Annotated in this window: 53 protein-coding genes, 1 tRNA gene and 1 pseudogene (1 of these 55 running past the window's edge); 48 read left to right on the top strand and 7 right to left on the bottom strand. The window is 40.7% G+C overall.

Annotated elements, in window-relative coordinates; genetic code table 11:
- Positions 1 to 37: 37 nt before the first annotated feature.
- The 5 genes from IPJ09_09150 to IPJ09_09130 all read left to right on the top strand — a co-directional run bounded on the left by IPJ09_09150 (position 38) and on the right by IPJ09_09130 (position 17,017).
- The gene (locus IPJ09_09150; GenBank protein ID MBK7371595.1) at positions 38 to 4,651 is read left to right on the top strand and encodes an AAA family ATPase; all 4,614 of its coding nucleotides are present in this window, start codon (positions 38 to 40) and stop codon (positions 4,649 to 4,651) included.
- Positions 4,652 to 4,662: 11 nt separating this feature from the next.
- Entirely contained in the window at positions 4,663 to 9,363 is a 4,701-nt protein-coding gene (locus IPJ09_09145; GenBank protein MBK7371594.1) for an AAA family ATPase, read from the top strand.
- A 182-nt stretch (positions 9,364 to 9,545) separates the two neighbouring features.
- Positions 9,546 to 10,898 (top strand): DUF2236 domain-containing protein, encoded by a 1,353-nt coding sequence (locus IPJ09_09140; GenBank protein MBK7371593.1) that lies wholly within the window; start codon positions 9,546 to 9,548, stop codon positions 10,896 to 10,898.
- A gap of 51 nt (positions 10,899 to 10,949) precedes the next feature.
- Positions 10,950 to 11,810 carry a methyltransferase domain-containing protein gene (locus tag IPJ09_09135; protein ID MBK7371592.1) on the top strand — a complete coding sequence of 287 codons (861 nt, stop codon included), beginning with the start codon at positions 10,950 to 10,952 and terminating at the stop codon, positions 11,808 to 11,810.
- On the top strand, positions 11,807 to 17,017 hold the full coding sequence (locus tag IPJ09_09130; GenBank protein ID MBK7371591.1) for an AAA family ATPase: 5,211 nt from the start codon (positions 11,807 to 11,809) through the stop codon (positions 17,015 to 17,017). The genes IPJ09_09135 and IPJ09_09130 overlap by 4 nt, the downstream gene beginning before the upstream one ends.
- Before the next feature lie 7 nt (positions 17,018 to 17,024).
- Here the strand turns inward: IPJ09_09130 and IPJ09_09125 are convergent, their stop codons facing one another.
- Entirely contained in the window at positions 17,025 to 17,489 is a 465-nt protein-coding gene (locus IPJ09_09125; protein ID MBK7371590.1) for a GNAT family N-acetyltransferase, read from the bottom strand.
- A gap of 122 nt (positions 17,490 to 17,611) precedes the next feature.
- On the opposite strand from IPJ09_09125, the gene IPJ09_09120 reads away from it, so the two are divergent.
- The 37 genes and pseudogenes from IPJ09_09120 to sucD all read left to right on the top strand — a co-directional run bounded on the left by IPJ09_09120 (position 17,612) and on the right by sucD (position 39,951).
- Complete coding sequence (locus IPJ09_09120; protein MBK7371589.1) at positions 17,612 to 17,986, top strand: 30S ribosomal protein S12; 375 nt, start codon at positions 17,612 to 17,614, stop codon at positions 17,984 to 17,986.
- 28 nt (positions 17,987 to 18,014) lie between these two features.
- Entirely contained in the window at positions 18,015 to 18,482 is a 468-nt protein-coding gene (gene rpsG / locus IPJ09_09115) for a 30S ribosomal protein S7 (protein ID MBK7371588.1), read from the top strand.
- 26 nt (positions 18,483 to 18,508) lie between these two features.
- Positions 18,509 to 20,647, top strand: coding sequence for an elongation factor G (gene fusA, locus IPJ09_09110; protein MBK7371587.1), 2,139 nt, complete (start codon positions 18,509 to 18,511; stop codon positions 20,645 to 20,647).
- Positions 20,648 to 20,679: 32 nt separating this feature from the next.
- Positions 20,680 to 20,988 carry a 30S ribosomal protein S10 gene (gene rpsJ, locus IPJ09_09105; protein MBK7371586.1) on the top strand — a complete coding sequence of 103 codons (309 nt, stop codon included), beginning with the start codon at positions 20,680 to 20,682 and terminating at the stop codon, positions 20,986 to 20,988.
- Positions 20,989 to 21,106: 118 nt separating this feature from the next.
- A complete protein-coding gene (gene rplC / locus IPJ09_09100) occupies positions 21,107 to 21,730 on the top strand; it encodes a 50S ribosomal protein L3 (protein MBK7371585.1) in 624 nt (207 codons plus the stop codon).
- A 4-nt stretch (positions 21,731 to 21,734) separates the two neighbouring features.
- Positions 21,735 to 22,373, top strand: coding sequence for a 50S ribosomal protein L4 (gene rplD, locus IPJ09_09095; GenBank protein MBK7371584.1), 639 nt, complete (start codon positions 21,735 to 21,737; stop codon positions 22,371 to 22,373).
- Between the two features lie 8 nt (positions 22,374 to 22,381).
- On the top strand, positions 22,382 to 22,678 hold the full coding sequence (gene rplW, locus IPJ09_09090) for a 50S ribosomal protein L23 (protein MBK7371583.1): 297 nt from the start codon (positions 22,382 to 22,384) through the stop codon (positions 22,676 to 22,678).
- A 15-nt stretch (positions 22,679 to 22,693) separates the two neighbouring features.
- A complete protein-coding gene (gene rplB / locus IPJ09_09085) occupies positions 22,694 to 23,527 on the top strand; it encodes a 50S ribosomal protein L2 (protein ID MBK7371582.1) in 834 nt (277 codons plus the stop codon).
- Between the two features lie 20 nt (positions 23,528 to 23,547).
- Entirely contained in the window at positions 23,548 to 23,817 is a 270-nt protein-coding gene (rpsS, locus tag IPJ09_09080; GenBank protein ID MBK7371581.1) for a 30S ribosomal protein S19, read from the top strand.
- Positions 23,818 to 23,865: 48 nt separating this feature from the next.
- Positions 23,866 to 24,261: a 50S ribosomal protein L22 gene (rplV, locus tag IPJ09_09075; GenBank protein MBK7371580.1), complete on the top strand. Its 396-nt coding sequence runs from the start codon at positions 23,866 to 23,868 to the stop codon at positions 24,259 to 24,261.
- A gap of 19 nt (positions 24,262 to 24,280) precedes the next feature.
- Positions 24,281 to 25,102: a 30S ribosomal protein S3 gene (rpsC, locus tag IPJ09_09070; protein ID MBK7371579.1), complete on the top strand. Its 822-nt coding sequence runs from the start codon at positions 24,281 to 24,283 to the stop codon at positions 25,100 to 25,102.
- 57 nt (positions 25,103 to 25,159) lie between these two features.
- The gene (gene rplP / locus IPJ09_09065) at positions 25,160 to 25,573 is read left to right on the top strand and encodes a 50S ribosomal protein L16 (protein ID MBK7371578.1); all 414 of its coding nucleotides are present in this window, start codon (positions 25,160 to 25,162) and stop codon (positions 25,571 to 25,573) included.
- Positions 25,574 to 25,585: 12 nt separating this feature from the next.
- Positions 25,586 to 25,846 carry a 50S ribosomal protein L29 gene (gene rpmC / locus IPJ09_09060; GenBank protein ID MBK7371577.1) on the top strand — a complete coding sequence of 87 codons (261 nt, stop codon included), beginning with the start codon at positions 25,586 to 25,588 and terminating at the stop codon, positions 25,844 to 25,846.
- A gap of 37 nt (positions 25,847 to 25,883) precedes the next feature.
- Complete coding sequence (gene rpsQ, locus IPJ09_09055) at positions 25,884 to 26,165, top strand: 30S ribosomal protein S17 (GenBank protein ID MBK7371576.1); 282 nt, start codon at positions 25,884 to 25,886, stop codon at positions 26,163 to 26,165.
- Positions 26,166 to 26,202: 37 nt separating this feature from the next.
- Positions 26,203 to 26,571 (top strand): 50S ribosomal protein L14, encoded by a 369-nt coding sequence (gene rplN / locus IPJ09_09050; protein ID MBK7371575.1) that lies wholly within the window; start codon positions 26,203 to 26,205, stop codon positions 26,569 to 26,571.
- A gap of 38 nt (positions 26,572 to 26,609) precedes the next feature.
- Positions 26,610 to 26,960, top strand: coding sequence for a 50S ribosomal protein L24 (rplX, locus tag IPJ09_09045; protein ID MBK7371574.1), 351 nt, complete (start codon positions 26,610 to 26,612; stop codon positions 26,958 to 26,960).
- Positions 26,961 to 26,967: 7 nt separating this feature from the next.
- Positions 26,968 to 27,525 (top strand): 50S ribosomal protein L5, encoded by a 558-nt coding sequence (gene rplE / locus IPJ09_09040; GenBank protein ID MBK7371573.1) that lies wholly within the window; start codon positions 26,968 to 26,970, stop codon positions 27,523 to 27,525.
- Between the two features lie 15 nt (positions 27,526 to 27,540).
- Positions 27,541 to 27,810 (top strand): 30S ribosomal protein S14, encoded by a 270-nt coding sequence (rpsN, locus tag IPJ09_09035; GenBank protein ID MBK7371572.1) that lies wholly within the window; start codon positions 27,541 to 27,543, stop codon positions 27,808 to 27,810.
- Positions 27,811 to 27,842: 32 nt separating this feature from the next.
- Positions 27,843 to 28,247, top strand: a complete 405-nt coding sequence (gene rpsH, locus IPJ09_09030; GenBank protein MBK7371571.1) for a 30S ribosomal protein S8 — start codon at positions 27,843 to 27,845, stop codon at positions 28,245 to 28,247.
- A 21-nt stretch (positions 28,248 to 28,268) separates the two neighbouring features.
- Entirely contained in the window at positions 28,269 to 28,826 is a 558-nt protein-coding gene (gene rplF, locus IPJ09_09025; GenBank protein ID MBK7371570.1) for a 50S ribosomal protein L6, read from the top strand.
- 31 nt (positions 28,827 to 28,857) lie between these two features.
- On the top strand, positions 28,858 to 29,211 hold the full coding sequence (locus tag IPJ09_09020; GenBank protein MBK7371569.1) for a 50S ribosomal protein L18: 354 nt from the start codon (positions 28,858 to 28,860) through the stop codon (positions 29,209 to 29,211).
- Positions 29,212 to 29,238: 27 nt separating this feature from the next.
- A complete protein-coding gene (rpsE, locus tag IPJ09_09015) occupies positions 29,239 to 29,757 on the top strand; it encodes a 30S ribosomal protein S5 (GenBank protein MBK7371568.1) in 519 nt (172 codons plus the stop codon).
- Between the two features lie 12 nt (positions 29,758 to 29,769).
- The gene (rpmD, locus tag IPJ09_09010; GenBank protein MBK7371567.1) at positions 29,770 to 29,949 is read left to right on the top strand and encodes a 50S ribosomal protein L30; all 180 of its coding nucleotides are present in this window, start codon (positions 29,770 to 29,772) and stop codon (positions 29,947 to 29,949) included.
- A gap of 22 nt (positions 29,950 to 29,971) precedes the next feature.
- Positions 29,972 to 30,418: a 50S ribosomal protein L15 gene (rplO, locus tag IPJ09_09005; GenBank protein MBK7371566.1), complete on the top strand. Its 447-nt coding sequence runs from the start codon at positions 29,972 to 29,974 to the stop codon at positions 30,416 to 30,418.
- 11 nt (positions 30,419 to 30,429) lie between these two features.
- Positions 30,430 to 31,794 carry a preprotein translocase subunit SecY gene (gene secY, locus IPJ09_09000; GenBank protein MBK7371565.1) on the top strand — a complete coding sequence of 455 codons (1,365 nt, stop codon included), beginning with the start codon at positions 30,430 to 30,432 and terminating at the stop codon, positions 31,792 to 31,794.
- A 30-nt stretch (positions 31,795 to 31,824) separates the two neighbouring features.
- Positions 31,825 to 32,651 (top strand): annotated as a pseudogene (gene map, locus IPJ09_08995) (type I methionyl aminopeptidase).
- A 27-nt stretch (positions 32,652 to 32,678) separates the two neighbouring features.
- Complete coding sequence (gene infA, locus IPJ09_08990; GenBank protein MBK7371564.1) at positions 32,679 to 32,897, top strand: translation initiation factor IF-1; 219 nt, start codon at positions 32,679 to 32,681, stop codon at positions 32,895 to 32,897.
- 16 nt (positions 32,898 to 32,913) lie between these two features.
- Positions 32,914 to 33,030 (top strand): 50S ribosomal protein L36, encoded by a 117-nt coding sequence (rpmJ, locus tag IPJ09_08985; protein MBK7371563.1) that lies wholly within the window; start codon positions 32,914 to 32,916, stop codon positions 33,028 to 33,030.
- Between the two features lie 3 nt (positions 33,031 to 33,033).
- Positions 33,034 to 33,411 carry a 30S ribosomal protein S13 gene (rpsM, locus tag IPJ09_08980; protein ID MBK7371562.1) on the top strand — a complete coding sequence of 126 codons (378 nt, stop codon included), beginning with the start codon at positions 33,034 to 33,036 and terminating at the stop codon, positions 33,409 to 33,411.
- Between the two features lie 18 nt (positions 33,412 to 33,429).
- Complete coding sequence (gene rpsK, locus IPJ09_08975; protein ID MBK7371561.1) at positions 33,430 to 33,816, top strand: 30S ribosomal protein S11; 387 nt, start codon at positions 33,430 to 33,432, stop codon at positions 33,814 to 33,816.
- A 38-nt stretch (positions 33,817 to 33,854) separates the two neighbouring features.
- Positions 33,855 to 34,466 (top strand): 30S ribosomal protein S4, encoded by a 612-nt coding sequence (gene rpsD, locus IPJ09_08970; GenBank protein MBK7371560.1) that lies wholly within the window; start codon positions 33,855 to 33,857, stop codon positions 34,464 to 34,466.
- A gap of 64 nt (positions 34,467 to 34,530) precedes the next feature.
- Positions 34,531 to 35,529 (top strand): DNA-directed RNA polymerase subunit alpha, encoded by a 999-nt coding sequence (locus IPJ09_08965; GenBank protein ID MBK7371559.1) that lies wholly within the window; start codon positions 34,531 to 34,533, stop codon positions 35,527 to 35,529.
- 82 nt (positions 35,530 to 35,611) lie between these two features.
- Entirely contained in the window at positions 35,612 to 36,121 is a 510-nt protein-coding gene (gene rplQ, locus IPJ09_08960; GenBank protein MBK7371558.1) for a 50S ribosomal protein L17, read from the top strand.
- A gap of 170 nt (positions 36,122 to 36,291) precedes the next feature.
- Positions 36,292 to 37,413, top strand: coding sequence for a glutamine-hydrolyzing carbamoyl-phosphate synthase small subunit (carA, locus tag IPJ09_08955; protein ID MBK7371557.1), 1,122 nt, complete (start codon positions 36,292 to 36,294; stop codon positions 37,411 to 37,413).
- 7 nt (positions 37,414 to 37,420) lie between these two features.
- Positions 37,421 to 38,707 carry a phosphopyruvate hydratase gene (gene eno, locus IPJ09_08950; GenBank protein MBK7371556.1) on the top strand — a complete coding sequence of 429 codons (1,287 nt, stop codon included), beginning with the start codon at positions 37,421 to 37,423 and terminating at the stop codon, positions 38,705 to 38,707.
- Positions 38,708 to 38,752: 45 nt separating this feature from the next.
- Entirely contained in the window at positions 38,753 to 39,079 is a 327-nt protein-coding gene (locus tag IPJ09_08945; protein ID MBK7371555.1) for a septum formation initiator family protein, read from the top strand.
- Entirely contained in the window at positions 39,076 to 39,951 is an 876-nt protein-coding gene (gene sucD, locus IPJ09_08940) for a succinate--CoA ligase subunit alpha (GenBank protein ID MBK7371554.1), read from the top strand. Before IPJ09_08945 ends, sucD begins: the two co-directional genes overlap by 4 nt.
- A 38-nt stretch (positions 39,952 to 39,989) precedes the next feature.
- Here the strand turns inward: sucD and porV (IPJ09_08935) are convergent, their stop codons facing one another.
- The 3 genes from porV (IPJ09_08935) to porU form a co-directional block, all read right to left on the bottom strand.
- A complete protein-coding gene (porV, locus tag IPJ09_08935; GenBank protein MBK7371553.1) occupies positions 39,990 to 41,207 on the bottom strand; it encodes a type IX secretion system outer membrane channel protein PorV in 1,218 nt (405 codons plus the stop codon).
- Between the two features lie 194 nt (positions 41,208 to 41,401).
- A complete protein-coding gene (gene porV, locus IPJ09_08930) occupies positions 41,402 to 42,586 on the bottom strand; it encodes a type IX secretion system outer membrane channel protein PorV (protein ID MBK7371552.1) in 1,185 nt (394 codons plus the stop codon).
- Positions 42,587 to 42,669: 83 nt separating this feature from the next.
- Positions 42,670 to 46,098, bottom strand: coding sequence for a type IX secretion system sortase PorU (gene porU, locus IPJ09_08925; protein MBK7371551.1), 3,429 nt, complete (start codon positions 46,096 to 46,098; stop codon positions 42,670 to 42,672).
- A 74-nt stretch (positions 46,099 to 46,172) separates the two neighbouring features.
- Here porU and IPJ09_08920 point away from each other — a divergent pair, with 74 nt between their 5' ends.
- From IPJ09_08920 to IPJ09_08910, 3 genes are all read left to right on the top strand, one after another.
- Positions 46,173 to 47,177 carry a PorP/SprF family type IX secretion system membrane protein gene (locus tag IPJ09_08920; GenBank protein MBK7371550.1) on the top strand — a complete coding sequence of 335 codons (1,005 nt, stop codon included), beginning with the start codon at positions 46,173 to 46,175 and terminating at the stop codon, positions 47,175 to 47,177.
- 151 nt (positions 47,178 to 47,328) lie between these two features.
- Positions 47,329 to 48,816, top strand: a complete 1,488-nt coding sequence (locus IPJ09_08915; GenBank protein ID MBK7371549.1) for an SUMF1/EgtB/PvdO family nonheme iron enzyme — start codon at positions 47,329 to 47,331, stop codon at positions 48,814 to 48,816.
- Positions 48,817 to 48,881: 65 nt separating this feature from the next.
- Positions 48,882 to 50,192 carry a UDP-N-acetylmuramoyl-tripeptide--D-alanyl-D-alanine ligase gene (locus tag IPJ09_08910; protein ID MBK7371548.1) on the top strand — a complete coding sequence of 437 codons (1,311 nt, stop codon included), beginning with the start codon at positions 48,882 to 48,884 and terminating at the stop codon, positions 50,190 to 50,192.
- Here IPJ09_08910 and IPJ09_08905 read toward each other — a convergent pair.
- The gene (locus IPJ09_08905; GenBank protein ID MBK7371547.1) at positions 50,170 to 51,216 is read right to left on the bottom strand and encodes a hypothetical protein; all 1,047 of its coding nucleotides are present in this window, start codon (positions 51,214 to 51,216) and stop codon (positions 50,170 to 50,172) included. The genes IPJ09_08910 and IPJ09_08905 overlap by 23 nt on opposite strands.
- Positions 51,217 to 51,377: 161 nt before the next feature.
- On the opposite strand from IPJ09_08905, the gene IPJ09_08900 reads away from it, so the two are divergent.
- Entirely contained in the window at positions 51,378 to 53,126 is a 1,749-nt protein-coding gene (locus IPJ09_08900; protein ID MBK7371546.1) for an OmpA family protein, read from the top strand.
- A gap of 187 nt (positions 53,127 to 53,313) precedes the next feature.
- On the opposite strand, the gene IPJ09_08895 is transcribed toward IPJ09_08900, so the two are convergent.
- A tRNA-Ala gene (locus IPJ09_08895) sits at positions 53,314 to 53,387 on the bottom strand.
- 65 nt (positions 53,388 to 53,452) lie between these two features.
- On the bottom strand, positions 53,453 to 56,269 hold the full coding sequence (carB, locus tag IPJ09_08890) for a carbamoyl-phosphate synthase large subunit (protein ID MBK7371545.1): 2,817 nt from the start codon (positions 56,267 to 56,269) through the stop codon (positions 53,453 to 53,455).
- 128 nt (positions 56,270 to 56,397) lie between these two features.
- On the opposite strand from carB, the gene IPJ09_08885 reads away from it, so the two are divergent.
- On the top strand, positions 56,398 to 57,366 hold the full coding sequence (locus IPJ09_08885; protein MBK7371544.1) for a hydroxyacid dehydrogenase: 969 nt from the start codon (positions 56,398 to 56,400) through the stop codon (positions 57,364 to 57,366).
- A 124-nt stretch (positions 57,367 to 57,490) separates the two neighbouring features.
- On the top strand, positions 57,491 to 57,671 hold the 5' end (the start) of the coding sequence (locus IPJ09_08880) for an arginine decarboxylase (GenBank protein ID MBK7371543.1). 1,217 nt of this gene lie beyond the right edge of the window; only the first 181 of its 1,398 coding nucleotides appear in the window; its start codon is at positions 57,491 to 57,493; its stop codon lies beyond the right edge, outside the window.

The following is a 57,671-nucleotide window of genomic DNA, read 5'->3' as shown; positions in this document are numbered from 1 at the left end:
TTTCCTTCGATTACCAATTATTTAAAATGCCGATTTTTTGAGCTTCAAACCGGTCATATTCCTGGCATTTGCCAACGATAAAGTAGACAATGCTGCGTACCTTAGGAATCTGTCTGCTGAAATGCATGGTATCAGGGGAGCCCTGGAAAAGGCAGAGATATCCGGCTTGTGCGATGTCGTCATCAGGCCATCCGCTTCGATAAAGGATATCATTGATGCTTTCCAGGATAAAAGATACGGGCCCAGGATCTCTATATTTCATTATGGGGGGCACGCAGATGGATTTTCATTACTATTAGAAGCAGCCGATGGTAGTAAAGAACTCACCCATAAAGAAGGACTTGTGCCATTTCTGGCAAAGCAGGAAAATTTGAAATTGGTTTTTTTAAATGGCTGCTCTTCCGAAGGCCAGGCTAAAGAACTGGTAGCAGCCGGTATCTCAGCGGTCATCGGTACGGTTACTTCTATCAATGACGAAGTCGCTTCAACATTGGCTATTCGATTTTATAGCAGTCTTGGCGATGGCTACCAAATTGAAAAAGCCTGGTCATTTGCTGAGGATCAGATTAATATCGCTAAAGGTACCTCGGATACCCGAGCTTTGTATTGGTCAGGCAAACAAGAGCTCACGGAAAAAAAACCCTGGGTCATTAGATTTAAAGATGGAGCAAAAAGTATTAAAGGGTGGAACCTCCCTGATGTATCGGGCAATGCTTTGTACGGTTTGCCTGATATACCACCCAGTCATTTGCCGGACTCTCCTTTCTTGTCATTAAATCGATATGAGCGCAAGCATGCAGAGGTTTTTTTTGGCAGGTCTGAATACATAAGGAAATTATACGTAGCAGTCAGAAACCAAGATGCCCCTCCGATAATTCTACTTTATGGCCCATCTGGGGCAGGAAAATCAAGTCTGTTGGATGCAGGATTAAAACCGCGACTCGAGAACCGTCTTGAGATATTATACCTGCGTAGAATGGACTCCCTCACTCTCAGTACAACTTTGTATTATGCCTTATTGGAATTGTGTGGATTCACACCACAGGTGAGTCCATTAGGCGCTGAAGCAACTTCCGACGCCACTGTGGTAGATGATCTTAGAGAAATTGAGGAAGTGATCAGCGACCCTTATAAATCAGATATCCAAACCATCATTAATAAAATAACTAACGAGCAGGAGGAATTGACGGACCAAATAATCAAAAAAATTGATCCACCGAAAAACATATTGCAATCATGGAACCTGGCCGAACAAAAACTAAACAAACCCATCCTCATCATTCTAGACCAAATCGAAGAAGCTTTCACCCGACCATTAAAAGAAAATGCAGATGAGTTAAATGAATTATTTGTCAATTTTAGATCCATATTCAGTGCTGGTACACCAATACCTCAGGGAAAAATTATATTAAGTTTTCGTAGTGAATATCAATCTCAAATCGATGAATATTGTAAAATCCATGAACTGCCGAAAAGCAGAGTTTTTTTGGATAATTTCACTAAGGAGGATGTCCTTGAAGTTTTAAATGGGTTTAAGAAATCTCAAAAGCTCAAAGACACCTACAATCACGAGGTAGAAGATGCTTTGCCGCTTATCGTTGCTGAAGACCTGGTAGTCGACCTTGAATCACCTACTTCCCACATGTTGCAAATACTCCTTACCAAAATGTGGAATAGAGCCAAAAGCATCAGTGCGGAGGCTCCTTCATTTAGCCTTGAACTGTATCAAGTCTTGAAAAAGGAAGGCCTGGCAATAGACGAACTGCTCCATACACAGCTAGAGAATATCAACAATAAATACCCGGAGTATTCAGAAACCGGATTTGTGCTGGATGTACTTCATTTTCATTGTACTCCCAATAGTACAGCGGCTATTCAATCTAAGCAGGCTTTGTTGCAGAGATACTCCAATTCAACGGAAGAGTTGCAAAAAGTAATAGAAGCTTGTAAAGAAAATTTCCTGATCGTTGAACTGGGAGGCGATAACCATTCAACTATGTTGGCCCATGATACCCTTGCAAAATCGGTAATAAAACGATCTCTTCTGTCCACCATGCCGATACAACAATCACAGCGATTGTTAAATTCGAAGATGGAAGCGGTACGGGGAGGTTCTCCTACTGCTACGCTAGACCTGTATGATTTAAGACTTATCGAAAGTGTACAAAATTATTTGCCTGCTTTTACAAGTGATGAACTAACATTGATCAATAAAAGTCGAATCGAAGCTGCAAAAAAGGAAAGGGATAAGCAAAGGTATAAATATTTAAAACAATCTATGACCGCAGTTGTATTGGCTGGTTTGTTTTTAACCCTTGGGTTATTTTACAATGCCAAACAGCACCAGAAGCAATCTAATATCAATGCAAAACAGTCAAATATCAATAAACAAGCTCTGAGTTCAACCATCAGTTTGTCCCGTGATCCTACCAATGCATTAAAGCTAGCTTACCAGGGTATGAAAGATGATCCAGGGTATCCGGAGATCAAAAAATCTTTGATTCGGGCCTTTTATAGTTCGATTGATAACCATACACCATGGTATAAAACATTGCTCAAAGGAGAGAGTTTCTCAAAATTAATTGTACATCATGGTCAGAAATTAGTGATTCCTTTTGTAAAATCAGATTCGCTTAAGATTCTGGATTTTGCTGGAAAAAAAATTGGTGCCTTGGGGGTTATAAAGATGCCTATACATGAACATGACACAACTGTGGCGGTGCGCGATATTTATTTTGAAAAGGTTGAGTGGAGCGCAAAAGGTAATCGCCTGGTGGCACTTAATAGCAGTGGTAGGTTGCAATTCTATGATCAGGACTTCATTGCGGATACGGTCATCGGGGCGCAGGACGAATTTGAATTTTTTGATATTTCCAATGACCAGGATGAGGTATTGAGCTATAGTAAATTATCAAAAAAACTGGTAATTTTTAATTTCAAGGGACAGGTTATTAAAACCATCAATGCAGTAGTAAATAATCAAACGACAGTGCCGGTCAATGATATTCATTTACTGTACTACCTGCAAGGTGGGCAAAACATCCTCCTCACAAAAAACTTGGACCCCAGAGCAGAGATTATAAGCCGGGAAGGAATTCATCAGGCTTTTTTGGATTCAAAAAATGGAGTAGTTAAGTTTGTTCAATCCTCTCGATCAGGCGATTTACTTGCTGTAGCGAGAACCACTGGCACAGTAGAATTATGGTCCAAAGCAGGCAGGTTTATAAAAAATATAGTTCCTTCCGACGAATCAATGCCTGGGATAAAGTCATTTAGGACCAAAGATGTAATTCACGTAGATTTTCATCCTTCTGATAGCTTTATATCAATCTGTTTTCATGATGACATGGCAAGAATCTTTAATATTTATAATAATAATAAACCCTTGACTTTAAAACACAATAATTTAGTCACTTTTACCAGATTTTCAACTGAAGATCGGTTCATCCTATCAGGCTCCTCGGATAATACTGCTTCGGTCTGGGATATGAAGGGTACCTTATTGCGAAAATTGCAAGGACATACCAATGATGTGACGGATGGGGCATTGGATGAGGAGGGCGATCAGGTACTCACCTGTTCGCTGGATGGGACAGTTAGGTCCTGGGAGCTTCAAAATTATGAGGATGTTCAACTCTTAGGCCATACTGGTTCGGTGACTTATCTGGATATAGACCCTTCAGGAAAATATTTGGTCTCTGCAGGGGCCGATCATACTCTTCGACTGTGGGATCTCGAAAACAATCGCGAAGCTCATATGATAGACCTTGGTGCCCAGGGTGTTCGATACGTGATGTTTATTAATAATGAAGAAGTACTTGGCATCACTAACTCGAACCAGGCATTCTTGTATAAAAAATTTATCCCAAAGGTTATTTATTTTGTAGGGCATAATTCACCGATCAAATGGGCTGGAGTCTTAAATGATCATATAGTCACAACAGCTGAAAATGAAACCAGGTTTTGGTATAAAAATGGCAAATTAATCCGTGCACAGCCCTCCTCTGTGGAGCTGATGGATATTGCTTTATCTTCGGTAGACACTTTAGCAGCGGTTGCTACAAATTCGGGTGCCATCATTTTGTATAATGACTTGGGCATAGTAATAGACACATTAAGGAAGCACACAGATGGCATCAATTATATCTCTTTTTCACCAGATGGTAGATACCTGGTGTCCTCCTCAAAAGATAGGACCGCTGCTATCTGGGATATGACATCATCTTCGGTCATTGCTCGTTTGGCTAGAATCAATTGTGCTCCATATTATGATTGTCAGGTCAATACCGGCAGTTTTTCTTTTGATAACAAGTATGTAATCACCACTTCTTCAGATCGCACGATCCGTATCTGGGATTTGAAGGGCAATTTGGCTACCAGTATGACAGGTCATGGTGATTTGGTGGTTGATGCATATTATTCACCGAATAGCTCCATGGTCTATTCTTTTTCCAATGATAGGACACTAAAGTTATGGGATACGGACGGTTCAGAAATTAACACTTTTAAAGGACACTCAGGCGCCATAAATCATGCAATAATGGATAACAGAAATGAAAAAATATATACTGCTTCTGACGATGGAACCATCAGGGTCTGGCTGACTCCGACAGGGGTTTTTCAATATATGATCAAAACAAATAAATTTTAAACTGCATATTATTGAGCTTCAAACCCATCATATTCCTCGCCTTTGCCAATGATAAAGTAGACAATGCTTTGTACCTGCGCAACCTATCTATCGAATCACATGGTATCAATAAAGCCCTGGAAGCTGCAGCCCGCAGCGGCTTATGCGAAGTAGTAGAAAAATCGTCCGCATCTGTGGATGATATTGTGGATGTATTTACCGATCCAAGATATGAATCCAGAATTTCTATATTTCACTATGGCGGCCATGCCAATGGATTCTCCTTATTATTGGAAGCCTCCGACGGATCCAAAACGTTGACCCATAAAGATGGCTTAGTGCCTTTCCTGGCCCGTCAGGAAAATCTTAAATTAGTATTTTTAAACGGCTGCTCTTCCGAAGGCCAGACAGCCGATTTATTAAAAGCGGGCATTCCTGCCGTCATCGGTACCACCACCGCTATAAATGACGCCATTGCCACTGGGCTGGCCGTCCGGTTTTATGGTAGCCTGGCCGATGGGTCTGGTATAGAAAGGGCCTGGGCTGACGCGACAGATCAGGTTAAAATTACCAGTGGCACCTCGGATACGAGAGCGCTTTTTTGGGAAGGCAAAAAAGAAACGACAGATCATTTTCCATGGGTGATTCAGTTTAAGCCCGGAGCTGAGATGACCAAGGCCTGGAACCTGCCCGACATCTCAGGCAATCCACTATATGGCCTTCCCCCCATCCCGGCAACATTTAATCTACCGGAATCACCGTTTTTATACCTCAACCGGTATGAGCGCAGACACGCTGAGGTCTTTTTTGGAAGGTCCAATTATATCCGTTCATTGTATTACTCTGTCCGGGATAGCCAGGCTCCACCTATTATATTATTATATGGACAGTCGGGCGTAGGCAAGTCCAGCCTGCTCGAAGCAGGCCTTCAACCGCGCCTGGAGACTGCGTACGAGATTCTTTATTTGCGCAGGAATGGGCAGATCGGTCTGTGCAATACCATGTATTATGCGCTGCTGAAGGCTGCCGGATATCCTATTGAGTTCGACACCATGATCGAGGACTTGCCGAACAAAACAGACCATGTGATCGATGTGCTGAAAAGTTTAGGTCAGGATCTCGGAGAACAGTATAAAACGGAGATTCATAGTTTGATCGACAAAATTGTTTCTGGTACTACGGTGCCGGAAACGCCCGCTGGTGTCACACCTGCCCCGCCAGCTACAATGACAGAAGCCTGGAAAGAACTTGAGAAAAAATTAAATAAACCCATTCTCATCATCCTTGACCAGGTAGAAGAAGCATATACACGCCCCAACGAAATATTGGGCAACGAAATAAACGCGCTCTTTATAGAACTTAAAAGCTTGTTTAGTCACCCAGGTAATGTGCCTCAAGGTAAAATCATCCTCAGTTTTCGCAAAGAGTATCATCCAGAAATAGAAGAATATTGTAAGAATTACGAGCTACCGCGTAGCAAAGTATTTATCGAACATATTACGAAAGAGGATGTGTCAGAAGTATTCAAGGGATTCAGTGAGAGCCCCAGACTAAAGGCCCGTTATAATCTAACCATAGAAGACGGGTTGCCTGATGGTATTTCGACGGATGTGTCAGCTGACAAAGATTCTCCGATCGCCCCGATGCTCCAAATTCTCTTGACAAAAATGTGGCTCAAGGCTATATCCATCAATCCTGATGCACCCGTGTTCAGTCATCAGATCTACCGTGATCTCAAAGAAGAGGGCCTGGCCATGGACGAATTCCTGCAAAACCAGCTGAATTTCATCAAAAAGAAACTGCCGGAGATTTATCAACAGGGTTTTGTCCTGGACTTGCTCCATTTTCACTGTACGCCTAACAGTACCTCGGCTGCACGAACTGGAAAACAATTGATGGAACATTATCCTTCGGCTACCGACGAGGCCAGCACCGTGTTAAATCTGTGCGAGGAATATTTTTTGATCACCGACCTGGGCGGTACTGAGTATACCGCGATGCTGGCGCATGATACCCTGGCTAAGTCGGTGACCAAAATGCAGCAACGATCCGCCCAACCCCTGCAACAAGCCAGGCGGGTACTCGCATCCAGAATGGAGGCTGTCCGCGGCGGATCTGAATTTTCTACCCTCGATGAATGGGACCTGAAATTGATAGATGGCGTAAAAAAATTCTTGCCTGCCTTGGCGGCAGATGAATTAAAATTAATAGAAACCAGCCATAAAGAGATTCTCAAAAAACAACGGGAGAAAAAATTACTGAGTTATTTTAAAACTGCGATCATTCTGATTTCAATCATTGGAGCCTTGATCGTGGTAAGATTGTGGATAAAGTCTAAACGGCTTGCGGAGGATTCATACATCAACCATATGGCGGCAGCCTCTGCGGCCAATCTGAACAAAGACCCAACCCTGGCACTGCATCAGGCAGCCGATGGTTTGAAAATAAAGGAAGAAAAATCCAATGCTGAGATCAAGAAATCTTTAGCTCATGCGTTTTACAGCTCGCTGAATTACCGCACACCCTGGTACCGCACCTTGGCCGACTCAGGATTGAGTTATACAGCACTTATAGCTCATCAGGGGCAAAAACGGCTAATACCCTTTTCCGAGACGGATTCATTGCTGATACTTGATTTTGAGGGGCACATCATGGGCAGCATGAGTACCCAGCGGACTGAGCAGGATAATATGAGAGAAATGTTCAAACAAGCCATTTTCATGCAGAATGTATTTTTTACTAAAGTTCAATGGAGCCAGGATGGCCAGCATATCATTGCACTGAATAATGAAGGCTACCTCCAAATCCATGATCAAAACGGAAAAATATTAAGGCAGATAGGAGCAGCCCGGGAATACAATGCGATGGATGTATCGCCAGTCAGTAACCTTTTCATCGCCTATTCTGAGGGCGGCTACTTTGAGGGAGCTAAGAACTGCCTCCGGACATTTGATATGAATGGAGGCCTTCAGGATAGCATTCAGGTATCCTCCAAAATTTTACAAATCAGCTTTACTCCTGATGGTCAGCAAATTGTCATCCTTTCTATGGACCAGGCACTTGCTAATCCTTTTGCTAGGGTTCCTATTATGTCTAACGATTCATCTCAAGTCACTAACCAACTGGAAGTGCTGGATCTTGCCGGTCACAGGCAGGTGATGCTCGATGCTATTCCAGGCCCGATCAGTATAGTGAAGACATCCACTAATGGGAGTTTGATCGCTGCAGCTACCCCTGCCGGTATACTGGTCTGGGACAAAAATGGCAGTCTGATCAAAAAAATTATGCCCGCAGTGAACATGTCATTTCCTGGCCGGTTAGCGACTAAATCCAATGAAGTACTCGATATGTCTTTCCAACCCACAGATAGTCTGATTGTCATCGGATTTCGTGGCAATGAAGCCCGGATTTATAATGTGTTTAATGAAAGTTTCCCGATGTCTTTATCCCACCAATATGTAGTGACTTCGACATCTTTTTCTGCAGACGGGCTTAGGATATTAACCTGTTCGGGTGACAATACGGCATCTGTCTGGGACCTGCACGGCACAGAGCTCTATAAATTGAAAGGGCATACCAATGATGTCACCGATGGTTTTTTTTCACCAGACGGCCAACAGGTCATTACCACTTCTCTGGATGGCACGGTCCGCCGATGGCAGTTAAATAATTATCAGCTAGAAGTATTGTCCGGGCATAAGGGACCGGTCAATTATATCGATTTGGACCCTACAGAGCGATACCTGGTTTCGTCAGGAGCAGATCATACCATGCGATTATGGGATGTCAAAAGCAAAAAACAAATAGATACAATCGATTTGGGGGCTCAGGGGGCCAAATATGCCACCTTTATCAATGAAGACGAAGTCTTGGGGATAAATCAAGTCAATGAAGCATATTTATATCGACTCTCTGACCGTCACCTGGTCAAATTCATCGGTCATCAACTATCGATCGAATGGGCTGGGGTGATTGGTGATCATGTCATCACAGCCGGCAAGGATCGACGCCTCATCTTTTGGAATAAGGACGGCAAGCCGTTCAAGACTATTGACTCGAAAAATGGCGAGTTCCTCAGCCTGGACATTTCTCAACAGGATAGCCTGGTAGCCGCCGGGAGTCAGGATGGACATATTTTATTGTATGATTACGATGGCAATGAGGCCGGCATGTTATCAGGTCATTCGGATGCTGTTAATTATATAGATGTCTCCAATGATGGTATGAAAATGGTGTCCGCATCCAGGGACCGATCGGCCATCATCTGGGATTTGAAGACTAAAAAGGAGATCGCAAGGCTGCAGCGGATTCTTTGTGCCCCCTATAATGATTGCCAGGTCATCTCCGCCAATTTTTCCAATAATGGTCAGATGGTCGTCACTACCTCTTCTGACCGGACTATCAGGATCTGGAGTATATCGGGAAATCTCCTGGCCACACTGGTAGGTCATACCGATGCCGTCGTGGATGCCTATTTCGACCCGAATGATCTCATGATCTACTCTTTTTCATCCGACCATACACTGCGTCTCTGGGACCTTCATGGAACAGAAATCAACGCTTATACCGGTCATACGGCGCAAATCAATAGCGCTACCATGGATAGGGAGATCAATCATATTTATTCGGCTTCTGACGATGGCACGATACGGATGTGGCTTACGCCTTTCGGGGTGTATAAGTGGATACAGGATAATCAGTTATTTGATAAGAACCATGATCACTTGAATTAGAATAAACTCCTTTAAATATCTATGAGCTTCAAACTGGTCATTTTAAATCCAATAAAACATTCCAAAAACCCAGTGATAATTCACTTTATGGTAAATGGTTGAAACTCTTAGAGTGGCTTGGATTGAGCTAACACATCGAAATATTTTAACTAAATTTATACCCCAACTTAAAAAACCAAATTATGGAAAACGAAATAAATGCAAACTCCTGGAATGACTCAGACTTAAATGAATTCCGACAAATCATGGACCCTGATGCCGATGCAGCAGTCCAATCCTTATATAAATCCGTTCGATTCAAAACGGACCGGGATGAATTGAGAGCCATGGCAGCTAATGATGCTTTTGTGCCGGCCGATCTGCCGGATGATTTGCGACTATTTGTAGAAAAAGAATTGTCTACCACGTTCACAGCTGACGACATCTCCAAATTTGAAATGACCCGCGAAATCTGGAAAGAAAATGGAGTCCAGTTCATCTTCATATTGTTCTTCAGAGCACTCCCGTACACTTATATGGCGGAGAAACCGGCCAATGTCCTGCGACTGACCAAACTCCTGGAAGATCAGCCTACCAGACGAGTATTCGAGACAGCCCAGTTCGTGTTTGATATCATGGACAAAGACTGGTGGGATCCAGAGCATCGCGGTATCCTCACCGCGCTCAAAGTACGCATCATGCATGCTGCTATGCGCTACAACCTATTGACCAACCCCGAAGGAGAGCCCTGGAACAAAGAAGCCTGGGGTATGCCCATCAGCCAGGAAGACCTCATCGCTACCAATCAGTGTTTTTCCCTTGAGTTTTTTAAAGGCTTGGACATGCTGGGCCAGCCCCTCAATGCAGAACAACAGGAAGCCTGGTTTCATACCTGGAAGGCTATCGGTAAGATCATGGGGATTGAAGATCGATTATTGGCCAATAGTGTGCCGGAAGCCTGGGATTTGCAGCTGGCCATTTACAAACACCTTTTTTTGGATATAGATCATGCATCCGGTATCGCCCTCGCGAAAGCGTTGGTAGAGTGCATTTCTACCTTTCTGATCAGTACCAAGTTTACACTCATGCTGATGAAAAAGATGATCAAAGATGATAATTATCCTGATTTGTTCTTTGAAGTGTTGGGCCCCTCCTTTGGAGCACAATATCCTTCCTTGTTTAAAAAATCAAGAGGGGATGAGGCAGAAGACGGTGAAACTGAAGAGCAATTAAACGGTGAATTCCATGAAGAGCTCATGAAATACAACGAATCTGTCAAAAACTATCGGACAGATCAAAAACTGACCGATCCTACCACTTCAAGAGGGGATGGAGATAAAAATTTAGTCGATTTTCAGCTCGATGTATTTGATGAGGTTTTGCAGGACCTCGATCCAAACAATCCCAATTCCAGGGGCATAAAAGAGGAGATTATCAAAAAAGCAATGAGCTCCATCGGTGGCGTGGTCGTCGGTATTTTAGCCAAATATTTTAGGGAAGGAAAACAATCTGGTTTTCGCATCCCAGTCGACCTAAAAGAACATTGGGCACTATAATTGTAGTATTGAGTTTTAGGCCTGATTTGCCAAAGCAATTTTATTGTATAAATGACTGATCTACAGAAAAGTATCATTTCGTATTACGACAATACCTGGTTTGATTACCGGGTACTATGGCTTAATAAAAGAGATCGGGCGGTACATTTTGGATATTATGAGACCTTTACGGAGACGCATTCTCAAGCACTAAAAAAATTGAATTTGATATTGGCCCAAAAGGTCAATATTATGGCTGCCGACCATGTTTTGGATGCAGGGTGCGGGCAAGGGGGAAGTACCTTTTGGGTCGCTGAAAATATTGGAGCTCGGGTGACGGGTATCACCCTGGTGCCGCATCAGGTGGAGATAGCCCGGCGCGAAGCTGAAAGTAGAGCGCTGACCTCTTTAGTTGACTTTTCTATACAAGATTATACTCAAACTATTTTCGATGACGCAAGCTTTGATGTAGTCTGGGCTTGCGAAAGCTTATGCCACGCAGGACGAAAAAAGGACTTTTACAGGGAAGCATATCGATTGCTAAAGCCCGGAGGGAGATTGGTAATCGCAGAATACATCCGACGGGGCCGTAACTTGGCAGTAGAAGATGAAGCTATTCTGCAGACATGGTGTTCGGGCTGGTCCATGCCAGATCTGGATACCTGGGATGAGCACTGGAGTTCCATGCAGGAGGCAGGATTCACTGACATTGACCCAAAAGATGTCACAGCGCATGTATCGCCTTCTCTAAATAAACTCTTTAAAATGTCCAAAAGCCTCCTTGGTTTGGGTAAGTTTCTTCATTTTACTAAAATCAGGAATGATGTCATGCATGGCAATCAAGTGGCTTCGGTAGCACAATTTGAAGCACTGTCCAGGAATCTTTGGTATTATTGTATTTACTCTGCTACTAAACCGACCGTACCCTTATGAACGAAAGCGGCTTATTTATTCCAGAAGGATTTGATCCCTTGGTCACTATATACAAAGACGAAGGGCATGAAGTGATTAAAGCCATTGACCTAAAAACCAATCAGGAAGTAGTCCTTAAAATAAATAGACCGGAGAACAAGGACATACTCAAAATTTCAAAGCTTAGTCATGAATACAATACACTAAAGAAGCTCGATCATGATGGTGTGATCAAAGTATACAATTTATATTCTAAGCTCAAATCAGTCTGTATAGTTGAAGAATATTTTGATGGCGAATCGCTTAAGTCGAGGTTGTTTAAAAAGCCGATATCACTTCGTGAATTTTTCCATATTGCCCTGCAGCTCACTGATATTTTAGCCTATATTCATTCCCATGGCATCATTCACAAAGACATTAATTCTAACAATATTCTGGTGTCCGAGGCCAATAAAGTCAAACTCATAGATTTTGGTATCAGCACCAATTTTATGAATGAAGAACAAGAGATCCTCCTGCCCGATAGTATCGAAGGTACCCTGACTTATGTCTCTCCGGAACAAACAGGACGCACCAGTTATTCGATTACTCCGGCCAGTGACCTTTATTCATTAGGCATTGTCTTTTATGAAATGCTGAGTGGCAAACCCCCATTTGATTCGGCAGATGCGCTGGAGGTCATCCATTTTCATTTATCCCGGATACCGGCCTCCCTCAAAAAAATTATCCCGAATATTCCAATTGGATTGGATCTTTTAGTTTCTACGTTGCTTGAAAAAATTCCCGATGACAGGTATCAAAGTGCTGCCGGGATCCGCCACGATCTCAAGATCCTCGAAAGCCAGATTGAATCAGGACAGCTTACTAATTCGTTTAAAACAAGATTACAAGATAAAGCAGGCAAATTTCGTAAAACCCAGCGCTTATATGGCAGAGAAACAGAAATAGCTCAATTATTAGCTAGTTATGCCAATTTGGCGCATTCCAGGTCCATGTTGGCTTTGGTTGCAGGATATTCCGGCGTCGGAAAGTCAGCGGTGGTAAAACAGATTCAACGACCGGTAATAGAAAAAAATGGTCTTTTTATTTCAGGCAAATTTGATCAATTCAAAAGAAACATACCCTATTTCGCATTCATTGAAGCCTTTGATAGTCTGATCAAAAACATCCTGGCCGAAAGTGATGAAAGTATCCAGATCTGGAAAGCAAAGTTTTTAGATGTCCTGGGTTCCAATGCAGTGTTGATCAATGAGGTATTGCCCAATCTCGAATATATCATCGGTAGTCTTCCCCCGTCTGAAAAATTACCGCCGGCAGAACAGGAGTATAGGTTTAGATTGGTATTGCTGGATTTTATTTATTGTTTTACTTCCTCAGATCATCCCCTTGTGATTTTTCTGGATGATTTACAGTGGTCTGATCTGCCTTCGTTAAATTTGATAGAGCGGATCCTAACTTTGAGGAGGTCGGTTGGTGACATCTTGATCGTCGGCGCATATCGCAATAATGAAGTGAGCGAAATGCATCCACTGTCCTTGTCCATTCAACAGATCAAAAAAGAAAATGTCAATGTTGTAGAGATTGACCTGAAGCCTTTGGATGAAGACACCACCATCCAGATAGTCGCTGATTCTTTTGGTATGAGTCTCGATCAGGCAAATGAGCTCGGCAAACATGTTTTTATTAAGACACAGGGCAATCCATTTTTTATCAATCGTTTTTTGCAGTCATTGTATGAAAACAAATTGGTCTACCTTGATCTTCAGGATCGTTGGACCTGGGATCAGGATAAAATAGAGCGTCTTTCGTACACAGACAATGTCATAGATCTGATGTCGAGAGAATTGATCGCTTTGCCTCTTCAAACGACGGAGGCTCTAAAATTTGCAGCTGTCCAGGGCAATTCATTTAACATCGCCACCCTCGCAGCGGCCATGCAGATCAGGCAAAAAGATGTATTCCAGGCTTTACAACCAGCTTTGAATACCGGCTATCTGCTTTCTATAGATCTTAAGTATCGTACATTTTCGCTTTTCAATGAGGGAATAAATAGTGATTTTGAGTCCGAATCAGAAAATCTGGGTATAAGTTTTAAATTTCTTCACGATAGGGTACAGCAATCTGCATATGCTCTGATACCGATCAACGAACGTAACGATATCCATCTGAAGACAGCCAGAATATTGCATTCCAGAATATTACCTGAAAAATTAAACGATGCCTTATTTGATATAGTCAGTCACTACATCCAGTGTCTCGATCTTATTACCAACCCAGCTGAAAGAATATCCGTTGCAAAGCTTTTCCTAAAAGCAGGTGAAAAAGCCAAGGATTCTACTTCTTATGATGTTGCCATCAAATACCTGATTGCAGCCAGAGATTTTTTGCCCACCCAATCCTGGCAGTCTGATTACAACCTCACTTTTGATATACTCTCACAGTTAAGTGAAAGCGAATCCCTGAATGGCAATCACACAGGTGCCGAAGAACTTTTCGGACAGCTCTTGAAATACGCCAGAACAAACCTAGAAAAGCTCAAAATATATTATATCCATGCAGCGCTGTATTTAAAAATAGGCAACACTCAAAAATCGCTTTCCCTCGGAAGAAAAGCGATGAGTCTGTATGATATTCACTTTCCTGAAGGTAAATGGGCTATTCAGACCAAAGCATCTTTGGAAGTAGCCAAATATCTATTATTGTTCTCCACCAGGTATAAGGATAAAGAAAAATTATACAACCTTCCGGAATGTAATGACCCTGAAATCATCGCTATCAACCAATTTTTGATAGATATAGCCACCAGTGCCTACCAGGTCGATCAAAATTTGATGGTCATAGTAGTATTGAGGATTATCAGGCATTATTTAAAGTTTGGGTTTACAGATGCCTCAGGCTGGGGTTTTTCCGGCTTTTCGGTGATTGCCTATTCAGGAATCGGGCTCTCCAAAAGAGGGTTTGCCCTTTGGGATATTACCCGAAAACTGCACCAGCGCACAAAGAGTTCTATAATTAAAACGAAACTGGATTATACAGTCAATGCGTTTTATAACCAATGGAAACATCCTTTGACAGACAATTTGGGTGACATCGTTGACAATGTCAAAGCTTGTCTGATGAATGGCGATCCCAATTTTGCAGGCTATGCCATTTCATTGTTTTTTTGGAAAAAATTAAGTGGTGGCCTTAGGCTCACAGATTCTTTAGAGAGCACATCCGAATACATCGAATATCTTAAAGACAATAAAATCGATGCCGGTATCAATTTTATTAGCCCTTCCATTCAATTAGCCAGGGCTTTGACTGGGACGACTGATGCTACTGGCGAATGGGACAGTGGTGATTTTAAAGAGATTGATTTTTTGAAAAATATAAAGGAGATTGGCAATCAAACTAATGTTGCTTTTTATTACAATTTTAAGCTCCCTTATTATTATTATTTCCTCAGGCACGAAGAGGGACTAAAATGGGCTGATGAAGGTGATGATTTACAGGTATTTATTTTGGGCCATTATTTCCTTTCAGAATGGTACTTCTACTATAGCCTGTTGATATCGTCGCAGTTTCACACATTTGACCTTGCCCAAAAACGGAAGTACAAAAAAATATTAAAAAGAAATCTAAAGTGGTTCCATCATTGGATTAAAGGCTGTCCTGAAAATTTTCAACAACAATTATTAATCCTTCAAGCTGAAGAGAGCTATATGGCCGGTCGCATTGCAGAAGCCATTAAGTTATTGGAGCAGGCGATTGTAGCAGCGACCAAACATGGCTTTACCCAATTTGCAGCCCTCGCCAATGAAAGAATTGCCCAACATTTATCTGGGGTCACTAAACAAAGCAATTATTATCTGAAAGATGCTTATGACTTGTACGATCAATGGGCTGCCTTTGGCAAATGCAGACATATGATGATCGCACGACCCGATCTCTTCAACGAGAGGATCATCAATCAGTCAGGTTCTACCAGAACTAACTTCTCCATAGCTGCCCTGGATTATAGTTCTTTAATCAAAGCTTCACATAGCATTTCCAGCAAAATCAAACTGGATGAGCTGATTCAAAGACTCATGAGTGTACTTTTGGAAAATGCCGGAGCTCAAAGAGGTGTTCTCCTCATACCTAAAGAGGCAGAATTGTATATAGTCGCAGAGGGTCAGGCTGGTCCGGATCCAATCCAAAGCAATATCTCTATCCCGCTTTCAGACAGCAAATCAGTGCCGCAAACTTTGATAAATTATTCCTGGCGGACCCAGGAAGTCAGAGCGATCAACAATGCCCTTCGGGATGAAATCAGCCAGAAAGACGATTATGTGATTGACCATCAAATTAAATCCATGATTTGTATCCCACTTTCCAATAAGGGCAATAAAGTTGGACTTATTTACTTGGAAAACAAGCTTTTAGAAGGCGTTTTTACAGCCAATAAACTTGAGGTGCTCAATATGCTTTCGGGGCAGATTGGTATTTCCATTGACAATGCTTTGTTATACGAAAACCTGGAATCCAAGGTAACCGAACGCACAAGAGATCTTGAAAAACAAAAACTTATCGCCGAATCTCAAACCCAGGTTGCTCTTGAACAAAAACAACTGGCCGAAAGTGAGCGTAAAAAATCAGACATTCTGTTACTCAACATCTTACCAGACGAAGTAGCGAGAGAATTGAAGACAAAAGGTGAAAGTGAAGCTAGACAATTTGGCAATGTCACTGTGATCTTTACTGATTTTGTCAATTTTACTACCATCTGCGAAAGTTTATCTCCTATCCAGCTGGTCTATGAACTCAATAAGTGTTTTGCTGCTTTCGATCAGATCATCGATAAACATGAATTGGAAAAGATCAAAACTATTGGAGACGCCTACCTGGCAGTAAGCGGCCTGCCCAGAATCTTCGAAGACCACGCTCTCAAAGCATGTCATGCAGCTATTGACATATTAAATTGGGTCAAAAACCCTGATAACAATTGTTTGTTTGATATCCGTATCGGCATCAACAGTGGTCCTGTCATTGCTGGTATAGTTGGTTTGAGGAAATATGTCTATGATATCTGGGGGGACACAGTCAATACCGCTTCACGGCTGGAATCCTCTTCCGCATCCGGCAAAATCAATTTGTCAGAGTCTACTTATCAAATGGTCAAAGACCAATTACCATGTGAATACCGCGGTAAAATTCAAGCTAAAAACAAGGGTAGTATAAATATGTACTACGTTAAACTGGCCTAGGTGGCGATTAATTTGGCTGATCCAGGATCAATTTTCCATTCCACCATTGTTTTTCTATAATCGCATCATATTTGTTATAAAAGTTAATAGCAGGGATATTCCAGTCCAGCACCTGCCACTTGAGTAGCCTGCAGTCCATGGAGATCGCTTCCTGGAGCAAACTGTCAAATAATAGTTTGCCCACTCCTTGACCTCGATCTGAATCAGCCACTACAAAGTCTTCCAGATAGAGCATCCTGCCTTTCCACGTGCTCCACGTTAGATAATATATAGTAGTACCGATGATTCTTTGGTCTTTATCCTCCGCTACCAAGGCCTCAAAAACTCCCTCCAGGAAGTTTTTTTCATAATCTTGGAGCGTAGCGGTCACCGCGTTTTCTGCCTGTTCATATCTGGCCAACGCTCTGACCAGGTCCAGTATGGCCCCCAGGTCTTCGAATACTGCTTTTCTTATCTTTGTTAACGAATTCATTTTTACAAAACTTTTTTTTTCAATTCAAAAATAATCATATCTTTGCAGACACTTTTGAAAAAAATAACACTTTTTTGATTGAAAATCATTGATAATCAATAAGTAATAAATGAATTTCTGATATGCCAACCATTAATCAACTGGTACGTTTAGGTAGAAAAGTAGTGAAGGCTAAGAGCAAATCACGTGCTCTGGATGGATGCCCACAAAAAAGAGGCGTATGCACCCGTGTATATACCACTACCCCTAAGAAGCCTAACTCAGCCCTCCGTAAAGTAGCCAAGGTTCGTATGACCAATGGTATTGAGGTCATTGCTTATATCCCGGGAGAAGGCCATAACCTGCAGGAGCATTCAATGGTATTAGTACGCGGGGGTAGGATCAAAGATCTTCCCGGAGTACGTTATACTATCGTTCGCGGTGCTATAGATACTGCTGGTGTTAATAATAGAAAGAAATCAAGATCAAAATACGGTACTAAAAGACCAAAGAAATAAAATCTATAACGGATTAAAGAATTAATGCATGAGGAAGCGTAAACCAAAAGCAAGAGCCATTCAGGGCGATCCAAGATACAGTGACACTTTAGTCAGCAGATTTATTAACAATCTGCAATGGAGTGGCAAAAAATCAGGAGCTCAAAGCATTTTTTACAATGCCATGGACATCGTAAAAGCTAAGTCTGGCGAAGAAAGTGAGCTGGAAATCTGGCGTAAAGCCCTTGACAATGTGATGCCCCATGTAGAAGTGAGAAGTCGTCGTATTGGCGGAGCCACTTTTCAGATCCCTTCAGAATTACCACCTAACCGTAAAGTATTTTTTGGTATGAAGTGGATGATCCGCTATGCCAGGGAAAGAGCTGGCAAAGGAATGGCTGAAAAACTGGCAGCTGAAATTATAGCCGCTCAAAAAGGTGAAGGGGCTGCCGTAAAAAAGAAAGAAGACATTCATAAAATGGCAGAAGCCAACCGGGCTTTTGCAAGTTTTAGATAAAATAAATAGTATTAACGACCCATCTAATGGCACTGAAAGATTTAAGATATACTCGAAATATTGGCATTGCGGCACATATTGATGCCGGCAAAACAACCACCACGGAGCGTATATTGTATTATACAGGTATCAACCATAAGATTGGTGAGGTACATGATGGCGCTGCTACCATGGACCATATGGAGCAAGAGCAGGAGCGCGGTATTACTATCACTGCTGCTGCTACCAAAACTACCTGGGCTTGGAAAGGGGAGGAGTATACCATTAATATTATTGATACTCCGGGTCACGTAGACTTTACCGTAGAAGTCGAACGGTCTCTGCGTGTTCTTGATGGTACGGTCGCACTTTTTTGTGCTGTATCTGGTGTAGAACCACAATCTGAAACTGTTTGGCGTCAAGCTGATCGATATAAAGTGCCTAGGATTGGATTTGTCAATAAAATGGACAGATCAGGGGCAGATTTTTTCAACGTGGTTGAAGAAGTGCGAAACAAACTTGGATCTAACCCTATTCCTCTGCAAGTACCTATAGGAGCTGAGCATACCTTTAGAGGCGTAGTTGATTTAATTACCAACAAAGCCATCGTTTGGAATGAAGCAGATCAGGGGATGACCTATACTGAAATTCCTATCCCTGATGATTTAGTGGATGTGGTTAAGCTTTGGAGGGATCGACTCATGGAAGTTGCTGCAGAATACGATGACAAACTGATGGAGAAGTATTTTGAAGATCAGGATTCTCTGGAAGTTGAAGAAGTCCAGGCTGCATTGCGTAAGGCAGTGATAGATATGAAGATCGTACTGATGATGTGCGGTTCTGCTTTCAAAAATAAAGGCGTTCAGGCAATGTTGGATGCTGTTTGCACTTATCTCCCTTCGCCAGCGGATATTGAAGCCGTAGAAGGTATCAATCCTAAGACTGACGCTAAGGAGTTAAGAAAACCTTTAAATACTGAACCTTTCGCCGCTCTCGCATTTAAGATAGTTAACGATCCATTCGTAGGCCGCTTATCTTATATGAGAGTATATTCTGGTAGATTAGAAAACGGTACTTACGTACTCAATACCAGATCCGATAAAAAGGAGCGTATTTCACGTTTGTATCAGATGCATGCCAATAAGCAACACCCTATTGAATCGGTGGAGGCAGGGGATATTGCAGCAGCTGTAGGTATGAAAGATATTCGTACAGGGGATACTCTTTGTGACCCTGATAGACCTATCATTTTGGAAAGCATGAAATTCCCTGAGCCAGTCATTGGTTTAGCTGTTGAGCCTAAGACTCAAAAAGACCTGGATAAAATGGGTATCGCCTTAAATAAACTGGCAGAAGAAGATCCTACTTTTAAAGTGCGATATGATGATGATACAAATCAAACTATTATCTCCGGTATGGGTGAACTTCACCTGGAGATCATCGTAGATCGTATGCGAAGAGAATTTGGAGTAGAATGTAATCAAGGTGCTCCTCAGGTCAACTATAAGGAGGCTTTGACCAGGAAAGTATCTCATCGCGAAAAATTAAAGAAACAAACCGGTGGTTCAGGTTTATTTGCTGATATTGAATTTGAAATAGGTCCTGCAGATCCTGAGTTTTTAGAATCAGATGATTTTAAAAACGGCAAGACGAAGATGCAGTTTGTTAATAATATAGTTGGAGGATCTATTCCTCGTGAACTTATACCTCCCACTCAAAAGGGGTTTCTGGCTATGATGGAATCCGGAGTATTAGCCGGTTACAATATTGACAGCATGAAGGTTAGAATATTCGATGGTTCAATCCATGCGGTTGACTCTAAGCCTATTGCCTTCGAATTGTGTGCTAAAGAAGGTTTCAGAGCAGCTGCTCCGAAAGCAGGTCCTGTCATTCTTGAGCCTATCATGAAGTTAGAAGTGGTTACTCCTGAAGAATTTGTGGGACCAGTTATTGGTGACCTCAATAGAAGAAGGGGATTGCCTAAAGGACAAGAGCTGAGAACGGGAAAGGCAGTTGCAATTCAAGCAGATGTTCCACTTTCAGAAATGTTTGGTTATGTGACTCAATTGCGAACGATCACCTCGGGTCGCGCAAGTTCTGCCATGGAGTTTTCGCATTATGCACAAGTTCCTGCAGGAATCTCCACAGAGGTTATAGAAAAAGCAAAAGGTGCCGTGAAGGCATAATATTATAATAAAGTAATTTTTAAAAAAGGGAAATGAATCAAAAGATTAGAATCAAACTCCGCTCTTACGACCACAATCTGGTTGATAAGTCTACGGAGAAGATCGTAAAGACGGTCCGCAACAGCGGTGCTGTGGTTACGGGTCCGATTCCGCTGCCCTCCGAGAGAGAAGTTTACACGGTGCTAAGATCACCACACGTAAACAAAAAAGCTCGGGAGCAGTTTCAACTTAGGACCCATAAGCGCCTCATCGAAATCTATACGCCTACGCAAAAGACGGTAGATGCGCTTTCCAAATTAGAGCTCCCGTCCGGTGTCGATATTCAGGTAAAACTTACCTGATCTGGGTCTAATTCTGGAAAGTAATTAAAAAAAAACTGTCCTTGAACTCAAGTCTAATTTTGTTGGATTTGCTTTCTTGGTCATATATTATTCTTTTAAATAATTAAAACACTGTAAAGTGAACGGATTGATTGGCAAAAAAATAGGCATGACAAGCATCTATGACGATGCTGGCAAATATGTCGCCTGTACCGTCATCGAAGCGGGTCCTAATGTAGTGACTCAGGTCAAAACCGATGATTCAGATGGTTATTATGCTTTGCAGCTTGGTTTTAGTGATGCTAAAATCAAAAATACCTCCCAACCCCTCAAAGGTCACTTTGAAAAAGCAGGTACTACTCCAAAGCGAAAAGTCGTCGAATTCAGAAATTTCTCCCTGGAGAAAAAAGCTGGCGAATTGATCACCATCGATGAAATATTTAAGACTGGTGATACCGTCAGTGCAATCGGGACTTCTAAAGGTAAAGGTTTTCAGGGTGTGGTGAAAAGACATGGCTTCGGTGGTGTCGGCGAACTTACCCACGGTCAACATGATAGACAAAGAGCCCCGGGTTCTGTTGGTTCTTCTTCTTACCCTAGTAAAGTTTTTAAAGGGATTAGAATGGCCGGTCGTACTGGAGGTGAAAGAGTCAAAATCAGAGGTCTTAAAGTGATTAAGATTTTTAGTGATAAAAACTTATTGGTTGTAAAAGGAGCTATTCCTGGGCACAACGGTTCTTTTGTAATCATAGAAAAAAAGTAAAGCCATGAAAGTAACAGTTCATAATACACAAGGTTCTGACACTGGCCGTGAGATCGAATTGCCAGAAACTGTATTTGGTATCATGCCAAACGAACACGCTGTATGGCTTGATGTCAAATCATACCTGGCCAATCAGAGACAGGGTACTGCTGAAACCAAAGAGAGAAATAAAATCTCTGGGTCTACCAGAAAATTACATAAACAGAAAGGTACAGGGGGCTCTCGAAAAGGAGATATCAAAAGTCCCATGTTTAGAGGCGGAGGAACAGTCTTTGGCCCTAATCCAAGAGATTATACTGAAAAGGTCAATAAAAAGGTAAAAGTACTCGCTAGAAAATCAGCTTTATCTGATAAAGCAGCGGGTGGCAAAGTGATGGTTGTAGAAGACTTTTCGTTTGACAAGCCTAAAACAAAAAGCTTTCTGGAGGTACTCAAAAACTTGAAAGTGAGTGACCAAAAGACATTATTCGTTACAGCAGATCATGACAAGACATTGATTTTGTCTGGTAAAAACCTGCCAAAGACCAATATGCTCAATGCCAAAGATGTGTACACCTACGCCATATTGAATTCCAATGTGGTGGTGCTGGCTGAAAGTGCGATCGCCAAATTAGTTGAAACCCTTTCACCATCTTCTAAATAATAATTAAAATGGAAAAGAAGATATTATTTCGACCTGTGATCTCTGAAAAGGCTGAGAAGCTGAGCAGTAGTCTTCCCCGATACACTTTTTTAGTGCACAAGGAAGCCAACAAGATTGAGATTCAAAAAGCTATAGAAAAGCATTATGGCGTAAATGTCAAAGATGTTAATACAATGATCAATCCTTCCAAGAAAAAGTCTCGATCTACTAAGAGAAAGGTAAGTGTGGGACTCAAGCCTTCCTACAAGAAAGCTATTGTCACGCTTACAGAAGGTGATAGCATTAATATTTATGGTGAAATCTAATAAACTGATTAAAAGATGCCAGTAAGAAAATTTAAACCAGTCACCCCGGGTACCCGATTTAGAATCGCCAATACCTTTGCGGAAGTGACCAAGTCAACGCCGGAGAAAAGCCTTTTAAAGCCTTTTCACGAAGTAGCCGGTCGAAATAATCAAGGTCGTATGACCGTCCGATATAGAGGGGGAAGTCATAAAAGACAATATCGCGTCATTGATTTTAAAAGAGACAAAGATGGTATTCCAGCAGTAGTTCATTCTATTGAGTACGATCCAAACCGCACAGCATACATAGCATTGTTGCATTATGCCGACGGTGAAAAAAGATATATGATAGCACCTAATGGACTCAAAGTTGGTCAGAAAGTGCATTCAGGTAAAGATGCTGAGCCGGAAATTGGCAATACACTGTATTTAAGAGATATTCCTCTCGGTAGTAGTATTCATGCCATCGAATTGCATCCACATCAAGGTGCTGCCCTGGTTAGAAGTGCCGGTACTGCTGCGGAATTGACTGGAAAAGAAGGTCGGTATGCCGTGGTTAAAATGCCTTCAGGTGAGGTTAGAAGAATACTGATTCAGTGCAGAGCCACTATTGGTACTACATCGAATCCAGATCATGGTCTTCAGATCCTTGGTAAAGCAGGCCGAAGCAGATGGCGTGGTATCAGACCTCGTAACCGGGGTGTGGCTATGAACCCTGTAGATCACCCAATGGGTGGAGGTGAAGGTAGAGCCTCTGGAGGACATCCAAGATCCCGAAACTCTAAGAAGGCTAAAGGAGCTAAAACAAGAAATACCAATAAAGGCTCTCAAAAGCTGATTATTTCTCACAGAAATGCTAAAAAGAAATAAGTCGTAAAAATTAGAATACAATGGCAAGATCAATTAAAAAGGGACCATATGTTTTTCACAGGCTTCTCAAGAAAGTGACTGAAAACAAACTAGCTAATAAGAAGGTGGTGATCAAAACCTGGTCCAGAGCTTCTATGATCATACCTGAGATGGTAGGAGAAACCATCGCAGTGCATAATGGCAAAACATTTATACCTGTCTATGTCACGGAAAACATGGTGGGTCATAAACTTGGAGAATTTTCTCCTACCCGGACATTCAGAGGACATTCAGGAAATAGAAAAGACTGATAATCATACGTATAGTTTATTAACCAATTATCTAGAAAAATTTATAACATGGAAGCAGTATCCCATTTGAGAAATGGACATGGTTCGGCCAGGAAAATTAGACTGGTGGTAGATAATATTCGGGGTAAAAAGGTAGTAGATGCCTTGAATATCCTGAAGTTTACCAAAAAAGACTCAGCATACTGGGTAGAAAAAGCTTTGATTTCCGCCGTAGCCAATTGGGAAGTGAAAAGTGAGCAAACTGGCAATACAGATACCTACAATCTCATAGTAAGCAAAGCTTTTGTTGGGGGTGGACCGGTACTTAAAAGGTTCCAGCCTGCACCACATGGTAGAGCACACAGGATTCGTAAACGCTCCAATCATCTGACTTTAATAGTCGCTAACTCTGTTCCGCTACCATCTGAAAGCGTTACTGAAGACGAAATTCAATCTAATCAATAAAACCATACAATTAATTTAAATGGGTCAGAAAGTAAATCCGATAGGAAGTCGACTGGGAATCATCAGAGGATGGGATTCTAATTGGTTCGGCGGTAGAACGATGGCAAAAAAAGTCGTTGAGGATGAGCATATCCGTAGATACCTTTTAGCCAGAATCGAAAAAGGTGGAGTGGCTAGAGTAGTGATTGAAAGAACATTGAAGAGAATCACCCTTACCATACATACCTCCAGACCTGGTATCATCATTGGTAAAGGGGGGACTGAAGTGGATAAAATCAGAGAAGAATTACGAAAATTAGCGGGTAGCGATATTCAAATCAATATCATGGAAATCCGCAAACCGGAGTTAGAAGCTACTATCGTTGGTGAATCTATCGCCAAACAGATCGAATCAAGGATAAACTATAGAAGAGCTATAAAATCCAGCATCCAGTCAACCATGAGGGCAGGAGCTGAAGGTATCAAAGTAAGGATTTCAGGTCGGTTAAACGGTGCGGAAATGTCCCGTTCAGAAGAATACAAAGAAGGCCGTACACCATTGCATACTTTCAGGGCTGATATTGATTATTCTTTGGCTGAAGCCCAAACAGTTTATGGGAAAATTGGGATCAAAACCTGGATTTGCAAAGGTGAGGTTTTGACCAAAAGAGATTTATCTCCCAATATCGGGTTAGTTAAAAAGGATGCTCAAGGAGGAGGTGGCCAGGATAGAAGAGATGACCGTGGTGGTCGTCGCAGACCTGGTGGCGGAAGTTTCCGGGGGGATCGTTCCAGAGGAGGTAATGACCGCGGGGGATCAGATCGCGGAGGAGATAGAGGCGCACGACCCAGACCCAAATAACCAAAAGTGATTAATAAAAACATTGTACCTTTGCCAAACTTTTTTCAAAAATAAGCCATGTTACAGCCTAAAAGACAGAAATATAGAAAACAACAAAAAGGAAGAAATAGGGGAATAGCTCTAAAAGGCAGTACCTTATCTTTTGGATCTTATGGCCTGAAAGCCTTGGAGTTAGGTAGGATTACCAATCGTCAATTAGAAGCCGCTCGTATTGCTATGACCCGCGAGACTAAACGGGAAGGTCAAGTTTGGATCAGGATTTTCCCTGATAAGCCTATTACACATAAACCTGCTGAAGTAAGGATGGGTAAAGGTAAAGGAGCTGTAGAATATTATGTTGCTTTGGTTCAGCCAGGTCGCATTTTATTTGAAATGGAAGGCATTGAAGAAAAGGCAGCAACAAAAGCTCTCAATATGGCCGCACAAAAATTACCAATTAAAACCAAAGTCGTTGCCCGACACGATCTTTAAAATATTTTTACCATGGCAAATAAAAAAAATCAGGATATCGTAGCCTTGTCCGAGACGGATATTAAAAATACGTTGATCGAAATCAGCATGGATTTGCAAAAAGCTCGATTTACTCATTCAGTTAAAGGGTTGGACAATCCTTCTCAGTTAAAAGTAATGCGTAAAAAAATTGCAAGACTGAAGACAGAGGAAAGAAGTCGCGAAGTCAGTAAGTTGACTGAAGCCGAACTTTCTAAAAGAACTAAAATCAGAGCAAGAAGAAAAAAACAATAAATCAAAAGCATCAGAAGCTTAAAAATATTCATTCATTATGGAGCAGAATACAGAATCCGCAGCAATAGTAAGGGCCAATAGAAAGACCCGGGTAGGTGTAGTGACCAGCAATAAAATGCAAAAATCTATTACAATCTCTATAGATCGTAAAGTAAAACACCCTAAGTACGGAAAATTCATGCATAAGACGACTAAGTATATGGCTCATGATGAGAAAAATGAATGCAATATTGGCGATTTGGTGAAAATTATGGAAACCCGTCCCTTAAGTAAAAATAAATCCTGGAGATTAGTGGAGATCATTGAACGGGCCAAATAATTAATTATTAAAATTTAGTATAAAAGGTAACTATACCATGATACAGACAGAATCAAAATTGAATGTGGCCGATAACAGTGGTGCCAAAATAGTACAGTGTATACGGGTTTTAGGCAGTACTCGGCGTAGATATGCGGGTGTGGGAGATGTGATTGTAGTTACTGTCAAAGATGCTACGCCTAACGGTGGTATTAAAAAAGGAACTGTATCCAAAGCAGTTATTGTCCGTACTTCTAAGGAGATCCATCGAAAAGACGGTACTTATATTCGCTTTGATGACAATGCTGTGGTGCTCTTAACTAACGCAGACGAACCTAGAGGTACCCGTATCTTTGGCCCCGTAGCTAGAGAATTACGTGATAAAAATTATATGAGGATTATTTCTCTTGCACCAGAAGTGCTTTAATCATAATAGCGGTAAAGTTTAATTGAAAGATAATAACGATGATTACAAAGAATAAAATAACAGTGAAAAGGTTTGCACCTAAGCTGAATATTAAAAAAGGCGATCAGGTCATGGTCATCTCCGGTGATGAAAAAGGCAAAAAAGGTGAAGTACAAAAAGTGCTTAAAGAGTCCTTGAAAGCCATAGTCACTGATGTCAATTTAGTAAAGCGGCATACTAAACCAACTAATAATAATCCAGGAGGAATTCGTGAGATTCCCGCTGCAATATATTTGTCCAAACTTCAATTGATTGATCCTAAATCTGGAGAACCAACCAGGGTAGGTAGGCGAATAGAGAATGGAAAATCTGTGAGAGTGGCAAAAAAATCTGGTCAAACGATTAAGTGATAAGAATATGAAATATACACCGAGACTTAAAAAGTATTACCTCGACACGATCGTACCGAAACTCACTGAGCAGTTTAAGTATACGACCGTAATGCAGGTTCCTAAAGTGTTAAAGGTTTGCATCAATCAGGGCGTTGGAGAAGCTACCCAGGATCGTAAATCTGTGGATATCGCTTGTGCTGAAATATCTTTGATTACCGGCCAGAAAGCAGTGCCTACCAAATCTAAAAAAGCAATTTCTAACTTTAAACTTAGAGAAGATATGGCCATTGGTGCCAGAGTGACTCTTCGTGGTGATAGAATGTATGAATTTTTGGATCGTTTGATTGCGGTAGCGCTTCCCCGGGTTCGTGACTTTAGAGGAATCAATGACAAAAGTTTCGACGGTAGAGGTAATTTTACCCTGGGTGTTACAGAACAAATTATTTTCCCTGAAATCGATTTAGATAAAATCAGCAAAATCTCAGGTATGGATATTTCCATTATCACTTCCGCTCGAACAGATAAGGAAGCACATGCTTTACTCTCTAGTCTCGGTTTGCCTTTCAAAAATCAAAAAATCTAATCTGCAACATACATTATGGCTAAGAAATCGGTAGTAGCAAGACAAAAAAAGCGCGAAGTGTTGATCGCAAAATATGCTGACCTGAGAGCTAAACTTAAAGCTGCAGGTGATTATGAAGCATTGGACAAGTTGCCAAGAAATGCATCTCCTGTTCGTTTTAAAAATCGTTGTCAGTTGACTGGGAGACCAAGAGGGTATATTCGTAGATTCGGATTATCTCGTGTAGCATTTAGAGATATGGCGCTTGCCGGTAAAATACCAGGTGTCACAAAAGCAAGCTGGTAATTATTAGATGAATTTAATTAATATAGTTTAGTATGGCAGTTACAGATACAATCGGAGATTATTTGACCAGGATCAGAAATGCACAATCTGCAGGTCATAGAATGGTAGAGATACCTGCTTCTAATATGAAGAAGAGAATGACCGAAATCTTATATGAGAATGGTTATATCCTCAAATATAAGTTTGACCAGAAAGAAGGCGAATTTGAGAAGATACTCATCGCATTAAAATACGATCCTATGACCCGGCAGCCAATTATACAAAAGTTGCAACGAGCTTCCAGACCAGGTCTTAGAAAATACAGTGCAGCAGATGACATCCCAAGAGTGGGATCTGGATTGGGCATTGCTATCGTATCTACCAATAAAGGAATCATGACAGACAAGCAGGCCAGATCTCAAAATGTGGGTGGCGAAGTTTTGTGTTATATATTTTAATCTTTTACAAACAAAAGAATTATGTCCCGAATCGGAAAATTGCCAATACCCATTCCTAAAGGAGTAGAGGTGAAAATTGATAAAAACAGAGTAACCATCAAAGGGCCTATTGGCACACACACTCAGGTCATAGACCATGATATGAAGTTGACCCTTGAGGATGGACATCTAACAGTTATAAGACCTTCAGAGCAGAAAAGACATAAATCACTTCACGGTACCACCAGGGCTATTTTAGCCAATTTGGTCAAAGGAGTAAGTACTGGCTTTAAGAAAGACCTCGAAGTGGTAGGGGTGGGGTATAGAGCTACCAATACGGGCAATCTTTTGGAGATTGGTGTTGGACATTCGCATCCTATTATGATGTATGTACCTGATGAGCTCAAAGTAGAGACACTGACTGAAAAAGGTAAGCCACCCATGATTAAACTAAGTGGATCTGACAAACAGCTCATTGGACAGATAGGTGCCAAATTACGAAAGTTGAGAAAGCCTGAACCATACAAAGGAAAAGGTATTAAATATGCAGGTGAGATCCTAAGAAGAAAGGCAGGAAAAGCTGCTGGTAAAGCCAAATAATCAATACTTATTAAGATAAACAATATCTGAAATGAAATCGACAAAAACCACTAATAAACAAAAGATCCAATTCCGAATCAGGAAAAAAGTATCTGGAGTTGCTGATCGGCCTAGATTGGCGGTGTATAGAAGTAATAAATCCATTTATTGCCAATTGATAGATGATTCAAAAAGCATCACTTTGGCTGCGGCTTCTGCTCATGCAGATGTTATAGATAAAGCAAAGAACAAGACGGAGCAAGCCAAAGCCGTTGGATTATTAATTGCTGATAGAGCTAAGTCTTTAAATATTGAAAGCGTGGTTTTTGACAGAGGTGGTAATTTATATCATGGCCGGATCAAAGCATTGGCCGAAGGCGCTCGTGAAGGAGGGCTTAAATTTTAATAAAGAAATATAATTTATTCGAAGATTATGGCGAAAAGAGATTTAAAAAGGGTAAAACCTTCAGAGGCCGAGCTCAAAGACAAAATGGTAGCACTCAACAGGGTGGCTAAAGTCACCAAAGGTGGTCGTACTTTTAGCTTTGCTGCAATAGTAGTAGTCGGTGATGGCAATGGTGTAGTCGGTCACGGTTTGGGAAAAGCCCGTGATGTTCAGGAAGCTATCGCTAAAGCCATAGATGATGCCAAAAAGAATTTAATTCGTGTCAATATTCATAAAGGGACTATACCTCATATTCAAGCTGGAAAGTTTGGTGCAGGTAAAGTCTTGATCAAGCCTGCATCAGAAGGTACGGGTGTCATAGCTGGTGGTGCAATGCGGGCTGTGCTTGATATGGCAGGTGTACATAACGTATTGGGTAAATCTCTTGGATCTTCAAATCCTCATAATGTGATCAAAGCTACCCTTGACGCATTGTCTAAGATGAGATCTCCCCAGGAGATAGCACAACAAAGAAAAGTATCATTAAGCAAAGTTTTTAACGGTTAATTTTATAAGCTCATGGGAAAGGTAAAAATCACTCAAATCAAAAGCGTTATTGAAAAAACAGAGCGCCAGAAAAACACCATCAAAGCTTTGGGTTTAAAAGGAATTCGACACGTAGTTGAAAAAGAACTTACCCCTCAAATTGACGGAATGCTAAAAAAAGTGCCCCATTTGGTTACTGTAGAACATATTTAACTCAATTAACAAAGAATCGATCATGGAATTAAGTAATTTAAAACCAGCCGGCGGCTCTACCAAAAATAATAAGAGAAGGGGTAGGGGAGTTGCTACCGGATTAGGTGGAACAGCTGGAAAAGGCCACAAAGGTCATAAATCAAGATCTGGCCATAAAGCAAAACGCAATTTTGAAGGTGGTCAAATGCCTTTGCAAATGCGATTGCCTAAAATAGGATTTAGGAATCCTGCGCGTCAGGAATATGAGATTCTTAATCTGGATCAACTCCAAAGTATAGCTAACAGGACTAATCTGGATATAATAGATATCACTTTGTTTACAAAAGAAGGTTTAATTAACCCTGGACAAAAAATGAAAATTTTAGGTAGAGGTGAATTGATCAGCCCGATTAAAGTATCTGCCCATGCTTGTTCAGCTTCTGCCAAAAAAGCCATCGAAGAAAAAGGTGGAACGATCACAATAATTTAATTCCTCCATTAATGAATAGTTTAATACAGACTTTAAAAAATATCTGGAAGATTGAAGAGCTGAGGAAGCGTATACTCTTCACTTTGATGGTATTAGCGGTATTTCGCTTTGGTTCATATATAGTGATGCCCGGTGTAGTGGCTAGCCAATTGAAGGCTGCTGCTGAAAATAGAGGCGCTAATGACCTTTTAAATCTTGTTAACATTTATACTGGTGGAGCTTTTAACAATGCTTCCATTTTCGCTTTGGGTATCATGCCCTATATCACTGCTTCTATCATCGTTCAACTTCTTGGATTTGCATTGCCCTATTTTCAGCGATTACAACAACATGAAGGGGAGTCTGGCCGTAAAAAACTCAATCAAATCACCAGGATTCTTACGGTGGTGATTACCTTGCTTCAAGGTGGTACTTATTTGGCGTATTTAAATGCTTCCAATGCAATAGACCCAAGCGTGCCAAAGAGTATATTTTATTTTGTCAATTCGATTTTGCTGGCTACCGGCACCGTAACGGCGATGTGGTTAGGCGAAAGAATCACAGACAAAGGTGTAGGTAATGGTGTGTCCCTGTTGATCATGATTGGTATCATAGCTCGATTGCCTCAGGCCATTATATTTGAAATTCAATCTCGATTTAGCTCAGGTGGGACTTTTATGCTCATTCTTGAGTTAGCAGCACTGATGTTGGTCGTCCTCGGATCCATTTTATTGGTGCAGGGAGTACGAAAGATTCCTATTCAATTTGCAAAACGGATGGTTGGACGCACCGGTCTTCCTGTCAGTGGCAATCGTGATTACCTACCTATTAAATTGAATGCTGCAGGTGTAATGCCGATCATTTTTGCCCAGGCAATTATGTTTTTGCCAGGATTTGCCATTCAATCATTAGCGGGTAATGCTGCCTCGACCAGTGGCTTCGTAAGGTCCCTCAATGATTATACTTCGCTGCCATATAATTTGATCTACCTTTTATTGGTCATTCTGTTTACCTACGTTTATGTAGCCCTTATCGTCAATAGCAATCAGTATTCTGAGTACCTTAAGAGACAAAACGCTTTTATACCTGGTGTTAAGCCTGGTTCGCCAACGGCTGAGTTTATAGACATGATTACTTCTAAAATCACCTTACCGGGAGCAGTTATGTTAGGTATATTAGCCATTACTCCCGCATTGGCAAGAACTTTTGGCATTAATAATTCTTTTGCTGCTTTTTTCGGAGGATCTACCATACTCATTTTAGTGGGTGTTGCTTTGGATACGTTACAGCAGATCGAGAGTTATTTATTGATGCGCAAATATGATGGTCTGGTAAAATCAGGCAATATTAAAGGTCGTACTGGTAGCGGATTGGCTCCAATTGGAGCTAGTTCTTAAACTACCCCTGATTTCCCTAGAAATGTTGCTATGGCGAAAGGAAAAGTCAATTTAAAAACTGAGGAAGAAATAGATCTGATTCGCCAGAGTTGTCAGCTAGCGTGTGAAGCAATAGCAGAATCCATAAAAATATTGAAGCCAGGGACCTCAGGTAAAGATCTGGATCTGGTGGCTCAAGACTATATTGTATCTAAAGGGGGATATCCTTCATTTAAAGGGTATGGAAGTCCACCTTTTCCTACCTCATTATGCATTTCTGTCAATGCTGCTGTGGTACACGGGATACCTACCAGCGTAGCCTTTAAAGAGGGGGATGTGATCTCATTGGATTGCGGAGCATATTTAAATGGTTATCATGGTGATGTGGCTTATACCGTGGTTTTAGGGGAAGTCAGTGCCCCGGTCATGGATCTTTGTGTGTCGACCAAAAAGTCTCTCTATTTGGCCATAGATCAGGCCATACAAGGCAATAGATTAGGTGATATAGGTTTTGCGGTTCAAAACTATATTGAGAAAGAAAAAAATTTGGGGTAGTAAGAGAGTTGGTTGGCCATGGAATAGGCAAGGAGCTGCACGAAGCACCTGATGTAAGCAATTATGGCAAACGAGGCAACGGTTTATTGTTGCATGAAGGTATGGTTTTTGCTATTGAACCCATGGTAAACCTGGGAACCAGGCAAATCAAAACATTAAGTGATAACTGGACTATTGTCTCAAAGGATGGCAAGCCTAGTGCTCACTATGAACACACCATCGTAGTGAGAAAACAGAAGGCTGAAATCCTCACTAATCATGAGGTAATGGAAGAAGCTATTAAAAATAATAAAGAATTAAGCGAAATTTCATTAAAAATATAGATATTTGCAGTCCGAAATTTTAATGGGATGCCAAAAGAGGATTTGATCAAACAGGATGGTATCATAGAAGAGGCTTTGTCCAACGCTATGTTTAGGGTCCATCTTGAAAATGATCATGTGATTTTAGCTACAATTTCTGGCAAAATGAGGATGCACTATATCCGACTTTTACCTGGCGATAAAGTAGCTGTAGAGATGTCACCTTATGATCTTTCGAGAGGTCGGATTATTTATAGATATAAGTAAAACTTATTAACAAGTTATGAAAGTAAGAACTTCAATTAAAAAACGATCTGTAGATTGTAAGATCGTCCGCCGTAAAGGCCGGTTGTATGTAATCAATAAGAAAAATCCAAAATTCAAACAAAGACAAGGATAATTTATGGCACGTATTTCCGGTATAGATCTACCAAAAAACAAAAAAGGGTATATAGGCCTTACTTATATCTTTGGAATAGGTACTACCTCATCTAAAAACATCCTGTCTAAGGCAGATATTGATCCAGAGATGAAGGTTTCTGACTGGACGGATGAGCATGTTCATAAAATCACTAAAATCATTCAGGATGATTATAAAGTGGAAGGTATGCTCCGCTCTGAAGTCCAAATGAATATCAAGCGATTGATGGACATTGGTTGTTACAGGGGGATCAGACATAGAAAAGGCTTGCCGGTCAGAGGGCAAAATACTCAAACAAACGCTCGCACACGTAAAGGAAAACGTAAAACCGTAGCTAATAAGAAAAAAGTAACTAAATAACAGATAACTCAGAGTAGCATGGCCCAGGTAAAAAAAGCACGGAAAAGAAAGGTAATTGTTGAATCAGAAGGCATAGCTTATATTTTAGCTAGCTTTAATAATGTGATAGTTACCATTACTAATAAACAAGGTCAGGTAGTCGCTTGGTCTTCTTCGGGAAGGGAAGGATTTAGAGGATCTAAAAAAAATACACCTTTTGCAGCCCAGAAGACAGCATCTCATGCAGCTACTCTCGCACATGAGGCTGGAGTTCGGTCTGCCGATGTGTTTGTTAAAGGACCTGGAAATGGTCGCGAAGCAGCTATCAGAGGAATTAATGATGTTGGTATCAAAGTGGTGACCATCACCGATACTACCCCAATCCCTCATAATGGTTGCAGACCTCCGAAAAAACGAAGAGTTTAATTTTATTCGAATTTAATCTTTCAGATTTATACATTTTTATGGCAAGATATACAGGACCGGTAACCAAGATAGCAAGAACCTTCGGTGAACCAATTTTTGGTCATGACAAATCCTTCGACAAAAAGAAGTATCCCCCTGGGCAACATGGCACTTCTCGTAAAAGAAAACAGAAATCGGATTATGCTGTGCAGCTTAAAGAAAAGCAAAAGGCAAAGCATACCTATGGTCTGTTAGAACGCCAATTTCGTAAAACTTTTGACCTGGCTACCAGAAAACACGGTGTTACAGGTACTGTTTTATTGCAATTATTAGAGTCAAGACTGGATAATACAGTATATAGACTTGGAATTGCTCCTACCCGTAGGGCAGCTCGTCAATTAGTTTCTCACAAACACATCGCTGTAGATGGCAAAATTCTCAATATACCTTCTGCATTGTTAAAGCCGGGCACAGTGGTTGCAGTGAGAGGTAAATCTGCCAATCTAGAACACATTCAAAATCAAATTCATTCTAAATCAGATATCAGAAAATCACCCTGGCTTGAATGGAATCCAGCAAGATTGGAAGGTAAGTTTTTAATTTACCCTCAACGCGATATGATTCCAGAAAGAATTAATGAACAATTGATTGTGGAATTGTACTCTAAGTAATTTTTTTAGAGATTTAAACAATTCACTTTTCATTTTTTTTAATTTAAGAATAAGTCGTAAACATATGAGTATATTAAATTTCCAAAAACCGGAGAAAATAATCCTTCAGAAAGCGAATGATTTCGATGGTGTGTTCGAGTTTAAACCTCTCGAGCCAGGATTTGGTCAAACTATAGGCAATTCTCTCAGGAGGATACTTTTATCTTCTTTGGAAGGCAGTGCTATATCCGGTGTTAGAATTGCGGGCGTAGATCATGAATTTTCGACAATCAAAGGGGTAGTAGAAGATGTGGTTGACATTATCCTTAACCTTAAGCAAGTCCGTCTCAAGAAGGTAAATAATCTTGATGACAATAATGAAGATACCGTATATCTTACTATTAACAGAAAAGATGAATTCAGAGCTGGTGATATTGAAAAATTTACTAATGTCTATAAAGTGATGAATCCAGATCTGCTGATTTGCAGAATGGAGCCTTTCGTAAACCTGGAGATTGAATTGAAAGTTACCAAAGGTAGAGGTTATGTGCCTGCTGATGATGTATATCCTAAAGATGCACCAATAGGGCTTATACCCTTAGATGCTATTTATACGCCTATCAAGAATGTTGCTTACTCTATTTCCAGTACAAGGGTTGGACAGCGGACTGATTACGAAAAACTGACCATAGAATTGCGTACAGATGGCACGATTCACCCTGAAGAGGCTATCAAAGAAGCTTCTCGCATCATGATCCAACATCTGATGTTGATTACAGATGAAAATATTACTTTCAATGATTCAGCCCGAAAAGAGGATACGATAGTTGATGAGCATATTTTACATATGCGTAAGCTATTAAAAACCTCGTTGGAAGATCTTGACCTATCTGTAAGAGCTTATAATTGTCTCAAAGCTGCCAAAATAAATTCATTGGGAGAAATGGTAAAATATGACACCCACGAGTTGTTGAAGTTTAGAAATTTTGGTAAAAAATCTTTGGTCGAAATTGAAGAGCTTTTGGCGACAAAAGGCCTCAGCTTTGGCATGGATTTGGCCAAATATAAATTGGACGAAGAATAATTATTTTAATAAACTTAATCTGCCAATTAGTGTCAAGAGCTTTTACTTAGCTCCACTGTGGCGATGCTAAATTTTTTTAATCATGAGACATGGTAACAAAATCAACCACCTTGGCCGAAAACATGGTCATAGGTCTGCGTTGTTAAAGAATCTTTCTGCTTCTTTAATTGAACACAAAAGAATAAATACCACGCTTGCCAAAGCGAGGGAACTGAGAAAATACCTGGAGCCTCTCGTGACCAAATCTAAAGATAATACGACCCATTCCAGAAGGGTTATTTTTAGCTATATACAAAGCAAAGACGCTATCAAAGAACTGTTTGCAGTGATAGCTCCAAAAATCATGAATCGCCCTGGTGGATATCTTAGGGTGATCAAAACCGGTTGGAGAAGTGGCGATGCTGCAGAAATGGCGTTAATAGAATTTGTTGACTTCAATGAAGTATATGTCAATGGTACCAAGCCAGCTGTAACGGAATCTACTGAAAAGAAAAAGAAAACCAGACGGGGAAGTGGCAAAAAAGCTATATCCACTGCTGAGGTTATCACTGAAGTTGAAGGGACTCCTACGGAGGCTGATACTCAGGAATAATCATCTTGAAGATTATATATTATTTAAAAGGGAGGCTTTGGTCTCCCTTTTTGTTGCTGGACGATACAATAGAATGTCTATTTTATAAAATTTTACATGATCAATCACACCCTAATGCTCATGATTAAATTTTATATTTGTCCTCAATAAAAAACATCAATTGTCATAGAATGACAGAAGCATACTCAAAAGCAGCCCCCGCAATTTTAATGTTAGAAGATGGTACAGTTTACCAGGGAGAGGCTATCGGTATTAAAGGCACTACCTCTGGAGAGCTTTGTTTTAATACAGGCATGACGGGTTATCAAGAAGTTTTTACTGACCCTTCCTATTATGGTCAGCTGCTTATTGCGACCAACGTACATATTGGTAATTACGGAACCAAAGTGACGGAGACAGAATCTTCCTCAATGAAAATTTCAGGCTTAATTTGTAAAAATTTTACCAATGAATACTCCAGAGCAAGGGCTGATCTTTCGATTCAAGACTATTTTTTAAAAGAAAAAGTAGTCGGGATTCATCAAATCGATACCCGTGCTTTAGTCAAACATATCCGAAGCAAAGGTGCTATGAATGCTGTAATCTCTTCTGATATTTTTGATGTCCAGGTCTTGCAACAAAAGCTCAAAGAAACTCCGGACATGAACGGATTAGAACTGGCCAGTAAAGTGACTACTACCGAAGAGTATTTCTTGGGAGACTCCAATGCAAAGTATAAAGTGGCTGTTATGGATTTTGGGATTAAAAGAAACATCCTAAATCATTTATTGGCGCGGGATTGTTATTTACACATTTTTCCAGCCAAAACGCCTGCTGATAAGGTTTTAGATTGGCCAGCAGATGGATATTTTTTATCTAATGGCCCGGGTGACCCTGCAGCTATGGATTACGCAATAGAGACCACCAAGGCTATTTTGGAGACTCGAAAGCCGCTATTTGGGATCTGTTTGGGACACCAGATTCTCGCACTTTCACTGGAGATACCGACTTATAAAATGCATCATGGTCATAGAGGTATTAATCACCCTGTCAAAAATGTTTTTACGGGCAAATGCGAGATTACCTCTCAAAACCATGGCTTTTGTGTCGATCCGGAAATTCTTCAATCCAGATCAGATCTGATCGAAATAACCCATGTTAATCTAAACGACGATACGATAGAAGGAATAAGACTTAAAAATCAGTCAGCTTATTCTGTTCAATACCATCCGGAAGCTTCTCCTGGACCGAATGATGCGCATTATCTGTTTGACCAGTTTATAGAGGAATTAAGTAATCACAAAAAATCATAATCATAAAATGAGTGTAATCGTAGATATTCGTTCACGGGAAATTTTAGATTCTCGCGGAAATCCTACAGTTGAAGTGGAACTGGAGACGGAAAAAGGTGTCATCGGCAGAGCCGCTGTTCCATCTGGAGCCTCTACTGGCAAACATGAAGCGGTAGAGTTACGGGATGGCAATAAAGATAGGTATATGGGCAGGGGAGTGCTGAAAGCCTGCCAGAATGTCGAGGAAATGATCCGAGAGGAATTGATAGGTGTTGAAGTACAGGATCAAAAATATATAGACCAACTCCTTATTGAACTGGATGGCACTCCTAATAAATCAAAACTGGGAGCTAACGCTACCTTAGGTGTTTCACTTGCCGCGGCTAAAGCTGCTGCCAAGGAGAGCAAACAGCCGCTATACCGATATCTAGGTGGTGTCAATGCTCATGTGATGCCTGTACCCCTCATGAATATACTCAATGGTGGTGCACATGCAGATAACAAGATTGATTTTCAGGAGTTTATGATCATACCAATTGGTGCAGATTTTTTTTCAGAGGCATTGAGGATGGGTGTTGAGGTATTTCATAACCTTAAAACAGTCCTTAAATCCAAAGGATATAGTACCAATGTAGGTGATGAAGGAGGATTTGCTCCTAATCTCAATACCAATGAAGAGGCGATAGAGTTGGTGCTGGAAGCCATCCAAAAAGCAGGATATAAACCTGGAGAAGATATAGCAATTGCTCTGGATGCTGCTGCTTCTGAATTTTGGGACGAGACTAAACAACGATATGTCTTTAAAAAGTCGGACAAAAAAGAATTTGATTCAAATGGGATGATTGGCTTTTGGAAAGATTGGTGCTCAAAGTACCCCATCCTATCTATTGAAGATGGTCTCCATGAAGATGATTGGACAGGTTGGACTAATTTGACAAAAGAACTCGGCAATAAAGTACAGATAGTTGGCGATGATTTTTTCGTCACCAATGTGGATAGACTTCAAAAAGGAATCGACACTGATGCAGCTAACTCAATCCTGATTAAAGTCAATCAAATTGGCACTTTATCTGAGACGATAGACGCCATACAATTAGCCAATCGAAACGCCTACACCAGTATTATAAGCCATAGATCTGGTGAAACAGAGGATACCTTTATAGCTGATTTGGCTGTGGGACTGAATACTGGACAAATCAAGACTGGATCTGCTTCAAGATCCGACAGGTTGGCCAAATACAATCAACTACTGAGAATTGAGGAGGAATTGGGTGAGTCTGCAGTTTATCCTGGAAAAGCTTTTATGATAATATAATGATTTATTATAATATATTTGTATCTCATATTCAAATCTATTATCATGAATTATTGGTCTCAGGTCAAGCTTTCAATCAGTAAAATTTTGCCGGATACACTGATAAATAAATTTTTCATAACAGGCATAGCCTTTTTCATCTGGATGATTTTTTTTGATAAAAACAAATGGATCAATCAATGGCAGCTTTCACAGTCTATATATAGGTTAGAGAATGAAAGAGAAAGTCTCAATGGCCTGATTATAAAAGCCAAAGAAGACAAAGCAGACCTGGATCAAAACAAAGAAAAATATGCCAGGGAAAAGTATTTTATGCACAAATCAAATGAAGATCTGTTCATCTTCGAAGAATCTTTAAATAAAAAACAATGAGTGTATTAGTCAATAAAGATAGTAGGGTAGTCGTACAAGGTTTTACTGGAAAGGAAGGAACCTTCCATGCTACTCAAATGATTGAATATGGCACCAATGTCGTCGGAGGAGTGACCCCGGGTAAAGGTGGACAGCGACATTTGGATAGACCTGTTTTTAATAATGTAATCAGTGCTGTCCGCGATGCTGGAGCCAATGTATCTATTATTTTCGTTCCTCCTGCTTTTGCTGCTGATGCTATCATGGAAAGCGCTGCCGCAGGTATTCATGTGATCGTATGCATCACTGAAGGCATTCCTGTACAGGATATGATAAAAGTAAAAGAATACATAAAAGATTTTGATTGTGTTCTCATAGGCCCTAACTGTCCCGGAATCATTACTCCGGATGAGGCTAAAGTAGGTATCATGCCAGGATTTATTCACAGAAAAGGCCATGTGGGTATTGTATCCAGATCTGGTACGCTTACCTATGAAGCTGTAGATCAGGTGACCAAGGCCGGACTCGGCCAATCTACCTGTATCGGAATAGGAGGTGACCCAATCGTGGGTACTACCACTATGGAGGCCGTCAAATTATTGATGAATGATCCTGAGACTGAAGGGATCATCATGATCGGTGAAATTGGAGGCGGTATGGAGGCTGAAGCTGCATATTGGATAAAAGAACACGGCACCAAACCAGTAGTAGGATTTATCGCAGGCCAAACCGCACCAAAAGGTCGGAAAATGGGTCACGCAGGTGCGATCATTGGTGGAGCTAGCGATACAGCAGAAGCCAAAATGAAGATCTTGGAGGAATGTGGCATCACTGTCGTCAAATCTCCCGCCGATATCGGAGAGTCCATGCGATTGCTGCTGGCTGCTAAGTAAAAAATACTTTCATTTACCCTAAGGCCAAATGGCTATTTTCACTGTTGACTTATATCATCAAAGTCAAAAATCAACGAAAATCTAAGCGTATTGGCCAGAGGATCTCTGTTAGTCAGTGATTTTGAAGTAGGTATTAAATACGAAAGATTCATACCAAACACATTGTATTTTACCCCTAAGCCCATAGTCATGTATTGTCGATTACCTTTAAACGGGTTTTCACGGAAATAGCCCGCCCGAAGAGCAAATTGATTGTTGTACCAGTATTCGGTACCAAATGAAAACATCAACTCTTGAAGTTCCTCTTTAAACCCATTAGGAGCGTCACTGAAAGATTTAATCCAGCTTGATACTACATTATATTGTCGATAATCGGGAATCCCGTCTTTGGGACTTACATCGTATTTGGGATGGTTTTTATCCACGATGGGGGTAGGAACCAGTAGTTTAGTGACATCCGAAGTCACAGTGAGTGAATTGTATTCATCAAAATTCCAGGTATAAGCCAGGCCGATACCAAGGTTGGCGGGGATATACTCCTGGTTGTTTTTAGTGTAAGATATTTTAGTTCCAAGATTGGTCAGTGCGAGACCAGCTGTAAACATATTCTCGCCGACAGGGTGTTTGTAGCTGAACGTGATATCGGTAGCACCTGCTACACCGGGTTTTATGTCATTGCCTCCAATGTTTAGGTCGGAGGCCAAAAAGGAGTAGATAAATTTTATGCTTACAGCGGCTGCAAATTCTTCACTCAGTTTTCTCGCATAAGCACCGGTAATCTCTATTTCATTTGGTTTGCCCGAACCAAGAGGTTGTCCATTGTCGTCCGTATAATCGATATTGCCAAGAGAAAAATAGCGTAGACTCCCTCCAAGTGCTTGAAGATCACCGATTTTTGTATACCCAGCTACATAGGCCATGTATACATCCGTCAAACCCAAAGCACGCAACCAGGGAGAGTAAGTAGTTGAGATTGATTTTGGCTTTTTAGCAAAAGCGAGCAAGGAAGCATTGTTATAAATTGAACTTGCATCAGCATCTGTAGCGATACCGGCATCTCCCATTCCTCCAGCTCTTGAGTCAGGTGTAATCCTCAAAAAAGGTACTGCAGTGACAATTGTATTAATACATTCATTGCCCGTAATCTGATCGATCATTTTTTTACTGCCAGGATCATAGACGCATTGTGCAGATACGGCGGTAGATATTCCGAAGATGGCAAAGAGTAATAATGTGCTCAATAAAAGATTTCTCATTCGATCAGGTATAAGTTTAGTTGCGCAAATATACGAATACCTCTTTAATGCTTTAATAGCCAAATTATTATCTGATTACTCTTAAGGTATTCTTAATAGTTTAGAAGTTATTAACAAATACCCGAGATCTCACCTTTACATATCTGATAGGCTAATTCTGATGGTCTAGTCGTTCCGGCGATTTGGCCAGCCGTTTATTCAAAGTCAAAAACCAGTGAAAACCTTAATGTATTGGCAAGTGGATCTCTATTTACGATTGATTTGGAAGTTGGAATTAAGTACGATAAGTTCATGCCGAACACATTGTATTTTACACCCAATCCCATAGTCATATATTGGCGATTCCCTTTATATGGATTTTCACGGAAATAGCCGGCCCTTAAGGCAAATTGGTTGTTATACCAATATTCAGTTCCAAAAGAATACATTAATTCTTGTAGTTCTTCCTTGAAACCATTTGGAGCATCATTAAACGACTTTATCCAGCTTGACACTACATTATATTCCCGATAGTCTGCTATCGTGTTATTATTCTTATCATAATCAGGATGAGAAGGAGCATAAGGAGAAGGCACCATAAGTTTGGTGACATCTGAGGTGATGGTGAGAGAATTAAATTTATCAAAGTTCCAGGTATAAGCCAATCCGAGGCCAATATTTGCCGGTATGTATTCCTGGCTGCTTTTTGTATAAGATATTTTTGTTCCCAGATTGGTGAGCGCCAAACCTGCTGCAAACATGTTTTTACCTACAGGATGTTTATAACTAAAGCTTATATCAGTAGCTGCCGCCACTCCCGGCTTTATATCATTGCCACCTATATTACGATCAGATACCAAATATGAGTAAATAAATTTTAAACTTATTGCCGCTGAAAATTCTTCACTCAGTTTTCTCGCATAGGCCCCGCTGAGTTCTAATTCATTGGGCTTTCCAGATCCGGTACTTTGGGCATTATCATCGAAATAATCAATATTGCCTAAAGAAAAATATCTAAAACTTCCTCCAATAGCCTGTCGATCATTTAACTTAGAGTATCCAGCCAGGTATGCCATAAAAACATCGCTCAAACCCAGCCCTCTCAACCACGGAGAATAACTGGCTGACAAAGATTTGTTTTTTTTGGCAAAAGCTATCAAGGAGGCATTGTTATACATTGACGCTGCATCAGCTTCAATGGCGATACCTGCATCGCCCATGCCTCCGGATCTTGAATCAGGAGTGATTCTAAGGAAGAGCACAGCGGTGACTACAGTATTGGCGCACTCATTTCCAGCGAGATCCCTCATACATTTACAGGATGGATCGTAAATACATTGCGCAATAGAATTATTATAAGAAATAAATAAAATCAGGACTCGGAGTATACATTTTTGCATAAGATATAGATTAAAGAAGGATTTATTCGATCCGACAATCAAATCTTAAATGAATAAAAAGCTAAAATATTATCAGTTAACGCCTAAGGAAATCTTAAAATTTTAATGCCTTTGGTATCAATCCTTTTGTTTCCTTGTAGGATTTCTGTCATCAGTACATACAAGCCATCAGGAAGGTTTTTGTTTAATTGGAGTCTAATGTCTACTACCGGTGCAGGGCTCAAAAACTGCTCCTTGCTATATAATATCTGTCCGGAAGAAGTAAGCAAAGAAATTTTTACCGTGGCCGTACTTACGCTTGAAAGATTATGTACAAGTTGAGCATTGATGACATCAGTAAACGGATTGGGGTATGCTGTCAAACTTAATATATGAGTTGGAGCATTTGGATCTATCACCACAAAACTTATAACAGCCTCTGAAGAATTATTGGCCACATCCCAGGCTCTCACTTTAAGATGATGTAATCCGGGTGCCAATCCGGTGAATGGGAAAGTTACTTTTCCGGATTTGTAATCTCCCTGGCTGGCTATATAAAATTCATTGAGCACATATTGTTTGTTGTCATCCAGTACTGCTATCAGATCATGGCCTATACTATTCCCTGTGGCATTGATGCCATTTTCATCATAGATATTAACCAGTAGTAAGGGGTTGGGATGGGTCTCCTCTCCATCGATAAATTGATAGTGGTTGATATAGAGTTTGATTTCTGGTCCTGATTGATCACTGATTTGATTTTGGGAGCCTCCGATGATAAGGTCGCTGTAAGATCCGGTGGCTTCCACGCTATCAAGGCTGTTGGCAAAATAGCTGATTTTACCAGGCCCATAACTATAATCTATATCCCGGGGCACGACAAACTGTATTTCAAAACGACCTTTTTCTACAGAGGCATTCCCTTTAAATAATACGCTGTTTTGCACCTGAAATGGCCGCGGCAGACTGTTATCATTTTGCCCCAAAGTCTTGACTACAGATTTTTTATCATAAAGAGTCACACTAACATTACCGTAGAAGTCTTCAAGTAATTGTTGTCGTTCTGAAGTTATCATTCCTTTTATGGTCAGTAATTGCAGAGATTTAATTGTATCCCGTACTCCATTGACCACAGCTCTGCTATTAATATGGGTAGTAACGACCTTGTTAGACGGTATTGACAATCGTTGTGTTGGATCACCTATCAAGGCAAATTTTCTGGCATTGGTTCTGTCAAATCCATTGCTGGAAATTGTATTTTTTGCTTTTTGCATGATCGTACCGAGAGTCAAAGGCCTGCCGTCATCATCTTTGAGAAATAGATTGTCAAAAACCGCCAGGGTCAGGATCCTATTGGAGGAGGAGTAGACATTTCTGACCGTCGTGAGCAAGGCAACAGCCCCTCCATATGTACTTCTCAACAGTGCTTCTCCAGTGGAGCTGACATTAGGATCGTCAAAAGGTGCAAAAGAGCAAGTCGCAGTAATGACTACAGGCAGTCTATCCTTATTTGACCAGGATTCTACATCGGAGTTACGCAGCAAACCTTCTTGTGAAAGTCCTTTGGGACCACCGTGCCCCAGGTAATTAAATACCAATAAACCTTGAAAAATATTCTTGCTAAGGCTCTCATTGGCCCCGGGTATAATCTCTCCACCGGCCCCGGATATTTGCTTAAACGCATCCAGGTATATTTTTTGAACATTGAATTCAGGGTGGGCTTTTTCTAAGCCGGAAGATACCTCTTCAGATTGTTCCAGGTGAATATTCGAATCTTCATCATCAGCAGAAAAAGCTATGCGAAGCTTCCAATCATTTTCAGATCCCAGGAGATCATAGTGGATTATTTTATCAATGATGGTATTAGCTTCGTCTTTGGATCTTACCGGAATTCTACCCACAGCAATATCAAGATCACCTAATAAATCTGTTCCTCCCTCTCCTTCTTCCAAGAGTCCGAAATAATCATCTGAAGGAAAAGCAAATATGGGTGATAGGGATTCGTCTGTCTCATAAACGGGTATAAAATTTTCGTTCTTTAAGTCTTTATTGAGCCCTAAATAATCGTAAGATCCATCTCCCAGGAGTACTAAATATTTAAAATCAGGATCATTCAAATAACACTGTCTGGCAAAATTTCTAATGGCCGTGGGGTCAGGTCGCCCGGCGGCATATTCGATAAATACTTTATCGATGGATATAGGTTCAGTATTAATTGCAGAATATTGGGTACGATGTGCCGCGAGTTTTTTTGCTGCGTCCTCAAAATCCGGATAATACAAGATGATAGAGGACACTCCAGAAATAGAAGCCAGATCCTGATTTTTTATTTTTGGCCCTTTCGTTGGGCTTTCTATGGCCGCAGATTTATCAAATATCATGAATATGCCCTGGCTTTGGCTGGCATCATGATAAAATTCCGCGTTTCCATTGACGATATTATACCCGGTCTGTATAGGGTTTAAGGGAACAGCAATATTCCAAATAGATAAAGTAGGTATTGCCTGAGCTATACTGTATATGTTCTTTTTATTAGTGGCATCGGGGTTGAAAAGTCTAAAAGGCCTGCCTGCCCAAGTCAGAGGATGGTAAAAATTGGCAGTTATGTAATTTAACCATCCTTCACTGGGCTGAACCGAATTAGGGTAGTCGATACTTATAGACATTGGCGAGGACATCTCCGTGGTCACTACTTGATGTGTTTCCCGAGCTATATCATCTTCCACATCACCTGTCAGTGTGGATTGGATAGTCAGCTTAGTTTTTTGATTGTTGATCTGGAATATCAAGTCTGTATAAGCATCGGATCTCCCTGCAAATCCTATTTTAAACAATGCAGTCGAACCTTGTAGACTGTTTTGAAAATCAAAAGCTGAAGAATAATCTTTCTTTCTCAAAGTCTTAAAGTAATCACCATACCATTGTTTGCCGGAGCCATAGGTGACCGTTCTTCCAGCCAACAAATTGACTTTTTCATCTTCAAAGTGTTGTACCTCGAGATATTGACTTATTGGATTGGCCGAACCAAATGGCTCATCGGTTTTTGAAGCAATTCTTTTTCCAGCAGTGTTGCCCCATTTCAAAAGAAAATTTGCAGTCCGGCTATAATGGTTTTTTTTGACCAGAAGCATATGGTCTGCCTGGTTCCACGATTTTTCGTCCGGACCTGATGCATAGAAGAGGATATAATCTTTAGTGTCGAATTTTCCATCTTGACCTCCATCTATTAAGACGCTTACTTCCTCTAAACCGGTTTTAATACCAAAAGGCACTACTTCATCGAGCATTCCACCGTCCAATCCATATAGTTGAATATTTTTAGGATCTCTGTTATCAATATTTGGGACACCCAGTTCGTTCTTTAAGAAATTATAATCTAATTTGAATATACCTTCATGGGTAACAGATAGTTGATAGATATCACCTTCGGCCAACACAGAGGGTTCTATAAAATGATTAAAATGATTCAAAGAATACTCTCTAAAACTACTGAAAAGGAGGATGCCTGTAATGACAAGAAAGGATCTAAACATTGGTTAATTCAAAGTTACGGTTATATTTATATCTGGATAAACGAAATAGAACGACACGAAGTATTCTGCAAAACTTGACAAATTTTAAAATTATATTATTTGTATTGGTGGCCTTGGTGGCAAGAGGTCAGGATCCTGTATTAAGCCAGTTTTATAGTTCTCCCATATTACTCAACCCCTCCTTTGCAGGAAATACCAGTTCGCCAAGATTTGCTATCAACTATCGCAACCAATGGCCGGGATTGGCTCAGGCATATAGGACATATGCATTGTCGTATGATCAATTTTTTGATGACTATAACAGTGGAATAGGGATCTCAGTCCTATCCGACGATCAGGGTAAGGGTTTGTACAAAACCACCAAACTGGCTGCCATCTATTCCTATCGGTTAAAAGTAGGCAAATCAACTTTTATTAAAACCGGATTTGAATTGGCTGGAGTGCAAGCGACCGTCGGATGGGACAAATTTATATTCCCAGACCAACTTGATCCACTGTACGGCGAAGTTGGTCCGGGAGGTAGTCCATTGCCTAGTGGCGAACTCAGACCTGACAACACCAATCGGCTTTATTTGGACCTTGCTATGGGGACTATGATCTACAACCCACATTTCTATGGAGGTCTGAGTATCAACCATATCAATAATCCAGATATTAGATTTACCCGGTCGGTCGATAATACCAGCAGTGGGCTGCCTTTAAGGTTGACATTGCATGCTGGAAGTCAGATTACTATATTTGATGCCAAACCAGGCAAAAGTGACATCTTCATCAGTCCTAATATTTTGTATACCAGGCAAAACAATTTTAGCGAATTATTGGGAGGTGCTTATGTTGGCTTAGGACCTTTATTTACGGGGGTGTGGGCCAGGTTGACTCCAAATAATCCTGATGCCCTGATTATGAATATCGGCATCAAGACAGGTAAAATGAAAATCTCCTATAGTTTTGATGCCACTATTTCAAAACTAACCCTCAATTCCGGGGGTGCTCATGAGCTGGGAATTGTTTTTAATCTGGATGATCAAAATCCGCGTAAAACCCCGGATTACAATGATTGTTTTCAGCTTTTTAGGTGAGGAGTCCGAAAACTGATAGATTTAGGATAATATTATCAGGCCTTAAGCAATTTTTAACAGCTGTTTTACATTTAATCACGTGTAAGATTGAATTGTCGTATATTTGGCAGTCTTTTTGCAGACATAAAACTATTATAGAAAAGTATAGAAAATGAATAGAATTGTAATCCTCATACTCACGGTTTCGCTCCTGGCTTCTTGTTCTAAAAAAGGGGGTGAACGATCTTCTTCTACCGGTTGGAAATATAATGATCAAAAATGGGGCGGTTTTGAAAAATTGGATTATAAAGGGCAAGTCACCGGACCTAATTTAGTGCCTATCGAAGGTGGTACCTTTGTCATGGGTCTGACTGAGGAAGATGTACCCTTTCAATGGAATAATGAAGGTCGAAGAGTGACGGTCTCCTCTTTTTATATGGATGAAACCGAAGTATCCAATATCGACTATAGAGAATATGTATACTGGCTGAGTAGAGTCTATGTGACCTACCCTCAAATTGCGAAGAAAGCTTTGCCCGACACTTTAGTCTGGAGAGAAGAGCTTTCCTTCAATGAGCCATTTGTAGAAAGTTATTTCAGACATCCTTCCTATAATGATTATCCTGTAGTCGGTGTCAATTGGTTACAAGCCAATGCTTATTGTCAATGGAGGAGCGACAGAGTCAATGAAATGATATTAATAGAAAAGGGTATTCTCAATCCAAACCCAGAGCAAAAAGATGGAGAAAACTTCAATACAGATGCTTATATGACAGGCCAGTATGCTGGAAATGTCAGGAAAAATTTGAAAGACCTACAGAGCGGGGGTGAAAGAGCGGTGAAGATGGAAGACGGTATTGTGTTGCCTGCTTATCGCTTGCCTACAGAAGCAGAATGGGAATATGCAGCCCTGGCACTTAATGGCAAACAGGTCTCTAAAAATGATGAATTGATTGCTGAAAGAAGAATTTATCCTTGGGATGGCAATACGGTCAGATATAAAAAGCATACGAAAAACCAGGGGAAAATGATGGCCAACTTTAAACGTGGCAGGGGTGATTATATGGGTACTGCAGGAAAACTCAATGACCAGGGCAATATACCTACTGGTGTAAGGAGTTATGTGCCTAACGATTTTGGTTTGTATAATATGGCTGGTAATGTCAATGAATGGGTAGCGGATGTATTCAGACCATTGACCAGTACTACATTAAGAGATGAAGAACAACAAGACCTCAACCCATACCGGGGTAATGAGTTTAGGGTAATTGATCTTGATTCTACCGGCAATGTGCAGAAAGATAGTCTAGGAAGAATTAAATATAGAATGGTTAAAATTGAAGAAGCATCTCAGAGAGACAATTACAACAGGGGAAATGTCCTTAATTATAAAGACGGTGATGATACTGCTGGTGCGTTTTATGATTATGGAGTACATACCCTGATCAGCAATAAATCCCGTGTTATTAAAGGGGGATCCTGGGCAGATCGTGCTTATTGGCTGTCGCCTGGCGCCAGAAGATCCAAAGACGAAGACCGAGGTGATAAGACTATTGGTTTTAGATGCGCTATGTCCCGAATGGGCTCTCAATCAATGAATGACCAAAAAGGCAATGATTTTGGGGTAAAGCCAAAAGCTGTTAAAAGAAGGTATAACTAACGCCTATCAATAGAATTTAATATATATAACATCCCTGTAAGACTTATCTTGCGGGGATTTTTTTTATGGACATTAATACACTTTATCAGGAATATCTTTTAAGCTCAGGAGTCAGTATAGATTCGAGGAGCATAAAGCCCAATCAAATATTTTTTGCCTTACCTGGCACAAAAGTAAAAGGTAGTCAATATGCCTCAGAAGCCTTAAATAAAGGAGCAAGGCTAGCATTGGTAGAAGATGAAGGTTTGGCACAAAATGAGAGCAAATTTTTTTTCACCCCGGATGCCTTACTCGCTATGCAAAACTTAGCCATCCACCATAGAAACCATCTTCAGATCCCGATAATTGGGATTACAGGTTCTGCAGGTAAGACGACTACGAAAGAATTGATCTCCAAGGTTTTATCAAAAAAATATGTGGTCTCTAGTACCCAGGGTAACCTGAACAACCATATTGGTGTCCCTTTGACCTTATTGGGTATCACGCCTCAAACTCAAATAGGCATAGTTGAAATGGGCGCCAATCATATAAATGAAATTGAAGCACTGTGTGAGATCGCAAGACCTACCCACGGCCTGATCACGAGTATCGGAAAAGCGCATTTAGAGGGATTCGGAAGCTTAGAAGGTGTCATCCTTGCCAAATCTGAGCTTTTTCGATTTTTAAATAAACAAAACGGAGTAATATTTGTCAATCAGGATGATGCCCTTGTTTTCAATGTCAGTAAGGCTTTTGATATGAAAAAAGTCTTTTACGCTGATTTGATCAATGGGGAATTAATTGACGCTTCACATCTACTGAAGCTCAGACTGGCATCTAACAAAAAGGAGGTGTTTGTCAATACTTCGCTACCAGGAAAATACAATTATTCAAACTTGCTTTCGGCTGCCACAGTGGGGTCCTATTTTGGAGTAAGTCTGCAGGAGATAAAGATAGCTTTTGAAACTTTTGAAAACTCGAACAATCGATCGCAGCTTATAAAAAAAGGGACCAATGATTATTTGATGGACGCTTATAATGCCAATCCGTTGAGTATGTCCGAAGCAATCTCATCGTTTGCTGATTTGGTAACAGATAAAAATAAAATTTTAGTCCTTGGAGAGATGAGGGAGATGGGAGTCGATGAAATGGCAGAACATAAAAAAATCATCGAATTGGTACAGCGATTTCCATGGTCTATGGTTTGCCTGATAGGGGATTCATTCAACTTTGTAGACACTTCTTCCCACCTAAAATTATTCAAAGATGTTGATGCCTTCAAATCCTGGGAGTCACTTCAGCCTTTCGAAAATGCTTTTATTTTAGTCAAAGGCAGCAGGGGAGTGGCATTGGAAAAATGGATTTCGCAATCCACTACATTCGATTCAACACATTGATCAGTCTTTGAGAAAAATCACCGTGAGAGGCTTCCAGGTAATCATCATAGGTACATGAAATCCAATGATGTTCGTGTCCAGGCACTTCCATCCACCATCTTCCGGAATCCTGGCTTTTCCAGAAGTTGATATCCATGTCATTGTGTGAAGCATGTACGATGTATTGAGTCAGTTTTTGTTTTTGAATATTTTTTTCTTCGCGAAAATTATTCAATCCGTCAATAGTATACCAGATCAACTGAGCGATGACTGCTGCACTGATACCGTCATGATCAAGCTGCGTTTGATATCCATAAATGCCAAATGACTGAAGGTGTGAAGATGCACCGATAAACTGGGCGATTTTGCAAGCTTCTTCATAAAAAAATCCACCTGGATTGGAGTCAGCTTTGGCATTGAAGTCAGTCTTGCGCAAGGCATTGACATCGAATATAGCGTGATCGACTGACCTACACCAAGGCTCGACCCTGTCCAAATTTTGTCTGACATGCCCAAGCCTCAGAGATTCAAGATCTAAATCATGCAAGGTGGCTATAGCGGATGCGGGTGTGAGATGTGTTTGGTGTCCTAAAAACCTGACTTTTATACTTCCTGACAGGCACAAGGGTTCGATTTTAGACAATAAATGAATATCATGCCCTAATGTTGGATGGATGACAACCCACGAACTTGATGGAGCGAGTTGAGTCCCGGCCTGTACTTGTTCCAGTATAACCCCTTTGTCAGACGAAATTAAAATTGGTAGGATGCCCTTTTTGATGACTTCCTGCAGCAAAACACCTAATTCATCAGTGCCTTTTTTGGTTAAATTGCCAAGATCCAAGACCTTGCAATTGCTAAATGGATACGCTAAGGCGTACAATTCTTTACGAATTTTATCAGCTGAGTTATCAGTGCCAATCAAGCCAATAATGGGAATGTTCAATATTTCGGAATCAGATAATGAGCTGATCACATATGTGCCAAAAGTGTCATGAAAGTCAGGATAGCGAATTAAAGAAGGTTCCGTCCACGTTTCGAACATATAATCCAGTTTTAGTAATGTTTAATTAAGGTTAAGATTGAAAATTTGACAATAGCCAATTAACATAAAATTAAATATTTATATTAACTTTGATGTTAAATCCTACTTTACCAATTGTTTGTCAGTTTTTTGATTAATCAATAATTAATTCTAATACCTCTATGAAGAAGTCTTTGTTTTTAAGCCTATTTATTATTACGTTAGTTTATACAGTTTCTGCTCAAAACGATACTTGGACAGCTCCAAAGGTTACCGACAATATGACGGTAGATCCAGAGCAAAATAAGAAGTGGCGAATGGGTGAAGGCAAATATTCTGCTAAGCCGAAAAATATGTGGGAACTAGGAATACATACCGGTCATTTTTTTGTTGATGGTGATGTCGATCCTACTCAACCTGGTGGTTATGGTATAGGATTACACCTACGCAAAGCTATACATTATGTTTTTTCTTTAAGGGGAGATATTACTTATGGCAAAACCAGAGGTTTGGATCCACAATTTACCAGCCAGGAGATTGCAGCACAGGATTTATCTCAAACTACTGCAGCCGGCAAGCACGGCGGAATATACCGCAACTTTAAAATGTCCGATGTCATGGTAAGTCTCAATGGAGTTGTGAATATAGGTAACCTTTTATTTCACAAAGAAAGGAACAAATGGAACTGGTATGCTTTTATGGGGGTGGGATTCGATGCTAATAAGACTAAGCTTGATGTGTTAAAGGGTAATACAGCGTATGATTTTTCTTCCGTAACCGGTAATGTAAACACTAAAAGTGGTAGAAAATCAATTAAGAAACAAGTTAGAGGTATATTAGATGGAGTCTATGAGACTGAAGCCAGAAAAAAGGTTGCAATATTCAGATTGGGCGACAAGACCAATGTACATGCATTGTTTTCTGCGGGAACAGGCATTTCAAGAAAAATCAGCAAAAGAGTTAATTTAGGTATAGAGCATCAATTGCTTACATCTGATAATGATTTGTTGGATGGTTTTGTCTACAGATCTGTAGTTGATCAGTCGAATAATAATGATGTTTCTCATTATACTTCTATCAGGTTGGGTATCAATCTTGGTGACTTCGATAAAAAGACTGAGCCATTATATTGGTTAAATCCATTAGATGGAGTGCTCAATGATGTAGCTGATCTTAAACAAAGACCTATCCTGGATCTTAGTGATACGGATGGCGATGGAGTCATTGATATGATCGATCAGGAGAAAAATTCTGCCCCTGGAGCTTTGGTAGATACTAAAGGGGTGAGCCTTGATAGTGATCATGATGGTGTGCCGGATTATTTAGACAAAGAACCATATTCTCCTCCAGGATTTAATGTAGATGGAGTAGGCGTGGCTAGCGTAGAAAAGGAAAAAATTCTCACCGAAGATGATGTCGTTAATTTGATCAATCAAAGAATCAGCAATATCAAAACTGATTGGTTTTTACCTATGATCCACTTTGATCTTGATAAATATTATATCAAACCTGATTTTTATGGTCAATTGCATCACGTGGCCACTGTCATGAAGTCACATCCTGAGCTGAAAGTAGTAGCCGTAGGTCATACTGATGTAAGATTGGCTAGTGATTACAATAAGGTATTGGCTTATAAAAGAGCTGATGCAGCCATCAATTATCTTATCTCTAAATATGGAATATCCAGAGATCGGTTCATATTGCAGTATGGGGGTGAAGAGTTGCCTTTAGTGGCCAACTTACCTGATTCTCATAACATACCTAAGCAAGTAGAAATGAATCAATACATTAATAGAAGGGTAGAATTCAAAATTGCTACTGCTACAGATCAAAATATGGAAAGACCAGCAGGTCCTGATGCAGGTAAAGACACTCCCGGCTCATCAAGACCAGGTGTTAAATACAGTGGTAATGTGAATTCTGGATATTGATCAAAGAAAATAAACAAGTCTTAATTAAGCCGGTCTTAGGATCGGCTTTTTTTTTGCCTTATCTCATCTCTAATGGTTAGACTATTTACTCATACGAATCAATGCTGGCATCCAAAACAAAATAGCTGTGTAGGCAAAAAAAAGTCCCGACGGCAGGTCGAGACTGAATGAAAATATTGACTATCAGTGGAGCATATCGGAGTCGAACCGACGACCTCTTGCATGCCATGCAAGCGCTCTAGCCAGCTGAGCTAATGCCCCAATTTTTTATTTGGAGGCACAAAAATAAACTTTTAAAATTAATATACCTCAAGGCCGTCCAATTTTTATCTGCTCAGATACATACTAGCCTCATTGACCAGTTTTCTAAAATAGGGATCTTTAAGGTTTTCTATATAATGTATTGCTTCGCCGGTACTTTTCATCTCAGGCACAAGGTGTTTGGCGACGTGGGGGAACTTGTCGAAAGAGAATACCGGTACTTTGATCGCATATCCATCCAGTTGTTTGAGAATCTCAAAATCCTTCAATTTTTTGTTTCCCAACATTACATGGGTTGCAATATTAAGGTAGGGCACTTTGTAAGCTTTGGCTATAAATGGAGTAGTACGTGAAGCCCTTGGATTGGCTTCGATCACATACACATTATGATCTTTGATCGCAAATTGAATATTGATCAATCCTTTGATATTCATGGCCCGCGCTATCCTTTCGGCATAGGCTGACATCGTATCAATCTCTGTCTGAGTAAGACTATAAGGAGGTAAGACGGCATTGCTATCACCAGAATGGATGCCGGCAGGTTCGATATGCTCCATGACTCCCATAATATGGAAGTCTTCGCCATCAAAGATGGCATCAATCTCAGCTTCTTTGGCACGCTCCAAAAATTGATCTATCAGGACCTTATTTTCAGGCATATGTTTAAAAATGGTCAATACATGATGTTCAAGTTCTTCATCATTGATGACGATACGCATTTTCTGCCCCCCAATCACGTAGGATGGACGCACAAGCACAGGGTAACCGGTTCTTTTGGCCACTATAAGTGCTTCATCTGCATCTCTGGCTGTACCATACTCCGGATAGGGTATGCCCATTTCTTTTAACAAATCTGAAAATCTACCCCGATCTTCTGCGATATCCAGGCTATTAAATGAAGTGCCTATGATCTTAATCCCATCCTGGTGCATGTTTTCAGCCAGCTTCAGCGCCGTCTGTCCTCCTAATTGTACGATGACACCTTCAGGTTTTTCAAGTTCCAGAATTTCTTTGAGATGTTCCCAATACACGGGCTCGAAGTAGAGTTTGTCTGCGATATCAAAATCGGTAGATACGGTCTCGGGATTGCAGTTGACCATAATAGCTTCATACCCTGCCTCCTTAATTGCGATGAGACCATGTACACAACAATAGTCAAATTCTATACCTTGTCCGATCCTGTTAGGACCGGAGCCAAGTACGATTATTTTTTTCTTGTCAGACGCAAAAGACTCGTTTTCCTGATCAAAAGTGGAATAAAAGTAAGGTGTCTTAGCTTCAAACTCAGCAGCACAGGTATCGACCATTTTATAAGTTCGTTTGATACCGAGTTTCATTCGATGACGGGTCACTTCTTTTTCATTGATTCGAAGTAGCCAGGCGATCTGTCCATCAGCATACCCAAGTTCTTTCATTTCTCTAAGAAAGTGTGCAGGGATGTCCTCTGCAACATTGTATTTCATGAGTTCATCTTCGATCTTAATGAGCCGTTTTATTTGCTTCAAAAACCAAGGATCGATGAGCGTAAGTTTTTGGATCGTTTTTTCTGGTACTCCGAGTCTCATGGCATCTTTGATGCGATAGACCCGATCATCATAAGCTACTTCCAGTCGTTTAAGTATATCCTGTGTCTGGATCCATTCTTTTTTATCTGCACCGAGCCCCATTCTGCGATTTTCCTGAGATTGACAGGCTTTTTGCAAGGCTTCTAAAAAATTGCGTCCTATAGCCATCACCTCACCTACAGATTTCATTTGCAGGCCTAATTTATGGTCAGCCCCTGGAAATTTTTCAAAATCCCATCGAGGCATTTTTACGATCACATAATCTAAGGTTGGTTCAAAATAAGCAGAGGTAGTCTTAGTGATTTGATTTTTTAGTTCGTCCAGGTGATATCCTATAGCCAGTTTGGCGGCGATTTTGGCTATCGGATAGCCGGTGGCTTTACTTGCCAGGGCAGAAGACCTTGATACTCTGGGATTGATCTCTACGACGATCATTTCTTCAGTCTCTGGATGTAAGGCGAATTGTACATTACACCCACCTGCAAAATTGCCCATGGAGCGCATCAGGATAATTGCATCTGTCCTCATTTTTTGAAATGCAGTATCAGACAAAGTCATTGCAGGCGCCACTGTAATGCTATCACCTGTATGGATACCCATTGGGTCCATATTTTCGACCGTACAAATGATGGCGACACTATCGTTTTTATCTCTTAATAATTCGAGTTCAAATTCTTTCCAGCCGAGTACAGCTTTTTCAACGAGAACTTCGTGTGAAGGGGAAGCATCCAATCCTCGCCGGAGTGCTTCGTCAAACTCAGCTTCTTTCATTACAAATCCTCCTCCGGATCCACCCAGAGTAAAAGAAGATCGTATCACAAGCGGAAATCCTATTTTTTGGGCCGCATTTTTACCTTCCAAAAAAGAATTGGCTATATAAGAAGGAGGAGTAAGCATGCCCAGGGTCTTGACATGATTTCTAAATTGCTCACGGTCCTCTGCGAGTTCGATGGCTGCTATGTCGACACCGATCATCCTGACATTGTATTTTTCCCAAATTCCTTGCTTATCGGCTTCCACTGCAAGGTTGAGTGCTGTCTGTCCACCCATGGTTGGTAATACAGCATCTATTTGGTGTAATTCTAATATTTTGATGATGCTCTCCGGAGTCAAAGGCCACAAGTAGATATTATCTGCAGTCACCGGATCAGTCATGATGGTGGCAGGATTTGAATTGATCAGCGTGACGATGATTCCTTCCTCTCGAAGGGATCGTGCAGCCTGGGTTCCTGAATAATCAAATTCGCAGGCTTGTCCTATGATGATGGGACCGCTACCTATAATGAGAACGGATTTAATTGAATGATCACGAGGCATTTCTCTTTCTATTCTGGTTTAAAAATCGGGCAAAGATAGCACATATACCCTCATTTGAAGGCACCTTGCAGCAGTTGAAATATAGTTTTTTAATATATTGAAAAATTACATTTATCTACCTTTGATGCATGACGAATCAAAAACGGAAAGTTTTGATCACAGATGCGGTCCATCCAGTCTTGATCGATGGGCTTATAGCAAATGGATATGAAGTCGATTATGAGCCGGAGGTAGGCTATGATAAGGTAAAAAACAGCATTGCGAAGTATAATGGCCTGATCATCAATAGCAAGATATTATGTGATGCATCCTTTATAGACCATGGGACACAATTGAAATTTATAGCTCGCTTAGGTTCTGGAAGGGAAGTGGTCGACATCCATTATGCCGAATCAAAAGGAATCTGTGTATATTTTTCGCCGGAAGGAAACAAAAATGCAGTCGCAGAGCAAGCTTTGGGTATGTTGCTCGTACTGGCCAACCAGATTTTGCTGGCTGATCAGCAAGTGCGTGCAGGTATATGGGAACGCGAAGCCCGGAGAGGATGGGAACTTTCGGGCAAAACGATTGGCATCATAGGATTTGGACATACCGGCAGCCAATTTGCCAAAAAACTTGCCGGTATGGAGATGAATATCCTTGTCTATGACAAATATCTACATGATTTGGAGAAGGAGGTGCCTTATATTAAAGAAGTGCCGCTGCCATTTTTGTTAGAGCATAGTGATATCATCAGCATCCATCTTCCACTGGGAGAAGACACCTTTCACCTGGTAGATCATTCTTTTTTGTGGTCGATGAAACAGGAAGGAATTTTAATAAATACATCCAGGGGGAATGTAGTGCACACAGAAGCACTGATAGAGGCTTTGGAAGCGGGCAGGTTGGCGGGAGCATGTCTGGATGTATTTGAAAATGAAAAGCCGGGCACTTTTACATCACAAGAGAAATTGATGTATCAAAGGCTTTATCAATTACCTAACGTAGTACTTACACCGCATATAGCAGGGTGGACTGTTCAATCCAAATATAAACTGGCTGCGATTTTACTCGAAAAAATTGCTCAAAGAGATCTGGAAATGAGCGGGAAAGCCTAATCTATAGAGGCAGGAATAATTATTTTTGATAGGACTTTAAATTTTTTATTTGTTTTGATCATCCTATAAGAATTAAACTACCTTTGTGCGAATTCTTGTAACAAAAAAGAACCAATTTGGATAGATGAAAAACCGTTATTTTGACCTTATCGAACAAACCTTTTATTTTCCACAAGAAGGTTTCGATATAGAAAACGGATACCTTGATTTTAATGGAATTCCCCTCATTCATTTAATCAGGAAATACGGCACCCCTTTAAAACTTACTTATCTTCCACGCATAGGCGCACAAATCAAACGAGCCC

The sequence above is a fragment of the Saprospiraceae bacterium genome, from assembly GCA_016709995.1.
Lineage (GTDB): Bacteria > Bacteroidota > Bacteroidia > Chitinophagales > Saprospiraceae > JADJLQ01.
Note: the sequence above shows the minus strand (reverse complement) of the source record. Positions and strands in the feature narration are given on the sequence as shown.

What these genes read in the sequence shown, in the direction of transcription:
- IPJ09_09140 (MBK7371593.1), top strand. Translation starts at nt 9,546, where the DNA reads ATGGAAAACGAAATAAATGCAAACTCCTGGAATGACTCAGACTTAAAT.
- IPJ09_09135 (MBK7371592.1), top strand. Translation starts at nt 10,950, where the DNA reads ATGACTGATCTACAGAAAAGTATCATTTCGTATTACGACAATACCTGG.
- IPJ09_09130 (MBK7371591.1), top strand. Translation starts at nt 11,807, where the DNA reads ATGAACGAAAGCGGCTTATTTATTCCAGAAGGATTTGATCCCTTGGTC.
- IPJ09_09125 (MBK7371590.1), bottom strand. Translation starts at nt 17,489, where the DNA reads ATGAATTCGTTAACAAAGATAAGAAAAGCAGTATTCGAAGACCTGGGG.
- IPJ09_09120 (MBK7371589.1), top strand. Translation starts at nt 17,612, where the DNA reads ATGCCAACCATTAATCAACTGGTACGTTTAGGTAGAAAAGTAGTGAAG.
- rpsG (MBK7371588.1), top strand. Translation starts at nt 18,015, where the DNA reads ATGAGGAAGCGTAAACCAAAAGCAAGAGCCATTCAGGGCGATCCAAGA.
- fusA (MBK7371587.1), top strand. Translation starts at nt 18,509, where the DNA reads ATGGCACTGAAAGATTTAAGATATACTCGAAATATTGGCATTGCGGCA.
- rpsJ (MBK7371586.1), top strand. Translation starts at nt 20,680, where the DNA reads ATGAATCAAAAGATTAGAATCAAACTCCGCTCTTACGACCACAATCTG.
- rplD (MBK7371584.1), top strand. Translation starts at nt 21,735, where the DNA reads ATGAAAGTAACAGTTCATAATACACAAGGTTCTGACACTGGCCGTGAG.
- rplW (MBK7371583.1), top strand. Translation starts at nt 22,382, where the DNA reads ATGGAAAAGAAGATATTATTTCGACCTGTGATCTCTGAAAAGGCTGAG.
- rplB (MBK7371582.1), top strand. Translation starts at nt 22,694, where the DNA reads ATGCCAGTAAGAAAATTTAAACCAGTCACCCCGGGTACCCGATTTAGA.
- rpsS (MBK7371581.1), top strand. Translation starts at nt 23,548, where the DNA reads ATGGCAAGATCAATTAAAAAGGGACCATATGTTTTTCACAGGCTTCTC.
- rplV (MBK7371580.1), top strand. Translation starts at nt 23,866, where the DNA reads ATGGAAGCAGTATCCCATTTGAGAAATGGACATGGTTCGGCCAGGAAA.
- rpsC (MBK7371579.1), top strand. Translation starts at nt 24,281, where the DNA reads ATGGGTCAGAAAGTAAATCCGATAGGAAGTCGACTGGGAATCATCAGA.
- rplP (MBK7371578.1), top strand. Translation starts at nt 25,160, where the DNA reads ATGTTACAGCCTAAAAGACAGAAATATAGAAAACAACAAAAAGGAAGA.
- rpmC (MBK7371577.1), top strand. Translation starts at nt 25,586, where the DNA reads ATGGCAAATAAAAAAAATCAGGATATCGTAGCCTTGTCCGAGACGGAT.
- rpsQ (MBK7371576.1), top strand. Translation starts at nt 25,884, where the DNA reads ATGGAGCAGAATACAGAATCCGCAGCAATAGTAAGGGCCAATAGAAAG.
- rplN (MBK7371575.1), top strand. Translation starts at nt 26,203, where the DNA reads ATGATACAGACAGAATCAAAATTGAATGTGGCCGATAACAGTGGTGCC.
- rplX (MBK7371574.1), top strand. Translation starts at nt 26,610, where the DNA reads ATGATTACAAAGAATAAAATAACAGTGAAAAGGTTTGCACCTAAGCTG.
- rplE (MBK7371573.1), top strand. Translation starts at nt 26,968, where the DNA reads ATGAAATATACACCGAGACTTAAAAAGTATTACCTCGACACGATCGTA.
- rpsN (MBK7371572.1), top strand. Translation starts at nt 27,541, where the DNA reads ATGGCTAAGAAATCGGTAGTAGCAAGACAAAAAAAGCGCGAAGTGTTG.
- rpsH (MBK7371571.1), top strand. Translation starts at nt 27,843, where the DNA reads ATGGCAGTTACAGATACAATCGGAGATTATTTGACCAGGATCAGAAAT.
- rplF (MBK7371570.1), top strand. Translation starts at nt 28,269, where the DNA reads ATGTCCCGAATCGGAAAATTGCCAATACCCATTCCTAAAGGAGTAGAG.
- IPJ09_09020 (MBK7371569.1), top strand. Translation starts at nt 28,858, where the DNA reads ATGAAATCGACAAAAACCACTAATAAACAAAAGATCCAATTCCGAATC.
- rpsE (MBK7371568.1), top strand. Translation starts at nt 29,239, where the DNA reads ATGGCGAAAAGAGATTTAAAAAGGGTAAAACCTTCAGAGGCCGAGCTC.
- rpmD (MBK7371567.1), top strand. Translation starts at nt 29,770, where the DNA reads ATGGGAAAGGTAAAAATCACTCAAATCAAAAGCGTTATTGAAAAAACA.
- rplO (MBK7371566.1), top strand. Translation starts at nt 29,972, where the DNA reads ATGGAATTAAGTAATTTAAAACCAGCCGGCGGCTCTACCAAAAATAAT.
- secY (MBK7371565.1), top strand. Translation starts at nt 30,430, where the DNA reads ATGAATAGTTTAATACAGACTTTAAAAAATATCTGGAAGATTGAAGAG.
- infA (MBK7371564.1), top strand. Translation starts at nt 32,679, where the DNA reads ATGCCAAAAGAGGATTTGATCAAACAGGATGGTATCATAGAAGAGGCT.
- rpmJ (MBK7371563.1), top strand. Translation starts at nt 32,914, where the DNA reads ATGAAAGTAAGAACTTCAATTAAAAAACGATCTGTAGATTGTAAGATC.
- rpsM (MBK7371562.1), top strand. Translation starts at nt 33,034, where the DNA reads ATGGCACGTATTTCCGGTATAGATCTACCAAAAAACAAAAAAGGGTAT.
- rpsK (MBK7371561.1), top strand. Translation starts at nt 33,430, where the DNA reads ATGGCCCAGGTAAAAAAAGCACGGAAAAGAAAGGTAATTGTTGAATCA.
- rpsD (MBK7371560.1), top strand. Translation starts at nt 33,855, where the DNA reads ATGGCAAGATATACAGGACCGGTAACCAAGATAGCAAGAACCTTCGGT.
- IPJ09_08965 (MBK7371559.1), top strand. Translation starts at nt 34,531, where the DNA reads ATGAGTATATTAAATTTCCAAAAACCGGAGAAAATAATCCTTCAGAAA.
- rplQ (MBK7371558.1), top strand. Translation starts at nt 35,612, where the DNA reads ATGAGACATGGTAACAAAATCAACCACCTTGGCCGAAAACATGGTCAT.
- carA (MBK7371557.1), top strand. Translation starts at nt 36,292, where the DNA reads ATGACAGAAGCATACTCAAAAGCAGCCCCCGCAATTTTAATGTTAGAA.
- eno (MBK7371556.1), top strand. Translation starts at nt 37,421, where the DNA reads ATGAGTGTAATCGTAGATATTCGTTCACGGGAAATTTTAGATTCTCGC.
- IPJ09_08945 (MBK7371555.1), top strand. Translation starts at nt 38,753, where the DNA reads ATGAATTATTGGTCTCAGGTCAAGCTTTCAATCAGTAAAATTTTGCCG.
- sucD (MBK7371554.1), top strand. Translation starts at nt 39,076, where the DNA reads ATGAGTGTATTAGTCAATAAAGATAGTAGGGTAGTCGTACAAGGTTTT.
- porV (MBK7371553.1), bottom strand. Translation starts at nt 41,207, where the DNA reads ATGAGAAATCTTTTATTGAGCACATTATTACTCTTTGCCATCTTCGGA.
- porV (MBK7371552.1), bottom strand. Translation starts at nt 42,586, where the DNA reads ATGCAAAAATGTATACTCCGAGTCCTGATTTTATTTATTTCTTATAAT.
- porU (MBK7371551.1), bottom strand. Translation starts at nt 46,098, where the DNA reads ATGTTTAGATCCTTTCTTGTCATTACAGGCATCCTCCTTTTCAGTAGT.
- IPJ09_08915 (MBK7371549.1), top strand. Translation starts at nt 47,329, where the DNA reads ATGAATAGAATTGTAATCCTCATACTCACGGTTTCGCTCCTGGCTTCT.
- IPJ09_08910 (MBK7371548.1), top strand. Translation starts at nt 48,882, where the DNA reads ATGGACATTAATACACTTTATCAGGAATATCTTTTAAGCTCAGGAGTC.
- IPJ09_08905 (MBK7371547.1), bottom strand. Translation starts at nt 51,216, where the DNA reads ATGTTCGAAACGTGGACGGAACCTTCTTTAATTCGCTATCCTGACTTT.
- IPJ09_08900 (MBK7371546.1), top strand. Translation starts at nt 51,378, where the DNA reads ATGAAGAAGTCTTTGTTTTTAAGCCTATTTATTATTACGTTAGTTTAT.
- carB (MBK7371545.1), bottom strand. Translation starts at nt 56,269, where the DNA reads ATGCCTCGTGATCATTCAATTAAATCCGTTCTCATTATAGGTAGCGGT.
- IPJ09_08885 (MBK7371544.1), top strand. Translation starts at nt 56,398, where the DNA reads ATGACGAATCAAAAACGGAAAGTTTTGATCACAGATGCGGTCCATCCA.